The organism is uncultured Deefgea sp. (assembly GCF_947072475.1).
Classification (GTDB): domain Bacteria; phylum Pseudomonadota; class Gammaproteobacteria; order Burkholderiales; family Chitinibacteraceae; genus Deefgea.
Map to the genome: position 1 here is coordinate 1 of NZ_CAMTIA010000010.1, position 57671 is coordinate 57671.

The following is a 57671-nucleotide window of genomic DNA, read 5'->3' on the forward strand; positions in this document are numbered from 1 at the left end:
TTCACCCATTTAGTGACCTGCATCGCCGTTGCACTTACTAGTTGAATCCGCCAATTGATTGGCATAGAATATAGGACTAAACTGCGGAGCAGTCACTTACTTGCGCAGCAATCGCAAGCCATTGGCCACCACCAATAAACTCGCGCCCACATCGGCAAAAACCGCCATCCACATCGTGCCGTAGCCGAGCAAAGTTAAGACTAAAAACAGCAATTTAATCCCCAGCGCTAAGGCGATGTTTTGCAGCAAAATGCGGTGTGTTTGCTGTGATAAGCGGATAAAATGCGGCAATTTGCGTAAATCATCGTCCATTAGCGCGACATCGGCGGTTTCAATCGCTGTGCCGCTACCGGCCGCGCCCATCGCAAAACCAATATCGGCGCGCGCCAAAGCGGGCGCATCATTAATCCCATCCCCGACCATGCCGACTTTTTGGCCTGACGTGAGTTGCGCTTGCTGCGCGACAATCAGCTCTAATTTATCCGTCGGCAATAAATCGCCTCGGGCCTCATCAATGCCCACTTGCTCGGCAATACTGCGCGCGGTGTGGGCATTGTCTCCGGTGAGCATAATGGTTTTAACACCCAGCGCATGCAGCTCGGCAATCGCTTGGCGGCTACTGTCTTTGACCGTATCGGCCACAGCAAACAAGGCCAAAACGCCGTGTTCAGTCGCTAATAAAATCACGCTTTTACCTTGCGCCTCGAGTGGAAACAATTGCGCTTCAAGCTCAGCCGAGCACCAGCCTTGTTGATGAATCAAACGATGATTACCTAAATAATACGTCTGCCCCGCCATTTGCCCCTTCACGCCCAAGCCGGGCAAAGCCGTAAAATCCTGTACGTCGATCAGGCTTAAATCTTGGCCCGCCAGCGCCAAAGCCCGCGATACCGGATGATCTGAGCGCTGCGCCAAACTCACTGCTAACTGTTCAACTGCGATGCCTTGCGCAGCGCTGGCTATTTGCTGCGCCTCAGTTTGCAAATCAACAAAATCGGTTTGCACTGGCTTGCCATGCGTGAGCGTGCCGGTTTTATCTAGCGCGATACACGCCAGCTTGCGGCCTTCTTCTAAATACACCCCGCCCTTAATCAAAATACCGTGCCGCGCGGCCGCCGCCAAACCACTGACAATCGTCACCGGCGTTGAAATCACCAAGGCGCATGGGCAAGCAATGACCAATAACACCAAGGCTTTATAGATCCACGCCAACCAATCTCCAGCAAAAAACAATGGCGGCAGTATCGCCACCAAGAGCGCAATGGCAAACACGATAGGGGTATATACCCTAGCAAATTGATCAATAAAGCGTTGCATCGGCGCACGCGCACCTTGCGCCGCTTCTACTGCATGAATAATCCGCGCCAAGGTGCTATTACTGGCCAGCGCAGTCACAGTCAATTCAAAAGAACCCGCCTCATTAATACTGCCGGCAAACACCGGATCGCCAACGGTTTTATCCACCGCCAAGCTCTCACCGGTAATCGGCGCTTGATTAATCGTCGATTGCCCAGCGCAAATCACCCCATCCAAAGCAATCCGCTCACCCGGCTTCACACGAACACGCTCGCCCACTTGCACCGATTTGGCCGGCCGATCGACAGTCACCCCATCGTCTTGCACCACCGTCGCCAGCTCGGGCGTCAATTGCAGCAAGCCTTGAATTGCATTGCGCGCCCGATCCAGCGATTTGGCCTCGATCAATTCAGCCACGGTAAACAGCACCATCACCATCGCCGCCTCAGGCCATTGGCCAATGGCCATCGCGCCGGTAACAGCAATACTCATCAAAGCATTAATATTTAAATTGCCATTGCGTAGCGCAATCCAGCCTTTTTTATACGTCGTTAAGCCGCAAGCCAAAACCGCCAGCAGCGCCAACCCCGCCACCAATAGCGTTGGTCCATCGAGCCAATGCGTTACTTCGGCGGCCAACGCTGCAAGTCCCGCCAGCGCCAAAGGCCACCATGGTTTTACAGCTTCGTCTTGCGCCACCGCGTCTCCCAGCTCGGGCGTAAAACCCAAGCTACGAATCGCCGCCAAAACCGCCTCTAGCGCATCAGGCTGATGCTGCACCGTGAGCACCCGCTGCATGAGGTTAAATTGCAAACCCGAAACATCCGGCATCGCACCAAGTTTTTTCCGCAACAAAGCTTCTTCAGTCGGGCAATCCATTTGCATAATACGAATCGGCGTTTGCGCCCAACCATCGGCACTTAACTCCGCCGCAGCCAAAGTGGTCAATGCCTCGCTCGCGCCGTGCCCAGCACAACACGCAGCATGACCCGCCGATGAATGCGCCGCATGCGCGGAAGAATGTTGACGATATTGCGACATCAGGCAGCTCCAACGATTAAACTTAAACGCATTACACACCCTGAAGTTACTATAGAGTCAACCGCTAAAATCAGCGACGTGCAATATTTCAAAATTTGATTCGGTAGATCGTGAAAATGTAATCGTCGAGCGTACAAATCCGCAGGGTTTGCGCACGCCGCGCCATGCAACCGCGTGCGCAAATGCGCACAAAACCATGCGCATTATCATAGGGTGTGCAAATCCCGAGGGCTTGCGCACGCGGATACCAAGCCACTTGATTGACGAATGCGACAACACGGATAAAGGAATCGAGAAATGAAAATAGGCGAACTGGCCAAGCTGGCGCAATGCTCGGTCGAAACTATTCGGTTTTATGAAAAAGAAGGGCTACTGCCCACGACTGAGCGAACCCTCGGTAATTTTCGCGTCTATGGCCCAGCGCATATTGAGCGCCTGCGTTTTATCCGCAATTGCCGTGCACTTGATATGAGCCACGAAGAAATCCACACCTTGCTGCGCTTGGCCGATCAAGGTGGCGATGGTTGTAGCGCGATTAATGAGGTGTTTGACGAGCACATCGCCCACGTTGACACCCGCATCAAAGAACTAGAACAACTCAAACAGCAACTCGCCGAGCTACGCCAACACTGCCAAAGCAATCACAACCCTTGCGGGATTTTGCAAGGCTTGGCCGATATGGAAATCCCCAGCAAACTGGATAAAAAACGCACGCATCTTGGCTAAAGCCGAGCATCCATTCAGTTTCAAAACCCTAGCAAAAGAAGCGCGGCGCAGAGTTTAATCGGCCAAGTAAGGGCAATGCCTTAAGGGACAATCAACCAAGTGCCTTCCACCATTTTCTGCGCTGTGATGTGTGTGTTGTGATGTGTTGCGAATCGGTGGAATGCGCGCCGCTATTCCACTGCTACGCGGGGTCTTCCCCGGTGCTGATGATGTTGCCGTTTTCGTCCATGATCGAACGGAGCGCTACGCCGTAGGCTTTAAAACCTAGCCGGGCATCGTGTTCGCGGTAATTGAGGCTGTCGTGTTGGTGGCCGTGAAAACTTTTTTCAATCCCCATCGCCTGCCCCAGTCGATCGAGTACCGAAAAGCCCCAAGGGTGACAGCTCGGCGCTTCGTGCGTGACCATAATGTCGGCTTTTTCATGCGCTAGCGCTTGGTAATCGACATAAAAAATACTGCTACGCTGTTTGCGCGGCAGGCCACCGCGCCATTGGTTGGCTTTGCCGCAGTGCTGTAGATAATGCGCTGGGCTGGCGTACACCGAGTTATTGGGTGGCATCCAGATATGTCCACGAAAAATCCCACCCAATCCAGCGATACGCACACCGGCGATTTCGACCACGCGGCCGTGTAAATTGCGCTCGCTCATGCCCGAATCCCACAAATTACAATAATCGCGCGTGCCGTCGGTATCGTGATTGCCGTGGATATACCACACCTCGGTTAAGTCAATGATGTCGGCCAATACCGTTTCGAGTGGCTGTGGCGCTTGTAGATCGCCGAGCAGCACAATGGCATCCGGACGATGCTGCTGCACCGCCGAAATAACATGCCCAAATTGGCCGTGGACGTCACCACAGAAAAAAATCATTCACTTCTCGCCTATTTCAAAACGCTACTCATGGGTGAACCTTGCCGCAAAGCTGGGCTGCTCAGCCATCAACCCAACGCCAACAGACCCTAGATTAAAGCATACTGGGTACTTCGCGCTAGCCATTCAGCAAGCGTGTTTGACGTGGATGCGGCAGCAGCGTAGTCTAACGACCCCCTTACAGGCCAACCACGCTCCATTATGACTTATTCAGCCTGCGGCATCGATTTTGGTACTTCTAATTCAACGGCGGGCATTGTGCGCCCCAATGGCGCGATCTTATTGCCACTTGAGGCCGACAAGCTCACGCTGCCATCGGCGGTCTTTTTTAATTTAGAAGAAGACCGTTGGGCTTATGGCCGTGCGGCGTTGAGCGAGTATTTAGAAGGCTACGAAGGCCGCTTGATGCGCTCGATGAAAAGCTTATTAGGTAGCAGCCTAATGGATGCGGGCACCGAAATTGGCGGTCAGCATTTATCGTTTAAAAATCTCATCGGCCAATTAATCGGCGAAGTTAAAACCCGCGCCGAGCAATCGGCCGGCCAAGCATTTGACGCGGTGGTACTGGGCCGACCCGTACGCTTTGTCGATGACGACGATGCGGCTGATGCCGAGGCCGAAGCCACATTGGCTGAAATCGCCCATGGTTTGGGCTTTAAAGAAGTCAGCTTTCAATTTGAACCGATTGCCGCTGCGCATGATTACGAGCAGCGTATCGAGCGCGAAGAGCTGGTACTGGTGATTGATATTGGCGGTGGTACGTCAGATTTTTCTTTAGTGCGTTTATCGCCAGAACGACGGGGTATTGCCGACCGATCAGCAGATTTATTAGCCAGTGGCGGGGTACATATCGGGGGTACTGATTTTGATAAACGCCTTTCGCTCGCTTGCGTCATGCCTGAGCTGGGCATGGGCTCACGACTAAGTAATAACGCCGAATTACCCAATAGCGTGTTTTTCCATTTGGCCACTTGGCATACGATTAACTTTGCCTATACCCGCAAGATGTGGCGTGGCTTTCAAGATGTCTCACCCGAAGTGGTCGACAATGTGCGCTTTGAGCGCTTACTGAATGTAATTCGTAGCCAAGCAGGCCATCACTTGGCGATGCGCGTTGAAGAAGCCAAAATCGCGCTGTCTGAGCAAACCCATTTTGCACTGGATTTAGTCGAAGCCGAGCAAGGCTTGCTGGCGCAGATCGAGCGCAGCCAATTCGAGCAAGCCATTGCGCAAGAAACCACGCGAATCTGCGCAGCAGCACAAGCCACGTTGAATCTAGCCGGTATCAAGGCCAGCCAAGTCGATACCTTATTTTTTACCGGCGGCTCATCGGCCGTCCCGGCGCTACGCGCAGCTCTGGCCGCGCAATTTCCAGCGGCCCGCGCCGTTGAAGGCGATCACTTTGGCAGCGTAGGCTGCGGCCTCGCCGTTGTCGCGCAACAGCGCTATGGCTAAATTACGGGGAGTAGGGAGTAGGGATTGGGGAGTAAACCCCACTCCCCAATCACTAATCCCACATCAGCGCCCCATCGAGCAGATATCGTTGGTATTTTTTTGTTAGCACAGTTAAACTGCGCCCCTGATCGCGCCCTACCAATCGGCGCGTTGCTTGCCTCATCGAAAACCTTCGACACGCAAGCCACCCATCCAACATACCCCACCTGCCCTAGATTGGTGTCGCTCCTTGCGACAGGCCGCAGCAGGAATAATGAATGTCTGAACTTAATTTTGCTAGCCTTGGGCTAGCCGAACCACTTTTGCGTGCCGTTGCCGATACGGGCTACACCACACCAACTCCGATTCAAGCGCAAGCCATTCCATTGGTGATACAAGGCGGCGATTTGCTCGCTGCAGCACAAACGGGCACCGGTAAAACTGCCGGCTTTACTTTGCCTATTTTGCAATTATTGCTGGCCAAAGAACCGCTCGAAGCCAAAGGTCGTCCGCGTGTTTTGATTTTAACCCCGACGCGTGAACTTGCCGCTCAGGTGGAAGAATCAGTTCAAACGTATTCTAAATACGTCAAAATCAGTTCAATGGTGGTGTTTGGTGGCGTGAATATTCGTCCACAACAAACTCGCCTGCGCTCGCCGATTGATATTTTGGTGGCCACACCGGGCCGCTTGCTCGATTTGGTTAATCAACGCTCGGTGGATTTGTCTGGCATTGAAATCTTGGTGCTCGATGAAGCCGATCGTATGCTCGATATGGGTTTCATTCACGACATTAAAAAATTAATGGCGATTTTCCCTAAGGAGCGCCAAACCTTGCTGTTCTCAGCGACCTTCTCTGATGAAATCAAAGAACTCGCCGACAAGCTACTCAAAAATCCAGGCCTGGTTGAAGTAGCGCGCCGCAATACCACCAATGAATTAATTAGCCAGCGCGTGCATTTAGTTGATCGCGATAAAAAATTGCCTTTATTGACGCAATTGATCAAAGACGGTAATTGGCATCAAGTTTTAGTGTTTATGCGCACTAAACATGCGTGTAATAAAGTGGCTGAAAAACTGAATAAAGATGGCATTTCAGCGATGGCGATTCATGGCAATAAGAGCCAAAACGCCCGTACTGCCGCACTCGCGCAGTTTAAATCTGGCGAATTGCAAGTATTGGTTGCCACTGATATTGCAGCGCGCGGTTTAGATATCGAAGAATTGCCACACGTAGTGAATTTTGAATTGCCCAACGTAGCCGAAGATTACGTGCATCGGATTGGCCGTACTGGCCGCGCCGGTTGTACTGGTGAAGCGGTGTCGTTGGTATGTGTTGACGAGTTGAAACTCCTCGCTGAAATCGAGCGCATTACCAAGCAAGACATTCCAAAATTTTGCTTAGAAGGCTATGAAGCCGATTTACGCGTTAAGCCAGAACCGATTGTTCGTGGTGGCTTGGGCCGTGATCGCCCACCACGCGATCCAAACCGCAATCCACGTGCTCCGCGTGGCCCTGCGGCTGCCGGTGGCGCACGCTTAAATGGTGCTCGCTCAAAAGCATTAGCTGAAACCGCCACCAACCAAGCAGCGGCAAAAAGTGAAGTGCGTGCTGAGCGTCGCCCGCGTACTGAAGGTGACGCCGAACAGCGTCGCCCGCGTACCGATGGTGAGCATCGCCGTCCACGCGCAGAAGGCGCTACGGATAGCCGTCGTCCACGTCCTGATGGTGCTGCTGATACCCGTCGTCCACGTCCTGATGCGCTGGGTGCTGCAGATACCCGTCGCCCACGTGATGGCGCGCCGCGCAGTAGCAATCCACGCAATGCTCCGCGTCAAGATTCGGTGTTGGCTGCGCCCGCTGCACCGCGCCGCGAACGCATTAATTACGATGAGCAACAGCCGGTCAGCAATGCCAATACCTTGCCAGGCGAACTCATGCGCAGTGGCCGTAGCGGCCAAGGCCAAACGCGGGGCTACCAAGGTGGCGGCCGTAATGGCGGGCCGGGTGTGACTCGTAATGCCAGTGATGGCCATGGCGCGCCACGCAGCGACCGTCCGCAAAGTCGCGGTCCACGCACTGCCAGCACCCCAACTGCCGCGCTACTTGGTGGCAGCGGTCATAAACGTCGCGGCGATTAATTCCGACTGACAATCAATCAGCCCATGGTTTGCCATGGGCTTTTTTATGCTTTAAAAATACACTCCCGTGCCACACCAACGATTAATGACAAACTACAACAGCTAAAATTAATCAACACAACAATCATTGCAAGATTAGTCCACAATCTAGCTGACTCAATCGATCAACTTCGCAACTGCAATTCAGCCCGATTCAATCTATATACAAGGTCTGTACTGACCGTAACGAGTGCCAAGAATGAGCCCCGAACAAGCAAAAAAAACCATGCATGACTTATTACGGATGATGATTCAACACAAAGCATCCGATTTGTTTATTGCCGATGATTTTCCGCCAGCCATGAAGATCAACGGCCGAATGACGCCGATTGGCGCGCAAAAACTCAATGCCGCAGCCACGCAAGCGCTGGCTTTGGCCATTATGCGCCCCGATCAGCAAACTGAATTTGCTAAAGAATTTGAATGCAATTTTGCCATTAGCCCCGAAGGCATCGGGCGCTTTCGGGTCAATGTGTTTATGCAGCAAGAAAAGGTCGGCATGGTGCTGCGAACCATCACCAGCAAAATTCCTAATTTTGATGAATTAGGCCTGCCCAAAGTATTAAAAGACGTGATGATGAGTCAGCGCGGCTTAGTGCTATTGGTCGGCGGAACCGGTTCGGGTAAATCGACGACGATGGCGGCGATGATTGATTACCGCAATGAAAACAGCCATGGTCATATCATTACCATCGAAGATCCGATTGAGTATGTGCATAAAAATAAAAATTGCTTGGTCACGCACCGCGAAGTCGGGCGTGATACCAAAAACTGGTTTGCTGCGCTCAAAAATACGCTGCGCCAAGCGCCAGACGTGATTTTAATTGGCGAAATTCGCGACCGAGAAACCATGGAATACGCCATGGCATTTGCCGAAACCGGCCATCTTTGCATGGGCACTTTGCACGCCAATAGCTCGAATCAAGCCTTAGAGCGGATTGTGAATTTCTTTCCCGAAGAGCGCCACCCGCAGCTATATATGGATTTGTCCATGAATATGCGCGGCATTATCTCGCAACGCCTAGTTGCTACGCCCGATGGCAAAGGACGCAGCGCCGCGATTGAAATCTTGCTCAATACGCCGCTGGTAGCCGATTTGATTTTTAAAGGCGACGTGGGCGGCGTGAAAACCGCGATGGTCAAATCCAAAGAACTGGGAATGCAAACCTTTGATATGGCGCTATTTGAACTGTATGAGGCAGGGAAAATCAGCATGGAAGAAGCATTAAAAAATGCCGATTCACTCAATGAGCTGCGCTTAAACATTAAACTCAACAGCTTGCATCATCGTAAAGAAGAGCACCACAGCGGGCTGGAACATCTCACCCTCGAAGCACAGCAAGTGCCCGAAGAAGAAACCGAGGCCAGCGAAAGCGCCAACTAAGGCACGCTGTGCGCCAACAAAACCATGGTTTGCGTCGTAAAATATTGCCCACGAATACATAAATCTTGCTGTGGCGCACCTTCATTCACAAAGCCCAACTGCTGATACAGCGCTTGGGCTTTTTGGTTATCCACCCGCACAGTCAACTCGATGCGAACAAATCCTTGCTGCCAAGCTTTAGCCAGCGCCGCCTGCATCAACGCTCGTCCCAACCCTAAACCTTGCGCCTGCGGCAATAGGGCCACGCTTAATACCCCAACATGTGCAGCGTCACCTTGCGGCAAAAGATCGCACCAACCCACGACGGTTTCATCGCACAGCGCAACAAAATACACATAGTCGCGATCGACCATATTTTGGTAATAACGGAAGGTTTGCTCAATCGGTGGCGCTTGCAAAAAGAACAAAAAGCTTTCTTGTTTACACGCAGCATCAAACACTTGATGCAAGCCCGAGAAATGCGCCGCACTCAGCGGCAAAATGGCGTAGTTCATCGTTTCGACGCTCAACATCGCCAAGCTTTCTCCCTCTTTCGAGGCGAGGAGCACGACAGGATCAATCAACACGGCGTATCGCCGCAAGCAATTCGTAGTTCCTGATGATGCCTTTGCTTGAGAACCCCATAACAGCGTGCTATTTGTCGGAGCGGACTCGCCCGCGAATGCGAGCCAAACAAGGAAAACCTTCACGGGCAAGCCAGCGCCTACGCCACTCTTGCTGCAGCAAAGACATAATCAGTGGGTCGTATTGGCGGCGGCGGGCAAACAATCGGCCGTCGCCAAAAACCAATCCAACTCACAATGAGCCCACTATACACCTTCTATGTATTGCGCTACTGCGCTTTATTTTTGCGGCTTGTAAGGCGATACACCATAAAAGTGGCGATCAACAGCGTAATACCCCACAGACTAAAACCCAACCAACGCCAAAAACTCCAAGTGCTGCTATCGGGTTCGGCCACTTGAATATCCACCACATTGGGAAACCACGACATCATGTCAAAACGCCAGCCGTAGGAAGTCAGTAAGGCGGGTTTCTTTTCAAATTCCAGCGTTTTGGCCTTGGCCTGCAAATCGGCAGAGTTAAACTTAAAGTAATACGGCCAGCCCCAGCCGGTATCGACGTTTTTAAACACCCGAATAATATCCGTCGCGTGATTGGTGTAAATGTAATACACATCCAACGTCGGCCCATCACTTGGATTAGCCTTGCTAATCGGGCCGTCTTTATCGCTTAATTTCACCTCAACCCCGGTGATGCTGGTGATGGTTTTTTCGGGTAAAAAACCATCCAAAGCCACAGTTCCCACCAGCGCAATCAATGCCAATAAAATCAGTAGTACTTTTCTAAGTTTAAGCATTCATCACTTCCCTTAAATTGAAGACGGTATACATTTTATACCGTTATAAAATATGTAAATCATGCTCACTCTATCGATCACTCCTTGATTCAATACGGAAGATCGCTGAATTTAGCGAGCGAAATGAGGTCTGAAATTGCACTGGGAATTCTCACCAAATCCAGTGTAACGTATTCCCAAGTAAGTTGAGTGTCAATCAATCCCGGCACTTTTCCACGGTAATTCAAGCTCTCACAAAGACCTCAATCCCCGTGCTGGTGATTAATCACAGCGCAATGCGATGAGTAACGGCTGCTATAATCTAGCGATTAAATTCTTTTAAATTGGATAATCCAATGTCAAACGCTTGCCCACAATGCACTTTGGAAAACACTTATCCCGATGGTGAGAACTATGTGTGCGCCGATTGTGGCTTTGAATGGCCGATGGTCGCAGCAGTAGAAGAAAGCGATGTGCGCATCGTTAAAGATGCCAATGGCAATGTGCTCCAAGACGGCGATTCTGTCGTGGTGGTGAAAGACTTAAAAGTCAAAGGCACTTCTAGCACACTGAAAGTCGGCACCAAAATCAAAGGCATCCGCATTGTTGACGGTGACCATGAAGTCGATTGCAAAACCGATTTGGGCAGCATGATGCTTAAAGCCTGTTTTTTGAAAAAAGCCTAAAGCTGGATCCTGCACGGCGGCCAATCAATCGTCAGCAGCCCCTCGCAGCCATGACTTCAGCATAAAAAATGCCCGCAATCGATGCGGGCATTTTTTTATCCATTCAAGCTAATTATTTTTTGGATACCGCATGGCCACCAAAGGCATTGCGCATCATCGACAATAATTTCATTGCATAATCATCATTACCGCGTGAAGCAAAACGTGCGTACAAGGCGCTCGACATCACCGGAGCAGGAATGCCCAATTCAACCGACTCCAACACTGACCAACGGCCTTCACCTGAATCTGGCACAAAGGCGTTTAAATCGGCCAATTCGGTGTCTTGCTGCAAAGTATCTGCCACTAAATCGAGCAACCATGAGCGAACCACTGAGCTATGACGCCAAGTTTCAGAAATCGCCGCCACATCGAGGTTAAATTCTTCTTTGGCTTTAAGCATCGCAAAGCCTTCGGCAAACGCTTGCATCATGCCGTATTCGATACCGTTGTGTAGCATCTTGGTGTAGTGGCCTGAGCCTGCTGGGCCAGTGTGCGTCCAACCGCGATCAGCGCCCGGCGCCAAGATTTTCATAAATGGTTCTGCCATCGCAGCGGCGTCTTTTTCGCCACCAAACATCAAGCAATAGCCGTTTTGCAGACCCCAAACCCCACCCGAAACCCCGGCATCGACAAACTTAAGGCCCATCGTCGCCAATTCGGCACCGTGGCGTTGGCTGTCTTTATACATGGCATTGGCGCCATCAATGATCAAATCGCCAGGAGCGAGCAAGGTTTTCATTTCATCGAATGCCGCCTCAGAGATCGCGCCCGATGGCAACATCAACCAAACCACGCGCGGTGTTGGCAAGGCGGCAATCAATTCAGGTACGCTGGCAAATGCTGTGAAATTAGCTTCTTCTTGCGCCAATTGGCTGCGCGTGTCGGCGCTGACGTCAAAACCAAAGACCGTCGCACCGCCTCGAGAGAGTCGACGTGCCATATTGCCGCCCATTTTGCCTAAACCGATCATTGCGATATTCATGCTATTTCCTTTGTATTGATTGCCCTGCCGAATACTTAAATTCGAAGCGAAAATCATGCAGTTTTATCGGGATATTCACTACCACCGAAGCACTAGGCATGCTTTTTTTTGATTTGTATTAAAGTTTCATGAGAGCGTAAAGCCTAAGCTAGGCGCAAATTCTCACGTTGGGTTACGCTATTATGCCTTCTTTAGCACCACATTTGCCGCAATTAATTTGTCCTGCTGGTAGTTTACCAGCCCTAAAAGCAGCAGTTCAGTCTGGTGCCGATGCGGTTTATCTTGGTTTTAAGAATGCGACCAATGCCCGCAACTTTGCCGGGCTTAATTTTACCGACTCACAGCTTAAATCGGGTATTGAATATGCACAATCCCAAGGTCGGGAAGTACTCATTGCCATTAACACGTACCCGCAAGCGGGTCGAACCGCTGAATGGCAGGCTTCAATCGACGCCGCTGCCGACTTAGGCGCCAATGCCGTGATCTTGGCCGACTTGGGTTTACTCGAGTACGCCACTCGCCGTCATCCCCAATTACGCCGCCATTTATCAGTGCAAGGTTCCGCCACCAATTTTGAAGCGGTAAACCTCGCTTATGAACATTTTGGCATTAGCCGCGCCGTTCTGCCACGGGTTTTGACTTTGCCACAGATCGAATACGTGATTAAAAACACCCCAGTCGAAATCGAAGTATTTGGTTTTGGTAGCTTGTGCGTAATGGCTGAAGGCCGCTGTATTTTATCCAGCTACGCGACTGGCGAATCGCCAAATACCCATGGGGTGTGTTCACCTGCAAGCCATGTGCAATGGCTACCTAAGGGCGATACCCTTGACACTCGCTTAAATGGCATTTTGATCGATCATTTTGAAAAAGACGAGCCCGCTGGTTATCCAACCCTGTGTAAAGGCCGCTTTGAAGTCGGCGACGCCAGCTATTACGCGATGGAAGAGCCAACTAGCCTCAATGCATTGTCGGTATTGCCCGAGCTGATCCGCATGGGCGTGAAAGCCATTAAAGTCGAAGGTCGACAACGCAGCCCGGCCTACGTCAGCGAAGTGACCAAAACACTACGCGCGGCAATTGATGCGGCTAGCGATCCACGGTATTCGGTCAAGCCCGCTTGGCAACAGGCGCTTAGCAAAGTGTCGGAAGGGCATCAACAAACGCTTGGGGCGTATAGCCGACCTTGGCGCTAAGCCGCAGCTAATTTACACAAGCCACGCCGCCAGCGCGGCTGTTCAGTTTTAAATTCATCGAGGAAGATCCATGCAACTCACTCTTGGCCCGCTGCTTTACTATTGGTCACGCCAAGCCACACTCGATTTTTATGCCGCTGCTGCCGATTGGGAAGTAAGCACGATTTATCTGGGTGAAGTGGTTTGCGCTCGCCGCCATGAATTACGCACTAGTGATTGGCTGGCCTTAGGCCAGCAATTATGCCAAGCCGGCAAAACCGTGGTTTACAGCTCGCAAGCTTTGCTCGAATCGGGTTCGGACTTGTCGTCATTACGCCGTTTTGCCAAAGAAGGCGGCCTACTCGAAGCCAATGATTTGGGCGCAGTAAAAATCGCGCGTGATTTGGCGATTCCGTATATTGCTGGCCCGCATCTGAATATTTACAACGGCGCTACGCTCGACTGGCATCAAGCAGCAGGCGCCATTCGCTGGCTACCCTCGCTCGAAGCGAGTCGCGCGGCGATTGTGGCGACATTGGCGGAAGCTAAATTACCGATTGAAACCGAAATCTTTGCCCATGGCCGCTTGCCACTGGCTTTTTCTGCGCGCTGCTTTACCGCTAGGCATTACGATTTAAGCAAAGATGCTTGTGAATTTAAATGCATCGAGCACGCCGATGGCCAGTTGCTCAAAACCCGCGAAGGGCAAGATTTCTTACGTCTGAACGGGATTCAAACGCAATCGGCGGCTTGCCATGCCTTAATTCATGATTTGGCCAGCGTCACCAACGTGGGCGCCAGCCATTTACGCATTAGCCCGCAAGCGCAGTTTACCGCTGAAATTGTTGCCGCCTATGCCGCAGCACTGGCTCAGCCGGCAGCGGCGACGCAATTCGATTGGCAACGTATTAATCCCGAAGGTCTGGTCAATGGCTATTGGCATGGTCAAGCGGGTATTTGCAGGAAGGAAACCGTATGAACATCCCAGCACCATTGATTAAATTACTGGCCGTACTCCCCGAAACGCCGCCCACCGTGGTCACTGTCGCCTTGCTCAATTTGCTGCGCAAGCCATTGTGGCCTGAAGAAGATTTTGCGTGGTGGGAAGGTCGGCAAGTGCGAATGGCCGTCAGCGATTTAAATTGGGGTATTACGCTAAGCTACCAAAATGGCCGCTTTGTCTGTGGCGATACCCCAGCAGATGTCACATTAACCGCTAGCTTGGCTGATTATTGCTTAATTGCTCGACGACAAGAAGATCCAGATACCTTGTTTTTTCAGCGTCGCCTGAGCATCACTGGCGATACCGAGTTGGGTCTAACGCTAAAAAACTTAATGGATGCGACCGATTTCTCGCCGCTATTTGCACGTCTACCCAGCCGCATTCGGATGAAATTGAACGTTTAAAGCCGAGGGGCTGTTGACGCTGGCTTGGCCTGCGGTATTTGCGCGAGTTTTGCCCTCAAGCAAGGCGCGCAGCAGCGCTGACTACGCCTGAATTCGCCGCTAAAATCGCGCTAGCACGGCCAAAATCCAAACGTCAACCGACCCTAGTGAACGCCCATTGTCCCACGCACGCCATGGCAAAGAGCCGCGCATTCAGCCCACACAGCCGAGCTGCCTCAGCGTTGCACGGATTATTTGAACCTGCGCCATTAATCAGTCAAACTTATTACCCAACAGCAAACTGTCATCAAAGCTTTATAATCCGGCTTCTTTGAATTGAATCCCGACCCAATACGTGAAGCTACTTTCTCATCCGCTACTCAGCAAAATCCGCCCCTTTGTGCCAGCCTTACTCGCAATTTGCACGGTGATTGGTGGCCGGTTCTTGGTCGACACGCAGTGGAATATGCCGCGCGTTGGCTTTTCTGTGTTGCTGTATTTCTTTTTTGCTGCCTTTTTACAGCGCTGGGCGGCCGTAGCGGCCACTTTGGCGCTTGAAGGATTGTTGCTCAATATTAGCTATATCAAAGAAGTCGCCACCAGCGAGCCACTGCTGGGTGCTGATTTATTTGAAGTCGGCCAAGGTATGGCCATGACCGGCTATATGAACTGGCAGATCTGGGGCTATGCCCTGATTTCCATCGCTGCCATTGGCTATGGACTATGGCGGCGGCCCCGCCTGAGTAAAACCCGGCTAAGCTTGGCACTGGTGCTGTGTATTTTGCTCAGCATGCAATTGGATCGGACCGGCAAACTATCGGCCTACGCCAAGCCGGTGATGCATCAATACTTGGGCAGCAAGTATTCCAATTATAATTTTCGGGTCAATGCCAAAGACAACGGTATTTTGGGGCACTTAATTCTCACCATAGAAACCGCGCACAAACCCAAAGCCGGCCCGCATACGTTTTACTCGCGCCAACTCGCCGCCCCAGACGCGCCAACTAGCCCCGACATCGTGGTGGTGATGTGTGAGTCTTGCTATAGCGACCCACGTTTAATCACCCAAATGGCGCAATTAAGCCAAGCGGGCTTTAGCGAAGCGCGCGTGATTAGCCCGGTGTATGGCGGCGGCACGGCCGAGGCTGAGTTTGAAGCGCTCACCGGGTTATCAGCGTATATGTTGCCGGGCATCGACTTTCAAAATTTTGCTGGCCAATTTGCCGACAAAATGAGCGCCCTACCCAATTCATTGGCGGATGTTGGCTACCTCACCACCGGCATGCACAATTACTTCAGCACCTTTTGGAAGCGTAAACAGGTCTACCCCAAACTGGGCTTTGCGCAAACGCAGTTTGTCGAAAAAATGCAGTGGGATAGAAAAGCCGGCTGGCCCAAAGATCAAACCCTCTACAACAATGCCTTAGCGCGATATCAAGCGGCACCAGCAGGGCAAAAGCAGTTTATGTTTTTAGTCACCGTGATGACGCACGGCCCGTTTATTGCAGAGCAAGATAGTGGCTTAAGCCAATATCAAGCGCGCTTAACGGAGGCGATTGATGCGTTTTCAGTGTTTGCCAAGCAGCTCGAAGCCAGCGCCAAACAGCGCAAACGCGACGTGGTGATCGTGATTTTTGGCGACCATAAGCCGGGCTTAAACCAAGAGTTTTTAGATCGCGGGATTTTTGATCCGCAATTTTTCAGCCCATCTAAAAACGGCCGTTTAGAATTTAAAAGTATCCTCAGTCAACAACAAAATAAAGTGCGCGGCGATGTACCGCTGTATATCAAAGACAGCCGCCAACCAGCACAAGCGCAGCAAATGGCCGAGCAATTACAAGGCCGTCCTTTGTTTTGTTTGCCGGCTCAATTAGCGCGCTTAAGCCAAAGCCAAGATCCGTTCTACGCCGCCGTAGCCGAGCGCTGCGCCGCCAATACCGCGTTTTACCAGCCCGGCTTATGGTGGCGAAACGTCTTCCCCGAAGCGCTGTACGCGGAGCGTTTGTTTGATTAAGTGATGTTCAGATTTGATGCTGTGCCGCGCTCGTTGGTCTGGGGCTTAATCACCCGTCCAAGCGCACCGAGTGCGAAGCGAGACAAACAGTTTTATCGTTTGGCTTGCGACAATCGAGGGCACAGCGGAGCTGGGCGCGCTCGGGTCGCCTTTCTTTCCCCCTCTTTCTTTGGCGAGTCAAAGAAAGAGGGTGCCGCCACTGACTGCGACTGTAAATAGCCGTGCCGCAGGCACTTAAAACCATCTGCACCTAATCTGAATAGCCCCTTTGATTAATGGGTATATTGATCTAGGCCATTATTAATATAGATCGCATTAAGATACCCAACGACACTACCACTCAAACGCAAGCCAATAAAAAAGCCGCGCTGGCCTGCGCGGCTGTTTTAATTCATCGATTCAGCTTAAACCTTAAACCAAATGCGCTAAAGCCTCGCGACTAGGGACAAAAAACGCGGCGCCAGTCACTGCACGACTAAAGTTGAGTAAATGATCCACGCGACCATCCAAGGTCGGGGCGATCATTTTGGCCAGCATTTTTTCAAAATGAGCCGGTGTTTTGCAATACGAAGCAAAATACAAACCTTGGTCACCACCCGGCGTGCCATACGGTAAAGAATGGCGCAAAATCGCCAATTCTTCGCCCTCTTCCTCAATCACCACGCGACTAATATGCGCAGTCAGCGGTTTGTCTTCATCCGACATCTCAACACTATCCGTCTTGGTGCGACCAATCACCGCCTCTTGCTGTTTAACCGGTAATTTATGCCAAGTATCTAAGCGATGCACATAGCGTTGCACATGCAAATAACTGCCACCGGCCCAATCGGCATCTTCGCCCGCCACCAAGGCCACTTCGCTGCGCTCGTCATCTTCTGGATTTTCGGTGCCATCGATAAAGCCGGTTAAATCACGATGATCTTGGTAGCGAAATGCATGCGTGGTATCAATCACATCCAAGCAATGGCTGGTGCCTTGCACCACCATATTGGCAAATTCGTGCAAAACATCGTAACGCTCGGCGCGTAAATGCAAGACCACATCAGCCGCAGTCACTGGGGCTGGATGAATCGCACCAGCAATGCGTGGAAAACTACGCAATTGCGCCGGTTTACTCTCAGCATAAAATTCAGGCCACATTTCAGCACCAAATCCCACCACCGAATAAAACGCCGCACTGGGATTGGCCGCCGCCAGTTCATCGGATTTAAGCGGTAGTTTGGCAAAAAATTGCTTTAATTCGGCATCAGCGCGACGACCTAAGCGGCGGCGAAATAATAAAAATAAACCATGACTGGATGGTGGGGGCAGAATGCCACTTTGTGGTGTAGACACGCCATTCCTTTTCTATCTAATGAACCGGGCCTTGATTGGCAAAGGCCCAAATTTGAGCTAACCAGTGAGGGTAATCGACAAAGCTATGGTCACCCCCAGAAATAATATTTTGCCGGCAGCCGGCATACCATTGCACCGCGTCTCGATAATCGAGTACTTCATCGGCAGTTTGCGTGAGCAACCAATAACGATTTAAGTCAGTTGGGCGGCGCTCAAGCTGACAAAGTTTATCAGCAAAATCAAGATCAATATGGTGAATTTCACCAGTTTGATAGTTTTTTTGTTCACCCAAATATTGAGCAATCAAGTGATAAGGCTGTACGGCAGGGTTCACCAATACCGCCCGCCCCCCCAACGTCTCCACTGCCCATGTGGCAAAAAAACCACCTAAAGAACTACCTACTAAACAAAAGTCACCCGCCAGTGGCGTGAGCAAATCGCGCAGCATCTGCGCCGCCGCCAGCGGCTCCATCGGAATCGTTGGGCAAATAAAGCTTTCGCTCAGCCCTTGCTCGCGCATCCATTGCGCCGTATCTTGCGCTTTTTGCGATAGCGGGCTGGATAAAAATCCATGCAAAAAAATTAACTTCATGGGATTAACACAGTCGATCCGGTGGTTTTACGCGACTCTAAATCACGGTGTGCTTGCTGCACATCCGCCAAAGCATAACGCTGACCGATTTCAGGCACGATGCGGTGCTGCGCCAATGCCGCAAAATAATCTTGCGCTGTTTCCACTAACTCACCGCGATTGGCGGTGTAATGCCCCAAGGTCGGTCGAGTTAGAAATAAGGAGCCTTTTTGCGCCAAAATGCCCGGGTTAAAACTTGGCACCGCGCCCGATGCATTGCCAAAACTCACCAACATCCCCCGCAATGCCAAGCAATCGAGCGAGCCTTCAAAAGTCGCTGCGCCCACGCCGTCATACACCACCGGCACACCTAGCCCTTCGGTTAAATCCCGCACCTGCTGCGGCCAAGTAGCGTCGTTATAATCCAGAACATGATCACACCAAGCGGCCGCCATTTTGGCTTTAGCTGCCGAGCCCACGGTGCCAATCACGCGCACGCCGAGTGCTTGCGCCCATTGGCAAGCGATCTGCCCCACGCCGCCAGCTGCAGCATGAAATACAATCGTTTGCCCGGCTTGCACCGGGAAAGTGCGCTTTAATAAATATTGCGCCGTCATACCGCGCAGTAAGGTAGCGGCAGCGATTTCATCGGAAACCCCTGTGGGCACCAGCACTAATTTATCTGCCGCCACCATGCGATACGTCGAATACGCCCCCACTGCGCCACCGGCGTAAGCCACGCGATCGCCGACTTTTAAATCATGCACCCCATGCCCCAAGGCCTCGATCACGCCGCAAGCTTCTAAGCCCAAGCCCGACGGCAAACTCACTGGATACAAGCCACTGCGGTGGTAGGTATCAATAAAATTAAGGCCAATGGCTAAATGCTTGAGCAGCACTTCACCCGCACCGGGCGGCGGCAATTGGGCGGTTCGCAATTGCATGACTTCAGGACCGCCTTGCTGCTCGATTTCAATTCGCACGGTTTGCATTCGTATCTCCTTATTGATCTTGTATCTTATTCTAGCAAGTCTAAGCGCGCTGGAGAAAGTGAGGCACAAGATAAGCATTGCACATAGTAAGTTGGGAAAAGTACCGCGAATAAATTCATTAAAAATAGAGTTGTGTCATATAAAGAAAACCTTAGCCGCGTTATAGTCACGCGATCTGCCCTTGTTACGGGTGAACTAGACTTAGGTTTTTCCAATGCAAACTTTTTTTATCGCTCCAACTCGCTTAAATGTCGGCCTGACTTCAGTCACTTTAGGCGTGGTCCGTTGCCTACAAAATCAAGGCCTTAAAGTCGGCTTTGTTAAGCCGGTTGCCCAAGATCGCAATGCTTGCGATATCGAGCGCTCAACGCATTTTGCTCGCCAAATTTGTCAGCTTGACGTGCCGGATGCTTTGCCAGCCAACTACGCGATTGAGCAAGTTTCAATCGATGAGACCGATGATTTGCTCGAAGAAATCATCACCATGAGCATGGCCGCCGGCAAAGACGCCGATGTGTTAGTAGTTGAAGGTTTGCACCCCGATCCAAGCAATCCATTTACTACCCAATTGAATACCGAAATGGCACTGGGCTTGCAAGCCACGGTGATTTTGGTGAGCGACGCTAGTGAAAAAAACATTAGCGAAGAAATCAAAATCGCCGAACGTCAATTTCGCAATGAAGGCGTACAAGTTGGCGGCGTGATTCTCAACAAAGCGCCGGCCGACTTTGATAAAGCCGCGCTACAAGCCGAAATCGGCGAGCTCAAAATCTGGGGCGTAGTGCAATTTGATTCAAAACTACTTGCCCCGCGCACGATTGACGTGGCTTTGCATTTAAATGCCGAGATCATCGTTAAAGGTGAACTCACCAAACGCCGCGTAGCCGAAACCGTGGTTGCCGCCCGCGCCGTACCTGAAGTCATTCGCCGCCTAAAACCCGGCGCGTTGATTGTCAGCTCGGGTGACCGTGATGATGTGATTTTGGCGACCGCCTTAGCCGCCAGCAACGGCGTGCAATTGGCCGGTTTGATCTTGACGCACAATACCGAACTCAATGAAACCGTCCGCGCCTTTACTGAAATGGCGTTCCACACCGGTATTCCAGTATTGCGTACCGAAGGCGATAGCTTTAGTACCGCACTGGCGATTAGCCAAGTGCCGACGGCCGTGCCAGCGGACGACAAAGATCGGATGAGCTTGGTGATGAATTCAGTCGCCGAACAACTCGATAGCGACGCTTTGCATGTAGGCGTACAAACCAAAGGCGCGCATCACTTAAGCCCGCCAGCATTCCGCTACCAGTTAATTCAAAAAGCCCGCAACGCCAATAAACGCATTGTGTTGCCAGAAGGCGAAGAGCCACGCACGATTAATGCCGCGATTACTTGTGAAGAAAAAGGCATCGCTCGCTGTGTATTGCTCGGTAATCGCGCCGTGATTGAAGGCATTGCTGCCTCACAAGGTTTGACTTTACCCGCGTCGCTGGAAATCCTTGATCCAGAAGAAATCCGCGCGCAATACGTAGCGCCAATGGTTGAATTGCGTAAGAGCAAAGGTCTCACCGAGATCCAAGCTTTGCGTCAACTCGAAGACAATGTGGTACTCGGTACCATGATGTTGGCGATTGATGAAGTCGATGGCTTGGTGTCAGGTGCCATCCACACTACCGCCAACACCATTCGCCCAGCCTTGCAATTGATCAAAACTGCACCAGGCTCGTCGATTGTATCTTCAGTATTCTTTATGCTGATGCCAGAACAAGTCTTGGTTTACGGCGATTGCGCGGTAAATCCAAACCCAGACGCTGAGCAATTGGCCGAAATCGCCGCACAAAGTGCTTACTCAGCCAAAGCGTTTGGTATTGATCCCAAAGTAGCGATGATTAGCTACTCAACCGGTCAATCCGGTACCGGTGTCGATGTGGATAAAGTACGCAGCGCGACTGAAATCGCCAAAGCGCGCCATCCACAACTGATGATTGACGGTCCTTTGCAATACGATGCGGCATCAGTACTTGAAGTCGGTCAGCAAAAAGCGCCGGGCAGTCTGGTTGCCGGTCAAGCCACGGTGTTTGTCTTCCCTGATTTGAACACCGGTAATACCACGTATAAAGCGGTACAACGTAGTGCCGATGTAGTCAGCGTTGGTCCAATGCTGCAAGGTTTGCGTAAACCAGTGAATGACTTGTCGCGTGGTGCTTTGGTGGACGATATCGTGTTCACGATTGCATTGACTGCTATTCAAGCCGAGCAAATGCTAGCTTAAACGTATATGCGTCTAGCCATTATATTTAATGGCTTACATAAAAATACCCCAGCTAAAAACTGGGGTATTTTTTTATGCCGGCAAAAACACGCGCCACAAAATCAAGCGAGGATATTCATCCCGCCATCAATATACAAAGTACTGCCCGTCATCCGCGCAGCGCCGTCTTCACACAAAAAGGCACACGCCTCGCCAACATCATCAATCCCTGGCAATTCACGCAGTGGTGCGCTACCTGCGCCATTGCTAATCAACAAATCAAACTCACGAATGCCGCTGGCGGCGCGGGTTTTAACTGGGCCGGGAGACACCGCGTGCACGCGGATTTTTTTCGGGCCAAGCTCGCTCGCCATATAACGCACCGAGCTTTCCAGTGCGGCTTTCACCGGCCCCATCATGCCGTAATTGGGTACGACTTTTTCTGCGCCGTAATAGCTCATTGCCAATAGCGTGCCGCCCTTATCCATTAAAGCCTCGGCGCGATGCGCCATGCGGATAAACGAATGACAAGACACATCCATTGCCAAAGCAAAACCAGCCGCCGAGCTATCGACCACGCGGCCATGTAAATCTTCTTTTTGCGCGAAAGCAATCGAATGCACCGCAATATCAAGCTGCGGATATTTTTGCGCAATCGCTGCAAACACCGCCGCCATTGCCGCCTCATCTTGCACATCGCATAACTGAACGATGCCGGGCTGCAATTCATCGATGATGGGCTGAATATACTTCAGCGTTTTTTCGGTTTGATACGTCAAAATCAATTCGGCACCACGCGCTTTTAACGCTTTGGCCACGCCATAGGCGATTGAATCTTCGTTGGCAATACCCATTACCAGCGCTACTTTTCCTGCTAAAGAACCTGCCGTCATTACTTTCTCCATCAATACAAGCCACTTCGCTTGCCGAAAAACAATCCACTTTCCTACGTCGATAAAATGCCAAACCAAGCCCGACGCGCTTGAGCAAAAATCATACTCGCAAGCTTAAAGCGCCGATACGCGCTTTTTTACCAGCCACGCCAGCAAGCGCCATCGCCTTGCGGCAAAGCAAAAAATTGCCAAATTAAGCGCGCGCGAATGCGATCAATCAAGCGAACGCCGATCGATACGCAAGTAATAAAGCCAATCTGATTTAAGCGGTTTCGCTGATATTGGGGGTGGCGCTGGATTGGGTATTGGCGCTAGCTTGTTGCTGCGCATATTGGGCGGCCGCCGCTGCGGCGGGCCGTGAATTGGCGGGTTTTTCTACCGGCTCGGTCGCCGGCTCAGCCGCTTTCGCCGCCGTAGCTGGTGGTGCTGGCGACGCTGGGCTCGGTGCTTGTTGGCTACTAGTGACTTGCTCGGTGACTTGCTCGGCGTCTTCGGACTGCTTTTTCTTGGCGGCATCCGAAATCGACACCGCATCTACCGGTGGTTTTTCTGCGCTGCGGCCCGACGCTAAATCCGACGGCTCGGGCTGATCGGGCCGATTGGAAGAGTCAGATCGCTGCGATTTTTGCAGCTCAAGCATCGCCGCAGCGGCATTATTCATGCCATTGGCTGCGCGAGCTAAAGGATTAGTGCGGGAAACCATCATCTCAGACATCATGCGTCACCTGAAACCAACATACTGCAGCATAGCGGCGTCATCGCCAGCCAAAAACAGCAATCACACGTCTTAGCCGATAACAGGTGAAATCAGAGATTAAGCCAGCGAATCAAGCAGCTGACCAACTTCAGTAGAGCCGTCGTCAGCAACTGTTTGATAAGCCATCATTCGAGCTTGCGACACGCCACGATTTGGCTGCATTTGCTGAATCAGCATCGAGGATAAATGCGGAAAAGTGCTAATGGGTTTGATCTGCAAATCCACCCGCTGCGCCGCCAAGACCCGATTGGGCGCAGCGCGCCGCTTTGCCGCCGCGATTTCTGCCTGCCAAGCTTGAGAATCCGCCGCTTGAGTACGCGCCTGCAAAGGATGCACCCGCGATACATTCGTTACTTTCAGGGTGGGCATAGCAATGGCACGCGGCATAAGAAGAACTCCACTAAATCATACGCTTAGCTTATGCCGCTCTACCGCGATAAAAAATGCATTAAGTCCGCTCTAGCGCGGCATTTTTACCAAAATAGTCACCTTTTGCTGCGGAAAATCGCGGTTAGTGGTAAGGCAAGCCCGCTTTTGCATGGTAAAGTGTCAGGTTCATTGCCTTATTTTTTTTGGATTCATTCATGACTCGTTTCGCGCAACTGCAAAGCTTACTTGAACAACGCATCCTGATTTTGGATGGCGGCATGGGGACGATGATCCAGCAATATAAGCTCGATGAAGCGCAATACCGTGGCACGCGTTTTGCCGATTGGCATACCGACGTCAAAGGCAATAACGATTTACTGGTGCTGACCCAGCCACAGATCATTAGCGATATTCACCAAGCCTACCTCGATGCCGGCGCGGACATTCTGGAAACCAATAGCTTTAATGGCACCGCGATTGCGATGGCCGATTATGAAATGCAAGAATTAGTCTGGGAGCTCAATTTTGCTGCTGCCAAAATGGTTAAAGACCTGTGCGTGGCGCAAACGGCCAAAACCCCAGAAAAACCGCGCTTTTGCGCTGGCGTACTCGGCCCAACCAGCCGCACTTGCTCGATCTCTCCCGATGTTAACGATCCGGGTTTTCGCAATGTGACATTTGATGCGCTGGTCGAAACCTATCTCGAATCCATCGATGGCTTGGTGCAAGGTGGCGCGGATATTTTATTGGTGGAAACCATTTTTGATACGCTCAACGCCAAAGCGGCAGTGTTTGCGATTAAGAAATACTTCGCTGATCGCCCCGAGCTCGAAGAATTGCCGATTATGATTTCCGGCACCATTACCGATCAATCTGGCCGCACGCTCACCGGGCAAACCACCGAAGCTTTTTATAATTCGCTACGCCACGCCGACCCGATCTCGTTTGGTCTGAATTGCGCGCTGGGCCCCGATTTGTTGCGCCCGTATGTAGAAGAAATGAGCCGGATTTCGGACTGCTATGTATCCGTCCACGCCAACGCCGGTCTGCCCAATCCACTCGCGCCAACCGGCTACGATCTTGATCCGGACATGATGGCCGTCGACATTCGCGAATGGGCCGAATCGGGCTTTGCCAATATTATCGGCGGCTGCTGTGGCACTACGCCCGAGCATATTGCCGCGATGTATCAAGCGGTGAAAGACTTGCCGCCGCGCAAAATACCCAGCATCGAAGCCAAATGCCGGCTTTCTGGTTTAGAGCCATTTAATATCGGCGATCATGATTTATTTGTGAACGTGGGCGAGCGTACCAATGTCACCGGTTCAAAAGCCTTTGCGCGTTTGATTTTGGCTGGCGACTACACCGCCGCGCTCGATGTGGCGCGGCAACAAGTAGTCAACGGCGCGCAGATTATCGACATTAATATGGACGAAGGCATGCTCGACGCCCACAAGGCGATGGTCACCTTCCTTAACCTGATTGCTGCCGAGCCCGATATTAGCCGCGTTCCGATTATGATCGACTCGTCCAAATGGGAAGTCATCGAGGCGGGCCTTAAGTGCGTGCAGGGCAAATGCATCGTCAATTCGATCTCGATGAAAGAAGGCGTACCTAAATTTATTGAGCAAGCCAAATTGCTCAAAATGTACGGCGCAGCCGTCATCGTGATGGCGTTTGACGAGCTAGGCCAAGCCGACACCTATGCGCGCAAAATTGAAATTTGCGAAAAATCCTACCGCATCTTGGTCGACGAGATTGGCTTTCACCCTGCCGATATTATTTTTGACCCGAATATTTTTGCCGTAGCCACCGGTATCGACGAACACGCGCGCTACGGCCTTGATTTTATCGAAGCCACCGGCTGGATTAAGCACAATCTGCCGCACGCCAAAATCAGCGGCGGCGTATCGAATGTATCGTTCTCGTTCCGGGGTAATAACAAAGTACGTGAAGCGATTCACGCGGTCTTTTTGTATCACGCCATCAAGCAAGGCATGACGATGGGCATCGTCAACGCCGGTGCGCTCGAAACCTACGACGAAGTAGCACCAACGCTGCGCGATGCGATTGAGTCGGTAGTATTGATGAAAACCGACGACGCCCTTGCCGCGACCGAAGCGCTGATTACGCTGGCCGAAGCCTTTAAAGGCGACGCCAATGTGGCCAAAGGCGAAGACTTAAGCTGGCGCGAATTACCGCTGCAAGCGCGTATCACCCATTCGCTGGTCAAAGGCATTACCACCTTTATCGTTGAAGACACCGAAGCGGCTCGCCTCTCGGTGGAGCGGCCGATCCACGTCATCGAAGGCCATTTGATGACCGGCATGAACGTGGTCGGTGATTTGTTTGGCGCCGGTAAAATGTTCTTGCCGCAAGTAGTCAAAGCCGCGCGCGTGATGAAAGCCGCCGTGGCGCATTTAGAGCCATTTATCGACGCCGAAAAAATCGCCCTCGGCCTGCAAGACGCGCCCGCCAAAGGCGTGATCGTGATGGCCACCGTGAAAGGCGATGTGCACGACATTGGCAAAAACATCGTCGCGGTAGTGCTGCGCTGTAATAACTACCAAGTCACCGACTTGGGCGTGATGGTGCCGGCGCAAAAAATCCTCGATACCGCGCGCGAAATCAAAGCCGACATCATCGGCCTATCGGGCCTGATTACGCCAAGTCTGGAAGAAATGAGCCATGTGGCCAAAGAAATGCAGCGCCAAGGCTTTACGATTCCGCTATTGATTGGCGGCGCCACCACCTCCAAAGTGCATACCGCAGTCAAAATCGAGCCGCATTATCAAAACGACCAAGTCATCTACGTGGCCGACGCCAGCCGCGCGGTGGGCGTGTGCTCGAATCTACTGAGCGATGAGTTAAAACCAGCGTTTGTCGCTGGCGTAAAAGCCGAATACACCAAGGCGCGGGAGATTTTTGCCAGCAAAGATCGCACTAAGCTGATTAGCTTGACTGAAGCGCGCTCGCATAAATTTAGCCCCGATTGGTCAACGTATACCCCGCCAAAGCCTAGCTTTCTTGGGGTGCGTGAATATACCGACTATAACTTGGCCGATATCGAGCCCTTTATCGACTGGACACCGTTCTTTCAAAGCTGGGAATTACACGGCCGCTACCCGGCCATCTTGCAAGACGAAATCGTCGGCGAAGCCGCGCGCAGCTTGTATGCCGATGCTAAAGCGATGCTGAAAAAAATCGTCGATGAAAAATGGATTGCCGCCGCTGGCGTGATTGGCTTTTTCCCCGCAAACAGCGTCAACCACGACGACATCGAGCTCTACGATCCAAGCACCGTAGGGTCGACTTCAGTCGACCAAGCCGCCGAGCACAAGCCCATCATGACCTGGCACAATCTGCGCCAGCAATTACCCAAACCCAAAACCGGTGAAATCAAACCCAACTGGTGCTTGTCCGACTTTATCGCCCCCAAAGAAAGCGGCGTGCCCGACTATATCGGCGCCTTTGCCGTCACCGGCGGCATCGGCATCGATGCGCCAGTCAAAGCCTTTGAAGACGCCAACGACGACTACAACGCCATCTTGCTTAAATCGCTGGCGGACCGTTTTGCCGAAGCCTTTGCCGAACATATGCACTACCGCGTTCGCACCGAACTCTGGGGCTACGCCCAAGATGAAGCGCTCAGCAACGATGATTTAATCGACGAAAAATACATCGGCGTGCGCCCAGCGCCGGGCTACCCTGCCTGCCCCGACCACACGCCCAAAGTCGATTTATTCAAAGTGCTCAACGCGCCGAACATCGGCATGACGCTAACGGAAGGCTACGCCATGCTGCCAACCGCAGCGGTGAGTGGTTTTTACTTTAGCCACCCCGAATCGCGCTACTTTGGCGTCGGCAAAATCACCTTGGACCAAGTCGAAGACTACGCCCAACGCCGTGGCGTGAGCTTGGTGCAAGCCGAGCGCGACTTAGCGCCTAACTTGGGGTATGTCGCTTAAGGTTTTATCGAGTATTAGTTAGCAAGTAATACCCATCAAAAAGCCTCGCGGATGCGAGGCTTTTTTGCTCACAAACACCGTAGGGCGTCAATGAGCGCAGCGAATTGCGCCGAATACGCCGCAAATAAGCATCACAACGGCGCGATTGGCTTAGCTTTCAGCACCCTAACTCCATTGCGCCTTTACGGTATTACGCCGTACTCTGCTTTGGTATGCGGCAGTGATTTCTGAAGCGTCGTCGCGCTAATGCCGCGCGGCACTTACTTTTCTTGAGCGGCCAAGAAAACGAAGTTTCTGCGAAGCAAAAAGTAAGCAAAAGAAAACAAGCCGAAGGCGCAGTTTCTGCGAAGCTAAATCCGCCCTAGTATCTGCGTCCGACTTCGTCGGATTCCCTCGCTGCGGACAATCGAGGCGGTTGCGATCAAAACTCGGCCTGCGGCCTCAAACAATGATCGCAAAAACCCCGCCCCGCTTGTTCCTCGCTCGGCTTGCTACACGGGATCTCGCGCAGCTCAACGAGGTTTGATTTTAAATCGATGTATTGCTCTCTAGGTGTTGTAGATAAAGGCTTGCAAGCAAATACGTCGATTTCGTAGGGCGTCAATGAGCGCAGCGAATTGCGCCGAATACGCCGCAAATAAGCATCGCAACGGCGCGACTCGCTTCGCTCATCGGCACCCTACAATATTGCGCCGTACGTGGTGCATACCTTATTAAAACTTTAATTCTCCATAAAGGAGGTTAATTTATTAACATCATCCCTATAAGGTAGCAACTGTACTGATGTTGTTAGTGCATGTATCGAAACAAAAATGTCATTCAGACCTCTTTTTTTATACTGCTCTTTTACTTTATTAACGTAGCCTTTATTATTAATATAATTATCAAGTGATTCTGTATACATAAATAACATCTTACTCAATGTATCTTCCGATTTTGTTTTTATATATAGTCGACTAAGTAATTGTGCGATAACTAAAGTTGCGCTGTAATACGTTCTGTTTTTCAAATTTTTGTTATCTTCACGAGCTTTATTTGCACATGTATATCCATTATTTAACTCATCAATACTACTAGCAGACCTCAGTTCGCACTTGGCCATTTGTAACCAATAATGGCTTTTTTGTCCAAACGGATTTGCTAGACGCTTATATACTGATCGTACAAAATAAGCTGCTCCGGTTTTGTTCCATGAGAAAATACTATTCAGTAAATCAAAGTTAATTATTACATCCGCAGATTCTATTTGACCATGAACATATAAGCTTTTTGCTAAATCTGAAACTAGGTCGGCGGCTCTTTCATGCTCGTTTGATGCAAAATCTGAAAGTAATCGCACTAACCATTGTTGAGAATTGCAAACCATTACAGTTTCTTCACGATAAATTTCAAGATCGAATAAATCATTACTACCAATAACAAATTCAGTTATATTAAACCCAGTATCAAATGCAGCTCTAATATGAAGACTATCTACTTTTGAAAATGCGCCTAATAATATCAAAGCCTTATAATGTGAATTTGTTAGATTGCTTTTAAATACTCTAGAGCTATGCGTTAATTTCTGCATCTCAAAATTTCTATATGCGTTATTTAGTAACGTTTCACTAGATTCAAATTTTGGTAGCCCGGCCTGATTTAAGAGTGAATTAGATTCGTTCTGCTCTTTTTGTGACAATCTTGGGTTTATACTATATTCTTTCCAAGCGACATCTGAAAGAGCTTGAAATGCATTATAAAGGCTATTTTCATATGTATTAAGCGCTATAATAAACCGATTGGACCCTGCATTTTTAATTAACTCTAACGCACTGTCACCACGTAAATAATTTGAATCAAAAATAAACAAACACTTTTCTGACCCACGAATTAGATTCAATAATCGTGGATTAAATGGCTGATGAGAGGAGAAAAAATAAATTTGAAATTGCTTCAACTCCTCATACAGCTGAACTAAAGCTAATGTCTTTCCTGAAAAACGGCGTCCATTTAATAATATAAACTGGTGTCTATTGATCTCTTCACAAATGTTTTTTACCACATCCCTTACACCACAAATTTCTGGCCATCGAGCAGTTTCTATGTTGTCTTTTTTTTGTATTACCGGTCCACCATTTATTATAAAATCAATATTATCTTTCAAATTTGATATCTTTGGCTCTCTAACCAAATTTAGATCTTCTATTCGGCTCTCAACAACTTCTTTACTAAGAATTGAATATATCCAATCATATATTTGATCATACTCGTCAAAGTAAATAACTGTGTCAATTCCATATTCTTTTAATTTCATTCTCTCAACGAATGAAGGTTCACCTTTTGTAAGATATATTGATTTTTTAAAAACGTCCCTTTGTGAAAGTTGCATAACATCTAATTCCTCCTCAAGGCTGCAACCTACAAAAAGAAAGTTTTTTGTCTCTGATGAAGATTCTATATATTCCATCAATGATTTGTTAAGTGAAAAACTTGAAATGTATTGCTTCCATGTAAAAACAAGCTTAGGATCAAGGTAGTTTGCATATTCTGTGATACAACCATGAATTTTAATCAAACATTTTAATCTTTTAACTCGTTCTATTGATATTTCTCGCAACGGCCTTATAACTTCAAATTCTCTATTTGCCAACTCTATGGCATCATCAATATTAAATGTTATTACCGTTGGCCAATCCAAATTTATAAAATTAGACCTGTTTTTTGATATACTTACTTTAGAAAAACTGTTTATTAAATAATTCCGTGCCATTTCATGATCAATCGCATTACCTTCACTAAGTAAATTAAATGCGACCTTCAGGCTCTGTATTTTTTCTATTGACTCCTTGTCGGAAGCTGCTAAGTTAACGGATTTCAATGCTAATTTTTTTATTCCATCTAACAACTCAACTCCACCAGGAATCAACCCTCGTTTTGATTTTTGTCCTTTTGTAAAACCAGCCCCAATAAATGGTATTAGCTGAGATCGCTTGTAGTGAGCAGCAATAATATCTTTTGAATTTTCATCTAAATAGTGATAAACATTCTGCATAACTATTAATTCCTATTTCATAGGTTTTTATTAAACAAATTGGATAAGGAATATTTATAAATACTTAAGTACGCTCGCCTCACTCAGTTTGAATGATGGCAACGCAAGCCTATGATTTAAATAGGCTTGTTGTTTTCTACATTCAAACTATCTGGAGCCGACCCACTTAGCACAAATAAAACCCAAAATCTTCGCCAGGATGAAAGCGGCGTTAAATTCCCTTCTAAAACCTTATTACAATATATTTTTTGGCATGTCATTGTCGCCGTGTTACGGCGTAAGGCCCAATCGTGATTGGGATTGGAAATCAATGGGGTCAGAGTCGATTGATTTCTAGTTTTCCGTGGAATCAATCGACTCTAACCCCTTTGATTCTGCAGAAAAATTAAAATAGCTTGTTTGCTTACCTAGCGATTGCCTGCATATAGATTATTAATTAATCTATGCACCAACCTTGTTCAATCAAGACATCAACTGAATCTAGCTGCACGATATCTCCTCGAGTAATCAATAAGCAATACTCACCGCTGCACAATTGATCTACATTAGCAGAAGCAAAGCGGCCATCTATATTCTTAAATCGGATCACATCCAATGGGAAAATATCGAGATTATGTAATGTTTCACGCGTTAACTGTTGCAATTCACTGGACCAGTGCGTATTCATCATGACTCCTTGAGTATCCTCAATATGCAAAATCAAACTAAAATTCGCCTCAAAAATGCTCGGCCCAATCTTCCCAAAATCCCGGTTCATCATGTGCTGCATTTTCCATCGCTCTTTCCAGGGAAATCAATGGGGTCAGAGTCGATTGATTTTTAGTTTTCCGTGGAATCAATCGACTCTGACCCCTTTGATTTATTGAATACGCCCTACCGTTCATCCGATGCCATCATCATATCTATTTGCAAACTCAGCGTCAGTTATTTGATGGGAAAGTGTTAGCTTTATTAAAAAAAAGCGAATCCTGCGCCAACGCTGTAGGGCGTAATCGCCGCAGGCATTACGCCGCATAGAATTCTGCAATGATGCGTGCCAATCGGCGTATTGCCGCTGCGCGGCGAATACGCCCTACTTTTTTGGGAGAGGTAATCGTCAGCCATGTTGAGCTGGTTGCGGTTTCCAACCCGCCCTAATTAAGACTGGTGATTCTGGCATCAGATTGGCGGGTTACGCCTGCGGCTAACCCGCCCTACTCATCGATGTATTTGCTTGCAAGTATTGTTAAGCAAGAATCAATGGGGTCAGAGTCGATTGATTTCTAGTTTTCCGTGGAATCAATCGACTCTGACCCCTTTGATTGGACCCCTTTGATTGCTCAACCCGCCCTAATTACGACAGGTGATTCCTGCATCAGATTGGCGGGTTACGCCTGCGGCTAACCCGCCCTACTCATCGATGTATTTGATTGCAGGTGTTGCTGAGCAATGCTTAGCCAGCAATACCCACAAAAAAGCCTCGCGGATGCGAGGCTTTTCGTCAACTCAAGTTAGCAAAATCCGAACTACAAATCTCCGAATTACAAATCCTTCACCGCTTGCAACACCCGCTCCACTTGCTCGATCAGCTCTGCGACAAAGCTCTCGGTCACATCTAAATCACCTTCGTATTCGGCCAGATTGCGTTTGGTGTGCGCTTGATTGAGCAAGATCCACTCTGCGGCGGGTAAGCTCAAGGTGTGCGCCAAGCACTGAAACACCAAATAACGATTATCGCTGCGAAAACCCGCAGCGCGTAGCGCGGCCAATGCGGCGGAATGCGCTGCGTTGTAGGCCAGATCAAAACGGCTCTCGATTGAGAGCGCGGTATTGCGCGCATCATGCAACCGAACCGTGGCCGAGCGGATTAAGCCAGCCGATTCGCGTGCATCGGATGGCTCGGGCTTTAATTTACCAATCTTCGCCAGATTTTCAAGCGGCGCTAAGTCGGGCGATATCATCCTCATTCCCCTTTACAAAGATTTTTGGCTGCTCTAGCACGCGGGTCATAAACGATCGTCCCTCCATCACCCGCTGGGCGAATTCCGCAGCAGTGTAGAGCGTTGGATTGATAGGGCGGCCCAAAGTTTGCTGCGCCGGTAGCAATGCCGCCAGCAATTGCGCATGCGATATCTGCTCGCCCACAACCATTAAATCAATATCACTCGCGGCGTGTTCATTGCCCTTGGCCACCGAGCCATACACCAAGGCTAACTCAATCTGCGGCCCAATATCGACCAAGGCCGCGCGTATAACGTCAGCGAGCCCAAAGGTTTTGACCACAATACTGCGTAGCTCGGCATAAATCGGCGCATCGGCATTGACCTGATAATGTTTTTGATTGCCAATTCGCTGCGATTTAATCAGCCCCGCATCGGCCAATTTAGCCAGCTCACGCTGTACCGCGCCCGAACCGCCACCCGCCAAGGCGATGATTTCGTTGGCATAGAAAGAGCGTTGCGGCTGGCCAAACAACACTGCCAGCACCCGCTGCTGAGTTTTGCTAAAAAGCGCATCTGTATAAGTACCCATATTGGGCATGATAAAACCCAATTTGGGTATGGTCAAGAAATCAAACCCATTTTGGGCATGATCGAACCCAAAATGGGTTTGATTGGATGCCCGTATTTAGGGCAAATCGAGAGCCGCACTAATGACGACGGGTGATTCCGGCATCGGATTGGCGGGTTACGCCTAAAGGCTAACCCGCCCTACCTATCGATGCGGAATCAATGGGGTCAGAGTCGATTGATTTTTAGTTTTCCATGGAATCAATCGACTCTGACCCCTTTGATTACGCCGCCAACAAGCATCACAACGGCGCGATTCGCGTAGCTTTCAGTCCCCTACGCTATTGCGACATACGCGGTACTTGCTAATTAGATCATCAATAACAAAACAAACCCAATATGGGTACGATCGAACCCAAATTGGGTATGCACCACGAAATCGTAAGTTGGGCTAAGCCTGCGCAGCTCAACCCCCACGCCAAAGCTTTATTTGAATGCTGACTGGCCCGTGGCAAGAGCTAAATGTCCGCGCTCGGCGCTGGCATGTATAAATTGGTTCACCTGTGCTTTGGCGTATTGAAAACGCAAACAAAGTATCAAGCCGAATATCAAAGCGCCTGAGCGGCAAGACGGGATCTACGGTGCTTAAGCGTCGACGAAGAGTACCTCGCCGCTGATGAAACCATCCACTGCACGCTCGAACGCTTTACCCACTAAGGCCGAAGGCACTGGTTGAAAGCCGGGCATCATGTCTCCGTAGACATGCCACGCTTCTTCCAACACGGTAGGGTTCACCACGTTGATACGAATGCCGCGCGGTAGCTCATGGGCCACACATTTAACAAATGTATCAATGGCGCCGCTGATTGTGGCGTCCGCGATAGCGAACGGCACCGGCTTCACATTCAAGATGCCCGAAATCAGTGTGAACGAGCCGCCATCCCCAATATATTGCAAGCCAATATTCACTAAGTTGATCTGGCCCAACAACTTGCTTTGAATCGTGGTATCCCACTGCGCACTGGTCATCGATTCAAACGGCGCGTATTCACAAACCCCTACCGTGTTAACCACTGCATCAAAATGGCCCACTTGTTGGTACAGCGCATGAATGGCTTCTTTATCGGTAATGTCTACCTTGTAATCGACCCCTTCTCCGCTGCGGCTAGCAGTAATAACGCGGTGTTTGCCCAGCCCGGTCATTGCCGCCTGACCCATTTTGCCGTTGGCACCAATAAGAATGATCGTCTTCATCAAAAAGCCCTCGTGAATTAATTTGTGGGCCAATCTTAGCGCATCGATGATACAATATAAATCATATTAAGCTTGTATAAGATACAATATATTATGGTAGATAAGATCGACCTAAAACACATGCGGATCTTTCTTCAATTGGTCAGGGCGGGCAATGTGTCCAAGGTGGCCGAGGAAACCGGCGTATCGCAGCAGGCGATTAGCGGGTATCTCAAGCGCCTGCGCGCCGCTTTTCCTCATGAGCTGTTTCTCAGGCAAAGTAGTGGACTGCTGCCGACGGACTTTGCTTTGGGTTTAGCCACTAAATTCGAAAAAATCCTGCTAGACGTGGATGACTTATTCGACGATCGCACTTTTGATGCCGCGACCTCGACGGCGACGTTTAGGCTGATCGCCAATGAGTATGCGCAGCTCGCGATCATCCCCCGCCTGTCCAACCTGATGGCGCAGGCCGCACCGGGGGTGAAACTGCTGGTAACCGATTTCAACCCACGAACGCATGAGGCCAGCTTGGCCAGCGGCGATGCCGATTTGCTGATTGGCTTTGCCGAGTTCGTCAGCGCTGGCGTGGTTAAAACGCGCCTAAAGAAAGAACAGTATTCATGGGTGGTGGGTAAAAACTCACAGATCTCATCCCATATTCATACGGTGAGCGACCTACAAAACCATGCCCATGTTGGCTTTGCCAATGGTGCAGCTCATCTTGCGGATAATGTGGATGCCTTCCTGCAGGCGCACTCGGTCTCGCGACAGGTGATGGCGGTACTGCCTTGTTATACCTCTCTGATTCCTTTTCTTGAATTCAATGATGTTGTTGCATTGGTACCATCTGCGCTGGCACGATCTAGCTATCTCAATATTTTATCTCTCGATGCGGAGATGGACACTTTTGATGTTACGGTTGGCTGGCATCGTCGATCTTCTGGCAGCTCCGCAAGAAAATGGCTCACCAATCTAGTGCAACGCGCGGCTGACTGCTCTACAGCATAAAGCCATGTATGCCGGGTTGGGCTTATCAACCCGCGCTGATTGCGACAGGTGATTCCGGCATCAGATTGTCGGCTTATCCCCCAAGGGGACTTGCATCGGGGCGCGCCTAAAGGCTAACCCGCCCTACCTATCGGTGTATTTGCTTGCAGTACCAAATCAACCCGATGTTTTTAACACCCCGAGAAACCAAAGAAGTGATTTACACCGAGCCGCGAGACCCGGAGCAACCGGCGTTTTTCACGCCGACCCTTGACGGATCAGTTGCGCGGCCTTTTCCCCAATCATGATGGTGGGGGCGTTGGTGTTGCCGGTGACCAGATTGGGCATGATGGAGGCATCGACTATGCGCAGCCCTTGCAATCCGTGTACCCGCAGTGAGGCGTCAACCACCGCCATACGGTCGCTCGCTGGGCCCATTTTGCAGGTGCCGACCGGGTGGTACTCGCTGTCAGAGTGGGCGCGCAGAAACGTTTCGATCTGCGCCACATTGTTGCGCTCCAGCGGATACAGCATTTTTCCGCGGAAAGGTTTGAGCGCAGCAGATTCCATGATGTCGTAACCCATCTGTGTCGCCTTGACTAGGGTGGCGAGGTCGTCCGGGTCTTTCAGGAATGCCGGATCAATCAATGGGGCGTCGGTGGGCTTGGCGCTTTGCAGGGTGACACTGCCGCGGCTCTTGGGACGCATCAGGGTGACGTGCAGCGTGTAGCCGTGGCCGAGGTGGTTCTTGCGGGTGTGGTCATCCACAATGCCGATGCACAGCGCCAGCTGAATGTTGGGATAGTCGGGTTTTCCTTCGGTGGAGATGAATCCCTGAGTTTCGGCCGCGTTGGTGGTCACCCAGCCGGTGCGTTTGTTACGCCACTCAAAGATGGATTTCAGCAGGGCCCAACCACCACCTAAGGACAAACCCAGCGTGGCATCTTGGCGCCGCGTGCGGTAGATCAGCACGGTGGTGATGTGGTCTTGCAGGTTCTGTCCGACCCCGGGGAGTTCGTGCTGGACGGCAATGCCGTGTTTTTGCAGCTCTTCCTTCGGGCCAATGCCTGAGAGCAAGAGCAGGTGCGGGGAGCCAAAGGCACCACCGCTTACGATCACTTCGCGGCGTGCTTTCACCTCTTGCCGCTGACCGTTGTGCAGGTACTGCACGCCGACTGCGCGTTGATCTTGCAGCAGTATTTTGCTGGTGTGCGCGCGGGTGATGACAGTCAGGTTGGGGCGCGCTAGGTTTGGCGTGATGTAGGCCTTGGCGGCGCTGCCACGTTCTCCGTTTTTCTGGGTGACTTGGGCCGGCGACACACCATATTGGGTGGCTGCGTTGTAGTCCGGGTTGCGCGGAATGCCCTGTTCCACACAGGCCTGAATAAAGGCCTGGTTGAGGACGCTGGGACTGCGCAGATAGGCCACGTTCAGGGGCCCGCCGGTGCCCCGATATTCGGTGGCGCCAAAACATTCATTGTTCTCGGCGCGTTTGAAGATGGGCAGCACGTCCTGATAGGTCCACCCGGGGTTTCCCTGCCCGGCCCAGTGGTCGTAGTCGAGCGCATTGCCGCGTGTATAGACCATGGCGTTGACCGATGAGCTGCCGCCCATCACCTTGCCGCGTGGCTGAAACCCGCAGCGGCCGTTGAAGCCGGCCTGCGGCACGGTTTCGTAACCCCAGCTGAACAGCTTGAGCGGCGCCGTAACGGCAAAGCCCAATGGCGCATGAATAAATGCCGAACTATCGGGCCCACCGGCCTCTAGCAGACATACGGTGATGTTGGGATCTTCACTCAGGCGGCTGGCCACCACACATCCGGCCGCGCCACCACCGACTACGACGTAATCATATGCCTGCAAACTCATGGGAAACCTTTATCCGTTGGTTAGGGAGAGCGCTGAAGATCGATCCCGCAAGTCTTTAATCAGTTGGGAACCGAGCTGAAGATCTGTCCCGCAAGTTGATTACTTAGTCAAAAAGTCGAGATACTTGGTCGCAAACTTGCCATAGGGCGGCCACAGCAACTTGATGCCACTGAAGGGCGCCTGATAGAACACGGGCCGCATTTTGGAGAAGGTTACGAAGCCCTCATAGCCATGGTAATGGCCCATGCCGCTGTCCCCTACACCGCCGAAAGGCATATCGTGTTGCCCCGTGTGCAGCACGATGTCATTGACCGTGACACCGCCCGACATGACGCGCTGCAGCAGCGTGTGGATCAGACCCTTGTCGTTGCTAAAGGGGTAAAACGCCAGAGGGCGGGGGCCGCTATTCACGGCATGGATCACTTCTTCGACCGCGTTGTAGCCAATGACTGGTAAGACCGGCCCAAAAATTTCCCGCGTGCGCAGCTCACAGTCTGCCGGTGCGTTGAGCACCAGGTGCGGGGCAATTTTGTGGGTGTCGGCATCCCATTTCTTTCCCGCCGTGAGTTGTACCAGCGTAGCGCCCCGGGACTGCGCCTCTTCCATGGCGCGGACGATGCGATCAAAGGCCCTCCCGTCAATGACAGCGGTGAAATCGGTGGTCTCCAGACTCGCGTAGCGCCCTGCAACCACCTCTTTGGCGGCTTCGACAAACGCCGTCACTTTGGCCTGCGGCACAAACACATGGTCGGCGGTCGTACAAATCTGACCGGCATTGAAGAACTTGAAGAACGTAATACGCTCCACCGCTTTGCGCAGCGGGAAGTCGTCGCACAGCAGCGCGGGGGCTTTGCCGCCCAGTTCCAGTGTGACCGGACAGAGGTTGGCTGCCGCAGCGGCCATGACAGACCGGCCTGTCGGGCCGGAGCCAGTGAAAATGATGTGGTCAAACTTCAATTTGGAAAACTCGATGCCAACCCCACCCGTCTCATCAAAAAAGGCCAACTTGTCCCGGGGGAAATAGGCGGGGATTTTGTCATTCAACAGCTTAGCCAGGTGGCGCGAGTTTTCCGACATTTTGACCATGGCGCGGTTTCCCGCCGCAAAGGTGCAGATCAGTCCGTTGAAGCTGGTCCAAACGGGAAAATTCCAGGGAATGATGGCTCCGACCACGCCCAGGGGTTGTGGAATCAGCCGGTTACTGGCACCGAAAAAATTGCGCCAGTCTACACTGCGGCGCTGGGGCTTCATCCACTTCTTGAGGTGTTTGATCGTGTGGTTTACGCCATCCACGACGCTGTAGATTTCAGCGAACAGCGTCTCATGGCGGGAACGGTTTCCATAGTCGGCATTGATGGCTTGAATGATCTCTTCGCGATTGTCCTGTACAAAAGCTTTGAGCTTGAGCAGGTCGGCCTTGCGCTCCGCAAAGCTGGGATAGGGGTGCGCCAAATAGGCGGCACGTTGCAGTTTTAGCGTGGCGTCGAGTTCGTTGCGGACAACGTCGATGGGGGTTACAGCGGGCAGGAGAATGGCGGACATGGTGTCACCTCGTTAAGAATAAGCTGCGCCTGTTCTCGGGTCTATTGACGTTTGGTTTGCCAAACCCGAAGGGCTGGGCGCTTTGTAAAAACGATCAACAGATAGTTAAAGCATTTAAAATAAATAATTAGAATCATCCCAAACGAGACAAGGCCGCAATCACTTCTTACCGCTTAAAGCAGGGAGCATGTAACAATACAAAAGAATTTACTTTCAAATCATGGTAACAAATGCTTTCTAGAATCGTCACATAAATCAGTGGTTGTTGTAGAAAGACCCTACAAAGTGCCTCAGCCATGTAGGACGAGTCCAGACCTGCGCTGATAACGATGGGTGATTCCGGCATCGGATTGGCGGCTTATCCCCCAAGGGGACTTGCTTCGGGGCGCGCCCTACCTATCGATGTATTTGCTTGCAGATCTTTCTGAGTAATGCTTAGCCAGCCATACCCATAAAAAAACCGCGCGGATGCGCGGCTTTGGGTGATTTTTTGCGCGGCGGCAAAATACACAAATCCACCATGCGGCTGGATCCAATCTGCGTTTATCAGTCCAAGGCTGATTCGCAATGAATGCAAATTGTAGGGAGTATTCGATGCGAAGCGGCAATACGCCAGACACTATTCAGACGGCGCAATACCGTTGGCGCTTACGCCCGCGTGGCAAGAAACATCTGCTGCACATCACGCACCAATTGCAATGAGGCTTCGATTTCGTCTTTACGAATGGCAACGCTCTCAATATTGCAGCCTACAGGTATTCCCTTCTCGCTGGCGTATTGCAATAGCTCGGCGAATATACCCTTACATACATCCAGTGATTTGGCCAAAATATCGCCTGAATGAATCAAGTCGTTCTCTAGCCATTTGGGAATGCTAATCCCTAGCCATTTCATAAATTCCAGCGTTTTCACCGAGCCGCATGGCGTAATGGTGAAAATAATCGGCACCATCGCCGTGCCAGTTTGTTGGCAAGCGTAGTAGTAATCCGACAAAAAATTCTTGGCCGCCTCAACGTTGTAAACGCATTGCGTTACAAAGAATGAGCAGCCCTCGGTCACCTTGTGCGCCACGCGCAGATGCTCGTCGTTTTTGACCAAATGCCGCTCAGGAATCGCCACGCCACCCACTAGCAGATGGGGATTCACCTCGCGGCGCAGCGCGTAGGCTTGGGCCACGGTGAGCGACACCTGCTGCTGGCGAGATGCCGCGCCAACAAACACCGACACCCCATCGTTCATCGCCAGCAAATCAGCGCCAAATTGCTCAGGCGAATACTTACCCACGCAGCGGTAGACAATTTTGGCCATGTCTAAAGCCGCAAGGTAATCCCGGCTATACACCCGCGGATCGAGCGTCGCCATAAATGGAAACGGCCGCGTTGCATCAGTGCGATCGGCCTCGTCTTGAATGTCATACAACACCAAGCCATCCAAACCCAACGGCGCAATGCGCTCAATTTGCAGCGCGGCAATCTCAGCGATTTTTTCCGGCGTGTTATTGGCCTTGGGCGGCGTAATGCCATACAGCAAGATACCAGACTGACGTTGAGCGATTTTGGTGTGCAGTGAATTAGGCATGAGTAGACTCGGATTCGTTTACCGAGATTTTACGCAGATTTGACCGAATAATTACAAAAAATCTTAATCAGCTTATGCGGCGCATCACCGTAAGTAGATTGGCGGGTTACGCCTGCGGCTAACCCGCCCTACGGCTAAGCCCGCCCAACCATTCTCTCGCCAAGCGTATCGATGTATCCAACCGCAGACCATCATGATCAAAGCCCCGCCAGCAATACCCATAAAAAAAGCCCCGCATCTGCGGGGCCAAGCTTGGAGGGTAATACGCAGTGCGTTTACTTTGGGTAGTAGTGGCTCAGAGGCTGTTTGAGGTTGATTAGCCACAGCTCAGTCGCTTCGTTACTCGGTTTAACGACGAGGCGTTCGTTGTTGGGGAGTTGGCCGTTGTCGATGACGACATCATCGACGTCTTTGCCGCTGGCGAGTTCGGTTTTTAGGCCAAAGTCGTTGTCGTTCATGATGGCGATACCGCCGTTGTATAAGGCGAGGCCTTCGGCTTTTTCGGCTTGCCAGCCCAGTTCGCGTAAGTCCAACACGCGCTGTTTGCGGATCATTTTGACATTGGCTAAATCGGCTTTGCTGGCGTATTCCGGCTCTTTGCCAGCAATCGGCGCGAGCGTGTCGGCACCGGCAATATCAATCACGTACAACACATTGCGCAGCTGTTTATCTTTGCCTTTGCCTTGTTCAATCAGCGCAAAATGCGTGTTGTCGATGGCGACTAGATCGCCAATTTTGGCGTCGGCGGTTTTTTTATACGCGTCGACATCCAAGGGGTAGGCCAAGGTGCGTGTTGCACCGCTGCTTGGGTCATATTCAACCAAGCGGATAAATTGGGCGCTGGATTTGGTTTCACCGTCGATATTGAGCGTTGATTGCAGCATGGCATACACTTTGCCATTAGGCGTGAAGGCAACGGCTTCAAAGCCGCGATTGGCTTGGCGATGTTTAAGTACATCGGGCAAGCCCGCGCCGGGGGCGAGTTGCTTTAAGACTTTGCCGCTGGCGGCATCGACTTGCAGCAAAAATGGGCCGTATTCATCCACCACCCACAATTGGCCTTTTTTGCCGGCCACAATCCCTTCGGGATCGATACCGCGTGGGCTGGCGTCTAGCGTTTTGAGCGTATCGCTGAGTGCCACTTCGCCGGTGGCGCCAACGCGACCTTGCGGCAACGGCAGGCCGCTGGCGACTTGGCCGTCAATTAAAAACGGCTTGCTCGAGATCACGTCGGCAGAGCGCTGGCGGCGAACTTTGATTTCGGCAAAGCGCGGCGCGTAATCGGGTGCCAAAAAGAATTTGGCTTCGCGCTTTTTATCCCCCACTAGCACTTTAGGCGCGTCACCATTAGGGCCGCGATCACCGGTCGCCCAAAAATACAAAGTGCCATCGCGATCCATTTTTTTAAATCCCAAGCCAGAGCCCGGTGCAAAGGCAAATCCTTGTGGAAAGGCACTGGCAAATTCGCCGTGATAAGCGATGTTTTCTTTGCTTGGGCTTTGCAAGGTGTAGCGCTCAATCGAGGCAATCGCCGGGTGATCGACCTGCTGCATTTCAAACAAGGGCGCGGCATGGGCAGCACCAGCGATCAATAAAGTGATGAGCGAAAACTTCAACATGCCAAACCCGCAAAAGAATTGATGATGGATTGCGATATTAAGTCAGTTAAATGACAAGAACATGACAATTTATCTAAAGGCAATCTAGAGATCAAACTGACACTGACCGCATTGTTGTCGCGACGGCCACTATCGGCGGCAAAATTGACAGAGCTCATGACCCTCCCATCATCGGCGTCGTACTTATTACCGTGCCAAATCTTACGAATACCCTAGTTGATTTCTGACGACGATTTTATACTGTCGGCGGTTTGATTGAATTTATGCGGTATTGCCACAGCTTCAATTGTTTTTCTCTCTTCTTTGATCGATTCCCCCATGTCTGTTTTAAATTCTCGCCGCATCATTTCGCTGGCGCTTGGCTGTCTGTTAACGCTGACTTTATCCGGCTGCGTGACGCAGGCGACGGAGCAAATTAAGCAATTTTTTAATAGCTCGGGTGTGCAGCAAATTGGCGATTGGGCCGAGCAAGGTTTGGCGGCGCTGACTTCGCCAACGCCACCACCGCCAACGGGTGATTCACCGCCGCTCAATGCCGAAAACGTGGTGATGGCAACGCGGCAAAATCCGGTCGGGCATAGGGATTTTCAGCAGGCCAAAAAAGTATTACCTAGGGTATTTGCCGGTATGGAAGAAGATTTCTACTGTGGCTGCCAATACACCGGCAAAGTGATCGACTGGGCCAGTTGTAATTTTCAGCCACGTAAAAATGCCGAGCGCGCGCGGCGTTTGGAATGGGAGCATGTAGTACCGGCGTGGGTGATTGGTCATCAACGCCAATGCTGGAAAAATGGCGGCCGCAAAAATTGCGGCAACACTGATGTCATCTACCAAATTGCCGAGGGTGATTTAGTCAATTTGGTGCCCGCCGTGGGCGAGGTGAATGGCGATCGCAGCAATTACGCCTTTAGCGCGTGGACGCGTAATCCACAGCCGATGTATGGCAGTTGCCAAACGATTGTCGATTTCAAAGCCAAAAAAGTGCAGCCCCGCGAAGAAGTGCGCGGCCGCGCAGCGCGGATTACTTTATATATGCACCAGCAGTATCAGCTCAATCTCAGCCGCCAAGATCGGCAACTAATGTGCGCTTGGGCCAAAACGTATCCGGTGGATGCGTGGGAAATCAAACGTGATAAGCGCATTGTGGGACTACAAGGCAACGGCAATCCTTTGGTGAGTAACCCTGAGATTTTGGCGCAGTATTGCCCGACTTAATTCGTTGAGTTTGCTGAGTTTGCTGGCGCGCTGAGCGGCAAGCGGGCCAGGCGTTGCCAAACTGTGTGTTTGGCAGCGTCGCTGCTGCTTGACCAAGCTTTGATTTCATCCAAGCTGCGGCGGCAGCCAAGGCAATATTGGCCAGCGGGATCGAGTTTGCATTGTTGAATACACGGTGATGCGACAGTCATGGCCTAGCCCGCAAAAAAGCGCGTATTGAACGCGATTGCGGGCGCGCTGACAAGTCTTATCACGGCGCGGCAAGCGTTGCAGTACGACTAGGTAGATCAACGTGATAGCGCTCAGCGATTTGCTTAAGTTCGCCTGACTGCTGAAGTTGGCGCAATCCTCGCTCAAAAACCGCCAATGGCACTTTGTCTTGCGGGGCAAAAGCGATGGTCAGTACTTGCTCGGCAAAGGCGGGCTCTTGCCAGCTCACTTTGGGGGCGATAGCGACTAAATCCGGCTGCGACAGTAAATATTCGCCAACGGCTTTTTCTAAAATCGCGAAAGAAATTCGCCCTGCAGCGAGTTTTTTTAAATTACTTTGATCGTCGTTGGCAACCTCAATGCGTACGCCGGTTTGATACAGCGCCGCTGGATAACCATAATTGCGTACCCCGCCAGCAATCCGCCCCTGCAATTGATTTAAATCTAACCGCGGCACCAACTGCGCAGTCGGCACATAAAAGCCCAATTTACTGACAAAAATTGGGCTCGATGCCCGAAAACCGGTATCCACATAGCTATTGGGCCACACCCCAATAATGCCGTCGGCGCGACGGGCTTTCATTTCATTGAGCGCCCGCGCCCACGGTACAAAGACAATTTCTAATTGATAGTGTGGCGACAAGGTTTTTTTGACCACCTCAATCAACGCCCCTTGTTTGGGCAAGGCTTGCGAGGTATAGGGTGGATATTCTGCCGCCAGCAAGCGTAATTTTTGTGCGGCGCAGCTCAAACTCAAGCTGGCCAACAATAGGCCCAAAATAAACCGCATTTTTGACTCCCGGCCAACTGCGCCCTAATCATCTAAAGCAAACTCAATGCCGCCAGCACATCGAGACACTGAATGCGATGAATTCATCCATTCTGATTTAGATTAGCCGCCGTTGATCACTGCATCAGGAATTTCGTATTGCTCCGCGCCAATTTTGATATGGCTGACGTCTTTTTGCTTTTGCTGACTCAATTCCCCGTGCGGCATCGGCGTAGCCGTATAGTCCGTTGCGGTGCCATGGTCAAAACGAATGACGCGCTGGCCCTGCGCAACTTGAATCGTTACCTCTGCTGCGCCCTGCCCGTGTCGCACCACGCCAAATGGGCATGCTCGGGTTTGCGCAACAACGCAAGCAATCGTACCGGTGGCATGGTAAGGCGTGCCGCTGACTTTAGCGTCGGATGCGGGCGGCGTGTCGATGGCGACTTTAAGAGTGAATTTCGCGATTTCATTACGCCGTGCGGCATTACGCATCATATAAACCCGCAGCTTATATTCGCCACTGGCGGGCAACACCCCGCGATAGGTATTGCCAGCACTCGAACCAACAAACAAGGCTTCATCTTGTGAGCCCGGCGGCAAAATATTGAAATAACTACTGAGCTGGCGGCTGTTATACGCCACAGTGAGCGTTTGCCCAGCCTTGGCGTTCAGCTTGTAATCGATGTATTGATAGCCTTTAATCTGGCCCTTTAACACTGTGCTCGATTGCCCTTGGGCAAAATGCACCGGTACCGTGGTGAGATCTTGCGCCTGCACCAGGCTAATGGGAAACAACACACAGACACTTAAAACAAATGCACGAACAAACATGGTTAGGCTCCAAATTGGCGGGCAGCGACGTACAAAGCCAGCGCTAAAAAAAAGTGCAGCGCTATGATTGCCAAAATCAGCAACAACTGCAAGCTTTATGTCAGCAATTAGTACCTACGCTGCCGCAACGTCGCTGGCGATCCGCATCAAAACGCTGCCTCGGCCTCGCCGGCTTGCAGCAAAAAATCGCGCACTTGGCGCACAATCTCAGCACGCGGTTCGCCCGCAACGCTAGATAAAATCCACGGTGCGGCGGCTAAACGCGGATAGTCGGGCAAAATAAGTAATTGCCCAGTTTGCAAATACTCACTGGCTTGCCGCCGCAACACATAGGCCATCCCATCACCACGGCAAACGGCATCGAGCTGCAAACGCACATCGTCATAAATTCGTCGTCGGCGAAAAGCGGCTAGCTGCTGATGAAACTGATGGCTGGGACCTTCGTTTTGAAAATCCGCCTCAAGCGAAATCAGACCCATCACTTGATGGTGCTGATGGACTGGCAGTGCTTGTAATTCGGGCATTCGCTGCGGACTAACCACGGCGACCCATTCATCGCTAAGCCAAGAGTGATCTTGCACACCGGCTTGCTGTAACGGCCGCTGGCTAATCAATAAATCAACGTCTACTTCGTCGATATACCGCGCCGACTCGTCCACCGATAGCACCAAACATAACTCGGGAATCGCCGCTTGCAACGCCGCCAATTGCGGCTGTAGCCAACCTTGCAGCAAGGCCGCAGGTGCAACAATCACCACCAGTCCGGGGTCAAGATAAGTGTCAATTTGCGCTAAACCCCCAGCCAGCACCGACAGTGAACGTTGCACGCTGCGCAGCAGCACCTCGCCCGCCACCGTGAGCTCAACGCCACGACCAACGCGTAAAAACAAGGGTTGCGCCAGCTGCGTTTCTAATTGCAAAATTTGATGGCTGATTGCCGATTGCGATAAGCACAATTCATCGGCAGCCCGCGAAAAACTCCCCAAACGAGCGGCGGCTTCAAAACCCATTAATAATTTAAACGACGGTAGCTTGGTCATGACTGATGAGAAATATTGATAAATTAGCGCTAAAAATATCATTTTTCTTCATCAATAAATAGCGCAACAATGCGCTATACCTTCACAGCCACCTAAAGGAAGCCCAATGCATCCACGTCGCCGTTTTTTAAAACACACACTCGGTGCCGCCGGTAGCAGCCTGCTGCTTGGCGCAGGAATTTCACTCCCCAACGTCGCGCAAGCCAATAGCGACACGGTCTGGAGCATGCCCGATGAAGCCGCACCGCATCGCGCAACGTGGATGGCTTATGGTCCACAAGCGGCGATTTGGGGGCCGCGCCTGATGCATGGTGCACGCGCCAATTTAGCCAGCATCGCCAAAACCATTGCGCAATTTGAACCGGTGAATATGCTGGTGCGGGCGGCCGATTACGACATCGCCGCCCAGCAATGCGGCAATAGTGTGCAGCTGATCGTGCAAGAGATTGATGACTTGTGGATTCGCGATACCGGTGCGGTATTTGTTAAAAATCAGCAGCACCAGATTGGCGCGATTGATTTTCATTTTAATGGTTGGGGCAATAAACAAAGCCATGCTCGTGATGCACGCGTTGCGGCGATGATGATTCGCAATACCGCAGTCAGCGCTGTAGCCACGCGCTTAGTGCTCGAAGGCGGCGCGATTGAAGTCGATGGCGATGGTAGCGCCATCATCACCGAAAGCTGCGTGCTCAATGCCAATCGCAATCCGGGCGTGAGTAAAGCCCACATCGAAACCGAGCTAAAGCGTTTACTTGGGCTGAACAAAATCATCTGGTTACCCGGCATTGCGGGCCGCGATATTACCGATGGCCATACTGATTTTTATGCCCGCTTTACCGAGCCCGGTGTGGTGGTGGCGCATATCGATCATGATCCTGATTCCTACGATTACGCAGTCACTCGGCGGCATTTAAACCTATTACGCGCCGCCACTGATGCCAAAGGTCGCAAGCTCGAAGTGATCGAACTACCGGGACCGAATTCAATTCGTCAGCAGTTTAGTAATGATGAATTTACTGCCGGGTATATTAATTTTTATGTTTGCAATCACGCCGTCATTTGCCCGCAATTTGGCGATAGCAAAACCGATCGCAATACCCGCGATATCTTGCGCGATTTATTCCCTAGCCGAGATGTAATTCAACTGAATATCGATGCCATTGCCGCCGGTGGTGGCGGCATCCATTGCGCCACCCAGCAGCAAATCGCCTAGGTATTGCCACACAGATCAATTTATATAATATCTAGATGGCAATACCCTATCAATTAATGCCATGTTCAGATTACGTGTTGATCCTGATTAAAGCTTCGCGGCATTCCCTCTCCCTTGATGGGAGAGGGCTAGGGTGAGGGTGATACTACGGCGTATATTTTAAGCTCAACACCCCCATCCCAACCTTCCCCCGTCGAGGGGGAAGGGGCCGCAGTCGATCTGTTTAAACGCGTGCAATTTAAAATATCAACACCAAATCCAAACCAAGCCTCAATTAGTTGCAACACTCGGCATCGGCAAGCCAGCAAGGCCATCGGCCAAATGCCAAGTTTGCGTATAGCCTTTAGCGCGCATCAGGCTGAGGAGTTGCCCGCTGCGCCGGCCACTGCGGCAGGCAAGTAATAGCGGGCGATCAAGCTCGATTTGGCTCAGCCAAGTCGCCAATTGGCTCAATGGCTGCGCGGCAATGGTCAGACCCAGCAATGGGCAACACGCGGCTTGTTCCCATTGCTCACGAATATCGATCAATACCCCAGCCGGATGCGTGGCAATCCACGCGGGCAATTGCTCGGCGGTGACGGCGTAGCGGCTAGAAAGCTCTAGGTCTTCGTCTGGCAACGCCACTTGTTCCAGCTGCAGCATATCGTTCAGATGGGTTTGCAGAATGTGTCCGGAGAGGGCGATTCGTTCAACGGCGGCATCGATATCAGCAGCGCAAACGTTGGGCGAAATCGACAACCGAATCGCGCTGGAAGCGCGCTCTTCGCCTAAGCCCATCGCCATTAACACAAAGCTCGGTTTGGCGTTTTTGCTATTGCACGCCGAGCCAGCGCTCAGCCGTAAACCCAGCGCGTCAAACAGATCGAGCAAGCATTTGCTGGGGATGCCGAGTAAAGAAAAATTAATCGTCGTGGGTAAACAGTGCAGGCTAGGACTATTGATCACCAGTTGCGGAAAGGCGTGTAGCAGCGCGGTTTTTAGCCGTTGCTGCGCCACTGCGAGCGCGCCCGCTGGCCCGAACTGCCCGGCCAACAGCGCTTCGCACACCGCACCCAAAGCGGCAATGCCGGGTAGGTTTTCAGTACCGCAGCGCGCATTGCCCTCTTGCCCGCCGCCCGCCAAAAGCCGCGTAAATGGCGCACCGGCGCGTGCATACAGTAAGCCTATGCCCTTGGGGGCGTGCAATTTATGCCCAGAGAACGGCGCATAATCAATTCGCAAGCCTAGCCAATCGACGGCCAATTTGCCCAGGGCCTGCACGCCATCCACCAACCATAAGGGCCGTACTGGCAGCGCATCGAGCACACCGGCAATGCCGTTTAAATCGCTAATGGCGCCGGTTTCATTATTGGCGGCCATAGTGCACACCAAGGCTGCGCCCTTGGCGTTTTCGGCCAGCCAAGGCAAATCATGCTGGCCCTGTTGATCAACCGGTATTGGCAGCAATTCGACCGTGAGGCCCAAAATTTCGCCCCAATGCGCCAGCGCCTCGGGAACTGCTTTATGCTCAGTCGCACCGTATAACACCCGCACCGACGCCGCGCCGCGCTGCGGATGCAGTGCCGACAGCACCGCGGTTTGGATGCCTTCGGTGGCACCAGAAGTAAAAATCAAATCGTCTGCAGGCAATTGCAACACCGCAGCAACGGCGGCGCGGGCGCGATCGAGCTCAATGCGCGCGCGAATCCCTGCGCCATGCGGGCTGCCCGGATTGCCAAAATTATCGCTAAGTACCCGAATCATCGCCGCTTGCGCCGCCGGCAAGATCGGCGTGGTGGCATTGGCATCCAGATAAATTTCACTGCAATGTGTGGCAGTCGCGTCGCTCATCGGGGCTCACCTTTAATTTGGATTGAAGTATTGTGCGACCAACGACCAAGCAATTCAATCAGCAAACGGCTGACAAATTACCCAGCAACCCCACAATCGGCCAAAGTTAGATCGCCATCAAAAGATGGCCAGATGAGCATAAGCTGAGGCGATAAGGCCCCAGCTGGTTGGCTTAAGCGCGAGCGGCTTTGGCTGCGGCCAAGCGTTGCGCGGCGTCGCGCAACATCTTTTCGGTACTGGCCCAATCAATACAGCCATCGGTAACCGAGCCGCCGTAAATCAATTGCGATAAATCAGCAGGGATTTTTTGATTGCCAACGACTAAGTTCGACTCAATCATCACGCCCACCAAAGCTTGGCTGCCGTTGACGATTTGATTGATCACATCATTCATCACCAGTGGCTGTAATTCCGGCTTTTTATAGCTATTGGCATGCGAGCAATCGACGATGATATTGCACGGTAATTTGGCTTTTTTAAGCGCTTGCTCAGCCATCGCCACCGATACGGTGTCGTAATTAGGTCGACCATCACCGCCACGCAACACCACATGGCCGTATTGATTACCACGCGTGCGCACAATCGACACACGGCCTTGGCCGTTCAAGCCCAAGAATGAATGCGGGTGCGACGCCGATAAAATCGCATTAATCGCAATGCTGATATCGCCATCGGTGCCATTTTTAAAACCCACTGGCGTGGATAGGCCGGATGACATTTCACGATGCGTTTGCGATTCAGTGGTGCGCGCGCCAATTGCCGTCCACGCGATTAAATCGCCTAGATATTGCGGCGAGATCGGATCAAGCGCTTCGGTGGCGGTTGGCAAACCCAGCTCGCACACGTCGAGCAAAAAGCGCCGCGCTTTTTCCATGCCTAAATCGACTTGGAATGAATCATCCATAAATGGATCGTTGATATAGCCTTTCCAACCGGTCGTGGTACGTGGTTTTTCAAAATAAACTCGCATCACCAGCAATAAGCTGTCTTTGACTTCGGCTTGCAGCGCTTTCAAACGGCGCGCGTATTCTAAACCGGCGATAGGATCATGAATCGAGCATGGGCCAACCACGACAATCAGGCGATCATCTTGCCGATTCAGAATGTTTTTTAAGGCTTCACGCCCAGCATCCACCACTTGGGCGGCGGATTCAGAAAGCGGTAAACGGGCGTGTAATTCTTCGGGTGAGGGCATCGCGTCAAACGAAGTGACGTTGATATTCTCTAAGTCTTGGCTGTTCATCGTGAAGTCGATCAAAAGAGGAAAGCCAATGAGTATAAACCAAGGCGTTACGCCGTCGAGCACGAGTCATGCTTTTGGCATCGGGAAAATCATACAAACTATGGGTATTGCCTGCTAGAACATGATTAATAAAGTCTAGCGACCAATACCTATTAAACCATAGTCATGTTCAGATTACGTGTTGATGGTGATTAAAGCGTCGCGGCATTCCCTCTCCCTTGATGGGAGAGGGTTAGGGTGAGGGTGATACTACGGCGTATATTTTAAGCTCAACACCCCCATCCCAACCTTCCCCCATCAAGGGGGAAGGGGCTACAGTCGATCCGCTCAAGCGCTTGCGATTTAACGGATCAACACCAAATTTGAACATGGCCTAAGTCATCACTAAATGGACGCTACGATTAATCATCGCTCCGAATTGGCCCTATCATTCGACTCATCGTATCGTCTTTAATAATGCGCTGATGCCACAGCCCAGCGCCGACGTGCAATATCACTAACCACAGCAGCGTATTGCCCAAAAACTCATGCACGTCTTTTACGTCTTTGGCGGTTTGTGGCGTCATGCTGAATATCGTTGGCAAAATCCAACCGAAAAAATCCACCGGCTTTCCAAAAGCTTGAATAAATGCCACCCCCAGAATCGGCATGCAAAACATCAGCGCATACAAAACCCAATGCGTTAAATCGGCGACTTTCATGATTAACGGCGCTGGGCTAGGCGTAATCAGCGGCGAGCGATTGGCGGTGCGCCAAATAAAGCGTGGGATTACCAACCAAAAAACGATGATGCCAGCTTGAATATGCGCCATTTGCAAATTACCGCGCCACGGATCGCCTTTGGGAAAATACCCCTTGAGCTCAATACATGCCAAAGCGGTAATCACTGCGATGGCACAGAGCCAATGCAATAGACGAGCGACTTTGCCATAGCTATGGCGAGTGTTTTTTAGCATGTTTTACCCCAAGGAGTGAGTGATTCGATTCAGCACAAACTTTCACCCTGTTGACGAATAAACGCAAGTGCTAGTCAAATATTGCGAAGGTAGATTGAATGGCGATTTTATTTTTTGGGCTGGCTAATTCGCTGCGATTACGGCCAGCATCTTTGGCGCGATACAAGGCCATATCGGCATAAGCGATCGCGGTATCAAAGGTATTGCTGGCATAGGCGACCTCGACAATCCCCGCCGAAAAAGTTACCGGCATTGGCGTGCCGTTGACTAGCGCGGGTTGGGCGAGCAATTGTTCGCGCCAACCTTCGGTGAGTCGCAAGGCTTGGGCGGCGCTGGTATCGGGCAAAATGACTAAAAACTCCTCACCCCCCAAACGAAATAGCAGATCAGTTTGCCGGCTATAGCGGCGTAATAATTGCGCCATATGCCGTAAAACCTCATCGCCTGCACTATGCCCATAGTGATCATTAATGGTTTTAAAGTGATCTAAATCGATCATCACCAAGCTAATCGTTTGCTGTTGTTGCGTGCTATGGCTGAGTAAGTTGGGGGTGACTTCATCCAAAAAGCGCCGATTATGCAAATTAGTTAATGGATCAAGAATCGCCGCTTGATGTAGCTGCTGCTGGAGTTGTGCGTTCGATTCCAATTGCGCTTCAAGTGAAATCAGCGCTTGCTGTAAAGCCAACTGACTCTGTTTATGATGAGTGATATTACGCAGCACCAGCAATAGACCAATCGGTTGCTGCAAATAATAAATGGTGACCGAGCGCAAATCGTAATACGCATCGTCCAATTGCAGCTCAAACTCAACCGGCAGCAGTCGATCCCATAAAGTTGGTAATAAATTATCAAAATACGGCAGTAATTTGAGTGGCAGGCCAATGGCGTTGGCGGGCATATTCGGCAAAGCTTGCGCGGCGTGATTTAGTCTGGCGATGTGCTGCTGATCGTCCACCACCAAAACCGCATCAGGAATGGCATCAAACAACGCATCATGCGCGATCGGCAATAAATCAAACCATTGCCGATGGGTAATCAGCCAATAAAAGATCCCGCCCATGATTAAAAAACTAAATGGTGTTGGATCAAAATCAAACAGCGTAACCAAGCCGGTTAAATGCGCGGCATTGGCTAGCCATGGAATCGCCATAGCGATCGCCAGACCGAGATAATGCTGGCGATACAGTGCATTGGCGCGGGCGAGGGCATTGATAATGACCAGCATGCTCAAGGTCATATAGCCATATAAATACAAAGCGCATAAATAGAACCACGGCCCATGCAGATAGCGAATCGCTGCGCCCGGTGCATCACTCACCGGTAATGTGCTCACATACAGCCAATGATGCTGATCATTGGTAAAAGCAATCAGGCAAGTGAGTAGCGGCATCAACCACAGCGCTAATTGGCCCAGCCAAGTCGGGGGACGATTATCGCCTTTGACATAAGCCCAAACAAATAGCGTCCAATAGCAAGGCACCGTGACGATGCCGAGCCAAGCCAGTTTGGCCCACAGAATTTTGTCTGCTGGCGCGGTTTGCCAGTTCTCCATCCCCGCTGCACCACTCCACCATGCCGATGACAGCAACATGCAGACATAATAAAACTTAGCGGGGAATGCATCACGCCGCGCAGTCAATAGCGCCAACGCCAGCGTAAATATCGTGCAGCTGAATAATACTAACGCCGGCCAATTCATCGCTTGGCCCTGAATTGATCATTCACAATGGCGATCAGAGATAGGGAGTAAGTGCTCATTTTTTAATTGTAAAGCATCGCTGCCGATTCAATTCGATTCGCTGGCTAGCTGTCTAATTTCATAGACAATCTAGCATCGGCGGATGCTTTACTGCTTGCTGACCACGTGTTTATCTTTATCTACCGATAGCGTGCAGCAAATGTCTTCGCTGCTTGTGATCACGGCAGCTTGCAACTCAAAATTTAATCTTGGTTTGCAATCAGCACCAGCCTATTAATAGCTTTTTACTATGAAAGCTGTACAAATATTCAACTAGCTCTTTCAAATGAGAACGAATATCATTTGCAAATCAAACCAATTGACCGAACAGGATAAAATCATGGCTAAGACAATTACTTTTGCAATGGTGCACTTTACCGTGGCATTTAGCGTGGCGTACTTGATTACCGGCAGTTTGGGTATGGCGGGATTTTTGGCTTTGATTGAACCGATGGTCAATACCGTGGCGTATTTTTTCCACGAAAAAGCGTGGGATGCTTACCGCTTGGGCCGCGGTCAATCGGCAGCGCAGAGCGCTGAGCCAACATCAATCGACTCAGGCCATGCCGCAGCATAATCATCATTATGCTATCGGCTGGCCGGATGCAAAGTGGTATCGCTCGCTCCGGCGGCTTCAGCAACGCAGACTCAGTTGCCAAGCTTACTTTTGCCGAGCAATTTACTTTTGCGAATCGATATCCGCTAGCGATTCTTCACCTTTGGTGGTGATGAAATGACCAACTTCACCTTCACGCGTGTCGATATGGCCTTTACGCAATAAAAACGCCAGTGCTTCACCGTTGATTTTGAGCGTTGGATTTATTTTGAGTTGGCGCAGACTCTCGATACACAGCGTCATAAAAATAGTCTGTTTACCCAGATCAGTGATTTTTAAAATCCCTGTTTTGCGCTCATAGGCGGCTAATTTTTGCCCAGTAAGGGCTTTTACATTTTTAAAAACCGTATGGCTTAAACGGGTGCTTTTCAAACCACGGCTGACTTCAACCAGCGCCGCCATTTCATCTTTAGATAGTTTTGTACTCATCAGTTACACCTCAATTCGCTTTATTGCTCGACATGGTACGCGTCCACGCTCGCCATAGGGAAATTCAACACGCATTTTATGCGCTGATTTACGCGGCAAAGCGCATTTTTAACGCTTTTGCGCTCCCATTCACCAACAATAGCGAATCCGCATCGAGCCGCGAGCCAAAAACACCGCCAGAGAGTCAACAATTCTCCGCGTTTTGTTAACTAAAACAACGACCTTAAAACCAAATAAAAAAAGCACCGCAGCACATCATCTGCAGTGCCTTGTTGATGGCGAACTTAGATTTATTTTTTGGCTAACACATTGCCCAATGCGTGTAGTAATAAAGCAATGTTTTCACGCCGCGCCGCATAGCCCATCAAACCAATCCGCCAGGCTTTTCCGGCCAAAACACCAAGACCCGCACCGATCTCTAAATTATAGTCTTGCAGCAACTGGCTGCGCACCGCAGCATCATCCACCCCAGCAGGTATATATACTGCATTCAGTTGTGGCAAACGCGCCTCAGCAGGCACCACAAATTCAATGCCGAGTTTTTCTAAGCCATCGCGCAATTCAAGATGCATGGCGGCGTGCCGCGCCCAGGCGGCTTCTAAACCTTCTTCGGCCAATAAACGCAAAGACTCGTGCAGGGCATATAAAGTATTCACCGGTGCGGTATGGTGATAGCTGCGCTTGGCCCCGCTACCGTTTCCCCAATACGCCATCACCAAGGTTTGATCAAGAAACCAACTTTGCACCGGCGTTGTACGCGCTTTGAGTTTTTCTACTGCAGCCGCAGAAAACGATAATGGCGATAATCCCGGCACACACGATAAGCATTTTTGGCTACCAGAATAAATCGCGTCAATTCCCCATTCATCAACGCGCAATTCAATGCCACCGAGCGACGTTACCGCATCCACAATACTCAAGCAGTTATATTGCTTGGCCAAAGCGCATAGCGCTTTAGCGTCTGATCGCGCGCCGGTTGATGTTTCGGCGTGCACAAACGCCAAGAACTTCGCATCAGGATTGGCCTGCAGTGCAGCCTCTACGACCTTAGGATCGACCGGCAATCCCCATTCGCTATCAACCAAAACCGCAATCGCCCCAACCCGCTCAACATTTTGCCGCATCCGCTCACCAAATACGCCATTGCGGCAAACGATGACTGTTTCGCCCGGCTCGACCAAGTTAACAAAACACGCCTCCATCCCAGCGGAACCCGGCGCAGAAACGGCCAAAGTCATTTCGTTTTGCGTTTGAAATGCATACTGCAACAACGATTTCACTTCATCCATCATGCCAACAAACATCGGATCTAAATGCCCTAGCGTTGGCTTGGCTTGTGCCGCCAATACCGAAGGATAAACATCAGAAGGCCCCGGCCCCATTAAGGTGCGTTGTGGAGGAAAAAAAGGCTGAATGCTGGGCTTAAGCAGTGTTGACATCGGCATAACAAACTCCGCTAGAATAAGTGATGGCCTATTATGGCTGGCTGTCGCCAAGCGGTCACGCCTTTGCCATCGGGCGTACTTATCTAAGACAGTTCGGCAAAAATAAGCACCGCTTTACAGGAATACACCATGAATTGCACCGGATGCGGCGCGGCACTGCCCGTAGCCCAACTCGTTTGCAGCTATTGCGGCTTATACAATGCGGTTGATTTACTGGCCATCCGCGATTTCAAAATACTCGCTGAGCACAGTGAATTACATTGCCCCAACGGCTGCGGTGATCTGCAACTCTTACAATTGGGTCTACAACAGACCACGGTTGGCCATTGCCCGAGTTGTAAAGGACTGCATTTTGCCCCCGGTGCACTGCCGATAGTGCTCGATCATGTGGCAGCGCAAGTTCGCGAAATCAATCATGGGCGAATTCGACAAATCATCATTGAGCGCATCAAACCTGAGGTTGTGCGCTACAAACCCTGCCCTGCTTGCAATAAAATGCTGAATCGCCGGGCTTTTAGTCGGCACATCGCGGTGATTGTCGATGAATGCCGCGAGCATGGGGTTTGGCTCGATGGCGGCGAATTGAGTATTTTGGCCGAATGGATGGAGGCCGGCGGTCAACAATATGTACTGGCTGAAACCGAACGCCAAGCCAGAATCAACGCCGCCAATGGCCAAGTCGATGCGATTGGCTACGCCGCCGACTCACCCCAGCCCAGCGCAACCACACAAAGCATCGACGATTTTTTCCGCTCACCCAAGCCCAATGCATCGTTTAGTGAGAATGTACCTGCATGGTGTGTTGGCGCCGTCTTAACCCTATTACTGTTATTTTTGCTTGGACTGAGCTGGCCGGTTTATTTACTGGCAGTCGCCACGGCTTGCGCTTGGCATTGGCGCTAGCCATTGTTTATTAAGGGTATATAGCTATAAGTACTTTACTTAAATGGCTAGCGAGTCATACCCATAGCAATAATTCAAAACTTGCTCTTTTGTCTGCGCGGCTTAAATCGAAAGCAAAAACGCGATATCGGCATGAACTCTCTACCGTTAATCAGAAAGCCCGAGCCTACTCAGAACTGACATTGACTCGAATCTCCCTCACGGCGGGCATTTGCAGCCAAGCGTCTTTCAAATCCAAAGTATGTCGTAAGCATTATTACGACCGAAAAACAAATCAGCAACACCCGTGCGCCGCGATAAGTCGCTCATCACCACAAAACAACAAAGAAAGCTTGGTGAATTGCATTGTCAGCACGACATCACACGAAATTCAGAGCTCACCCGCCATGAGTGACCATCGGCCTTGAACACTGACAAGTGATCGGTAATATTACCAACTTCATTGACCTGCACCGGAGCTTCCCATGCGTAATATCCTGATTGCTTTAGTTTTATCTGCCCCTGCTCTAGCGCAGGCCAATTTAGTACAAGATGCTAGTTTTGAAGAAACTGTCGTTGCGAATGGAACTTGGAGCGTCTTTTCCAGCGTGGGTATCGGTGGCGTCTGGAAAAGCATCTCGGGCGCAGGGATTGAAATCCAACGCAACGTCACTGGTCCAGCATCTCATCTAGCCCAATTTGTAGAACTCGACAGCCATACTAATAGTGCAATGGCCCAATCGATCGGCACTGCAGCCGGTCAAAATTACAGTTTAAATTTTGATTTTACTGCTCGCCCCAACACCACCGTCGCCACCAATGGCTTACAAGCTTTTTGGGTTAATTCGCTCGGCGCTGGCGCAACATCCGCCAGTATTCTCGCAGCAGCAACAATGAGCAATATGATTGCCGATTTACACCCCAACGCCGTGGCTAGCAATACTTGGCAAACCTTCAGTCAAAACGTGGTCGGTAGCGGTACGGGTTATAGTTATTTAGTCTTTAAAGCCACCGGCACTTCCGATAGCTACGGCACTTATCTGGATAATGTCAGCGTGGCACCGGTTCCAGAACCAGAAACCTATGCTTTGATGGGTATCGGCTTAGTCGGCTTACTCGCGGCCCGCCGCCGGAAGTTACTTCAATCGCACTAATTTGCATAAATCCACCTTCATTGCTTCACTTTTAATCTCACCATCCACACTGAA

The 57671-nt window shown here is 51.0% G+C and carries 47 protein-coding genes; 17 read left to right on the forward strand and 30 right to left on the reverse strand.

The features are described from left to right. Positions 1-96: 96 nt before the first annotated feature. Positions 97-2337 (reverse strand): heavy metal translocating P-type ATPase, encoded by a 2241-nt coding sequence (locus Q0V82_RS05300; protein WP_297573268.1) that lies wholly within the window; start codon positions 2335-2337, stop codon positions 97-99. A gap of 297 nt (positions 2338-2634) precedes the next feature. On the opposite strand from Q0V82_RS05300, the gene cadR reads away from it, so the two are divergent. Next, positions 2635-3063 carry a Cd(II)/Pb(II)-responsive transcriptional regulator gene (gene cadR / locus Q0V82_RS05305; RefSeq protein ID WP_297573270.1) on the forward strand — a complete coding sequence of 143 codons (429 nt, stop codon included), beginning with the start codon at positions 2635-2637 and terminating at the stop codon, positions 3061-3063. A 181-nt stretch (positions 3064-3244) separates the two neighbouring features. Here cadR and Q0V82_RS05310 read toward each other — a convergent pair whose 3' ends face one another. After that, entirely contained in the window at positions 3245-3934 is a 690-nt protein-coding gene (locus Q0V82_RS05310; RefSeq protein ID WP_297573272.1) for a metallophosphoesterase, read from the reverse strand. Positions 3935-4135: 201 nt separating this feature from the next. Here Q0V82_RS05310 and Q0V82_RS05315 point away from each other — a divergent pair, with 201 nt between their 5' ends. The 3 genes from Q0V82_RS05315 (at position 4136) to Q0V82_RS05325 (ending at position 8932) form a co-directional block, all read left to right on the forward strand. Continuing rightward, complete coding sequence (locus Q0V82_RS05315; protein WP_297573274.1) at positions 4136-5389, forward strand: Hsp70 family protein; 1254 nt, start codon at positions 4136-4138, stop codon at positions 5387-5389. Positions 5390-5646: 257 nt separating this feature from the next. Continuing rightward, positions 5647-7509, forward strand: coding sequence for a DEAD/DEAH box helicase (locus tag Q0V82_RS05320; RefSeq protein WP_297573276.1), 1863 nt, complete (start codon positions 5647-5649; stop codon positions 7507-7509). Between the two features lie 238 nt (positions 7510-7747). Beyond that, positions 7748-8932, forward strand: coding sequence for a PilT/PilU family type 4a pilus ATPase (locus Q0V82_RS05325; protein ID WP_297573278.1), 1185 nt, complete (start codon positions 7748-7750; stop codon positions 8930-8932). Here the strand turns inward: Q0V82_RS05325 and Q0V82_RS05330 are convergent. Then, complete coding sequence (locus Q0V82_RS05330; protein ID WP_297573280.1) at positions 8929-9498, reverse strand: GNAT family N-acetyltransferase; 570 nt, start codon at positions 9496-9498, stop codon at positions 8929-8931. The genes Q0V82_RS05325 and Q0V82_RS05330 overlap by 4 nt on opposite strands. Positions 9499-9764: 266 nt before the next feature. After that, the gene (locus tag Q0V82_RS05335; protein WP_297573282.1) at positions 9765-10292 is read right to left on the reverse strand and encodes a DUF1523 family protein; all 528 of its coding nucleotides are present in this window, start codon (positions 10290-10292) and stop codon (positions 9765-9767) included. A gap of 335 nt (positions 10293-10627) precedes the next feature. Here Q0V82_RS05335 and Q0V82_RS05340 point away from each other — a divergent pair, with 335 nt between their 5' ends. After that, entirely contained in the window at positions 10628-10957 is a 330-nt protein-coding gene (locus Q0V82_RS05340; protein WP_297573284.1) for a zinc ribbon domain-containing protein YjdM, read from the forward strand. Positions 10958-11069: 112 nt separating this feature from the next. Here the strand turns inward: Q0V82_RS05340 and gnd are convergent, their stop codons facing one another. Next, on the reverse strand, positions 11070-11981 hold the full coding sequence (gene gnd / locus Q0V82_RS05345) for a phosphogluconate dehydrogenase (NAD(+)-dependent, decarboxylating) (RefSeq protein WP_297573285.1): 912 nt from the start codon (positions 11979-11981) through the stop codon (positions 11070-11072). A gap of 182 nt (positions 11982-12163) precedes the next feature. Here gnd and Q0V82_RS05350 point away from each other — a divergent pair, with 182 nt between their 5' ends. From Q0V82_RS05350 to Q0V82_RS05365, 4 genes are all read left to right on the forward strand, one after another. Then, positions 12164-13177 (forward strand): peptidase U32 family protein, encoded by a 1014-nt coding sequence (locus tag Q0V82_RS05350; protein WP_297573287.1) that lies wholly within the window; start codon positions 12164-12166, stop codon positions 13175-13177. A gap of 70 nt (positions 13178-13247) precedes the next feature. Further along, positions 13248-14135: a U32 family peptidase gene (locus tag Q0V82_RS05355; RefSeq protein ID WP_297573289.1), complete on the forward strand. Its 888-nt coding sequence runs from the start codon at positions 13248-13250 to the stop codon at positions 14133-14135. Continuing rightward, a complete protein-coding gene (locus Q0V82_RS05360; protein ID WP_297573290.1) occupies positions 14132-14563 on the forward strand; it encodes an SCP2 domain-containing protein in 432 nt (143 codons plus the stop codon). The genes Q0V82_RS05355 and Q0V82_RS05360 overlap by 4 nt, the downstream gene beginning before the upstream one ends. 334 nt (positions 14564-14897) lie before the next feature. Then, complete coding sequence (locus Q0V82_RS05365; RefSeq protein WP_297573291.1) at positions 14898-16556, forward strand: LTA synthase family protein; 1659 nt, start codon at positions 14898-14900, stop codon at positions 16554-16556. A gap of 411 nt (positions 16557-16967) precedes the next feature. Here Q0V82_RS05365 and Q0V82_RS05370 read toward each other — a convergent pair whose 3' ends face one another. Genes Q0V82_RS05370 through Q0V82_RS05380 form a run of 3 tightly spaced genes read right to left on the reverse strand, consistent with a single transcriptional unit; the run spans position 16968 to position 19454 of the window. Further along, positions 16968-17891, reverse strand: a complete 924-nt coding sequence (locus tag Q0V82_RS05370; RefSeq protein ID WP_297573293.1) for a Dyp-type peroxidase — start codon at positions 17889-17891, stop codon at positions 16968-16970. A gap of 16 nt (positions 17892-17907) precedes the next feature. Continuing rightward, the gene (locus tag Q0V82_RS05375) at positions 17908-18483 is read right to left on the reverse strand and encodes a YqiA/YcfP family alpha/beta fold hydrolase (RefSeq protein WP_297573295.1); all 576 of its coding nucleotides are present in this window, start codon (positions 18481-18483) and stop codon (positions 17908-17910) included. Then, positions 18480-19454, reverse strand: a complete 975-nt coding sequence (locus Q0V82_RS05380; RefSeq protein ID WP_297573297.1) for a quinone oxidoreductase — start codon at positions 19452-19454, stop codon at positions 18480-18482. Before Q0V82_RS05380 ends, Q0V82_RS05375 begins: the two co-directional genes overlap by 4 nt. A 214-nt stretch (positions 19455-19668) precedes the next feature. Here Q0V82_RS05380 and pta point away from each other — a divergent pair, with 214 nt between their 5' ends. Next, a complete protein-coding gene (pta, locus tag Q0V82_RS05385) occupies positions 19669-21720 on the forward strand; it encodes a phosphate acetyltransferase (RefSeq protein ID WP_297573298.1) in 2052 nt (683 codons plus the stop codon). Positions 21721-21821: 101 nt separating this feature from the next. Here pta and fabI read toward each other — a convergent pair whose 3' ends face one another. The 3 genes from fabI to Q0V82_RS05400 form a co-directional block, all read right to left on the reverse strand. Beyond that, a complete protein-coding gene (gene fabI / locus Q0V82_RS05390; protein WP_297573299.1) occupies positions 21822-22592 on the reverse strand; it encodes an enoyl-ACP reductase FabI in 771 nt (256 codons plus the stop codon). A 262-nt stretch (positions 22593-22854) separates the two neighbouring features. Further along, positions 22855-23307 carry a hypothetical protein gene (locus Q0V82_RS05395; RefSeq protein ID WP_297573300.1) on the reverse strand — a complete coding sequence of 151 codons (453 nt, stop codon included), beginning with the start codon at positions 23305-23307 and terminating at the stop codon, positions 22855-22857. 99 nt (positions 23308-23406) lie between these two features. Continuing rightward, positions 23407-23736 (reverse strand): hypothetical protein, encoded by a 330-nt coding sequence (locus Q0V82_RS05400; protein ID WP_297573302.1) that lies wholly within the window; start codon positions 23734-23736, stop codon positions 23407-23409. A 197-nt stretch (positions 23737-23933) separates the two neighbouring features. Here Q0V82_RS05400 and metH point away from each other — a divergent pair, with 197 nt between their 5' ends. Then, complete coding sequence (gene metH / locus Q0V82_RS05405) at positions 23934-27686, forward strand: methionine synthase (RefSeq protein WP_297573306.1); 3753 nt, start codon at positions 23934-23936, stop codon at positions 27684-27686. A 721-nt stretch (positions 27687-28407) separates the two neighbouring features. On the opposite strand, the gene Q0V82_RS05410 is transcribed toward metH, so the two are convergent. The 5 genes from Q0V82_RS05410 to Q0V82_RS05435 all read right to left on the reverse strand — a co-directional run bounded on the left by Q0V82_RS05410 (position 28408) and on the right by Q0V82_RS05435 (position 34493). Continuing rightward, positions 28408-30717: an SIR2 family protein gene (locus tag Q0V82_RS05410; protein ID WP_297573308.1), complete on the reverse strand. Its 2310-nt coding sequence runs from the start codon at positions 30715-30717 to the stop codon at positions 28408-28410. A 436-nt stretch (positions 30718-31153) separates the two neighbouring features. Then, complete coding sequence (locus Q0V82_RS05415) at positions 31154-31486, reverse strand: hypothetical protein (protein ID WP_297573310.1); 333 nt, start codon at positions 31484-31486, stop codon at positions 31154-31156. A gap of 751 nt (positions 31487-32237) precedes the next feature. Next, positions 32238-32657, reverse strand: a complete 420-nt coding sequence (locus Q0V82_RS05420) for a hypothetical protein (RefSeq protein ID WP_297573312.1) — start codon at positions 32655-32657, stop codon at positions 32238-32240. After that, entirely contained in the window at positions 32629-33264 is a 636-nt protein-coding gene (locus Q0V82_RS05425) for a nucleotidyltransferase domain-containing protein (protein ID WP_297573314.1), read from the reverse strand. The genes Q0V82_RS05420 and Q0V82_RS05425 overlap by 29 nt, the downstream gene beginning before the upstream one ends. Positions 33265-33851: 587 nt before the next feature. Further along, positions 33852-34493 (reverse strand): short chain dehydrogenase, encoded by a 642-nt coding sequence (locus Q0V82_RS05435; RefSeq protein WP_297573316.1) that lies wholly within the window; start codon positions 34491-34493, stop codon positions 33852-33854. Positions 34494-34553: 60 nt separating this feature from the next. Here Q0V82_RS05435 and Q0V82_RS05440 point away from each other — a divergent pair, with 60 nt between their 5' ends. Further along, positions 34554-35450, forward strand: a complete 897-nt coding sequence (locus tag Q0V82_RS05440) for a LysR family transcriptional regulator (RefSeq protein ID WP_297573318.1) — start codon at positions 34554-34556, stop codon at positions 35448-35450. 237 nt (positions 35451-35687) lie between these two features. On the opposite strand, the gene Q0V82_RS05445 is transcribed toward Q0V82_RS05440, so the two are convergent. The 4 genes from Q0V82_RS05445 to Q0V82_RS05460 all read right to left on the reverse strand — a co-directional run bounded on the left by Q0V82_RS05445 (position 35688) and on the right by Q0V82_RS05460 (position 42037). After that, positions 35688-37298 carry a GMC family oxidoreductase gene (locus tag Q0V82_RS05445; protein ID WP_297573320.1) on the reverse strand — a complete coding sequence of 537 codons (1611 nt, stop codon included), beginning with the start codon at positions 37296-37298 and terminating at the stop codon, positions 35688-35690. Between the two features lie 99 nt (positions 37299-37397). Beyond that, on the reverse strand, positions 37398-38840 hold the full coding sequence (locus Q0V82_RS05450; RefSeq protein ID WP_297573322.1) for a coniferyl aldehyde dehydrogenase: 1443 nt from the start codon (positions 38838-38840) through the stop codon (positions 37398-37400). A gap of 648 nt (positions 38841-39488) precedes the next feature. After that, positions 39489-40418, reverse strand: a complete 930-nt coding sequence (locus tag Q0V82_RS05455) for a methylenetetrahydrofolate reductase (protein WP_297573324.1) — start codon at positions 40416-40418, stop codon at positions 39489-39491. A 275-nt stretch (positions 40419-40693) separates the two neighbouring features. Next, on the reverse strand, positions 40694-42037 hold the full coding sequence (locus tag Q0V82_RS05460) for an esterase-like activity of phytase family protein (RefSeq protein ID WP_297573326.1): 1344 nt from the start codon (positions 42035-42037) through the stop codon (positions 40694-40696). Between the two features lie 318 nt (positions 42038-42355). Between Q0V82_RS05460 and Q0V82_RS05465 the strand changes: the two genes are divergently transcribed. Next, on the forward strand, positions 42356-43252 hold the full coding sequence (locus Q0V82_RS05465; protein ID WP_297573328.1) for an endonuclease: 897 nt from the start codon (positions 42356-42358) through the stop codon (positions 43250-43252). Here Q0V82_RS05465 and Q0V82_RS05470 read toward each other — a convergent pair. From Q0V82_RS05470 to Q0V82_RS05485, 4 genes are all read right to left on the reverse strand, one after another. Continuing rightward, the gene (locus tag Q0V82_RS05470; protein ID WP_297573331.1) at positions 43249-43443 is read right to left on the reverse strand and encodes a DUF1289 domain-containing protein; all 195 of its coding nucleotides are present in this window, start codon (positions 43441-43443) and stop codon (positions 43249-43251) included. The genes Q0V82_RS05465 and Q0V82_RS05470 overlap by 4 nt on opposite strands. 59 nt (positions 43444-43502) lie before the next feature. After that, positions 43503-44252 (reverse strand): ABC transporter substrate-binding protein, encoded by a 750-nt coding sequence (locus Q0V82_RS05475; protein ID WP_297573333.1) that lies wholly within the window; start codon positions 44250-44252, stop codon positions 43503-43505. A gap of 102 nt (positions 44253-44354) precedes the next feature. After that, entirely contained in the window at positions 44355-45065 is a 711-nt protein-coding gene (locus Q0V82_RS05480; protein ID WP_297573335.1) for a hypothetical protein, read from the reverse strand. A 146-nt stretch (positions 45066-45211) separates the two neighbouring features. Further along, a complete protein-coding gene (locus Q0V82_RS05485) occupies positions 45212-46147 on the reverse strand; it encodes a LysR family transcriptional regulator (protein ID WP_297573337.1) in 936 nt (311 codons plus the stop codon). A 64-nt stretch (positions 46148-46211) separates the two neighbouring features. Here Q0V82_RS05485 and Q0V82_RS05490 point away from each other — a divergent pair, with 64 nt between their 5' ends. Beyond that, on the forward strand, positions 46212-47321 hold the full coding sequence (locus tag Q0V82_RS05490; RefSeq protein WP_297573339.1) for an agmatine/peptidylarginine deiminase: 1110 nt from the start codon (positions 46212-46214) through the stop codon (positions 47319-47321). A gap of 270 nt (positions 47322-47591) precedes the next feature. Here Q0V82_RS05490 and Q0V82_RS05495 read toward each other — a convergent pair whose 3' ends face one another. The 4 genes from Q0V82_RS05495 to Q0V82_RS05510 all read right to left on the reverse strand — a co-directional run bounded on the left by Q0V82_RS05495 (position 47592) and on the right by Q0V82_RS05510 (position 53052). After that, entirely contained in the window at positions 47592-49151 is a 1560-nt protein-coding gene (locus tag Q0V82_RS05495; protein WP_297573341.1) for an aminotransferase class V-fold PLP-dependent enzyme, read from the reverse strand. Between the two features lie 172 nt (positions 49152-49323). Further along, positions 49324-50394 carry a 3-deoxy-7-phosphoheptulonate synthase gene (locus Q0V82_RS05500; RefSeq protein WP_297573343.1) on the reverse strand — a complete coding sequence of 357 codons (1071 nt, stop codon included), beginning with the start codon at positions 50392-50394 and terminating at the stop codon, positions 49324-49326. A gap of 401 nt (positions 50395-50795) precedes the next feature. Next, positions 50796-51350, reverse strand: a complete 555-nt coding sequence (locus Q0V82_RS05505; protein WP_297573345.1) for a cytochrome b — start codon at positions 51348-51350, stop codon at positions 50796-50798. A 70-nt stretch (positions 51351-51420) separates the two neighbouring features. Continuing rightward, a complete protein-coding gene (locus tag Q0V82_RS05510) occupies positions 51421-53052 on the reverse strand; it encodes a histidine kinase N-terminal 7TM domain-containing protein (RefSeq protein ID WP_297573346.1) in 1632 nt (543 codons plus the stop codon). A gap of 379 nt (positions 53053-53431) precedes the next feature. On the opposite strand from Q0V82_RS05510, the gene Q0V82_RS05515 reads away from it, so the two are divergent. After that, on the forward strand, positions 53432-53668 hold the full coding sequence (locus tag Q0V82_RS05515) for a DUF2061 domain-containing protein (RefSeq protein WP_297573348.1): 237 nt from the start codon (positions 53432-53434) through the stop codon (positions 53666-53668). A 102-nt stretch (positions 53669-53770) separates the two neighbouring features. Here Q0V82_RS05515 and Q0V82_RS05520 read toward each other — a convergent pair whose 3' ends face one another. Both Q0V82_RS05520 and Q0V82_RS05525 read right to left on the reverse strand, forming a co-directional pair. Continuing rightward, positions 53771-54136 carry a hypothetical protein gene (locus tag Q0V82_RS05520; RefSeq protein WP_297573349.1) on the reverse strand — a complete coding sequence of 122 codons (366 nt, stop codon included), beginning with the start codon at positions 54134-54136 and terminating at the stop codon, positions 53771-53773. A gap of 290 nt (positions 54137-54426) precedes the next feature. Further along, on the reverse strand, positions 54427-55581 hold the full coding sequence (locus Q0V82_RS05525) for an alanine--glyoxylate aminotransferase family protein (protein WP_297573352.1): 1155 nt from the start codon (positions 55579-55581) through the stop codon (positions 54427-54429). A gap of 129 nt (positions 55582-55710) precedes the next feature. Between Q0V82_RS05525 and Q0V82_RS05530 the strand changes: the two genes are divergently transcribed. Together Q0V82_RS05530 and Q0V82_RS05535 are read left to right on the forward strand one after the other, a co-directional pair. After that, complete coding sequence (locus tag Q0V82_RS05530) at positions 55711-56484, forward strand: hypothetical protein (protein ID WP_297573354.1); 774 nt, start codon at positions 55711-55713, stop codon at positions 56482-56484. Between the two features lie 464 nt (positions 56485-56948). Continuing rightward, the gene (locus Q0V82_RS05535; RefSeq protein WP_297573356.1) at positions 56949-57617 is read left to right on the forward strand and encodes an FxDxF family PEP-CTERM protein; all 669 of its coding nucleotides are present in this window, start codon (positions 56949-56951) and stop codon (positions 57615-57617) included. Positions 57618-57671 lie beyond the last annotated feature (54 nt).

Coding starts and splice junctions, on each gene's coding strand:
- Q0V82_RS05485 (WP_297573337.1), bottom strand. CDS start 46,147: ATGATATTTTTAGCGCTAATTTATCAATATTTCTCATCAGTCATGACC.
- Q0V82_RS05320 (WP_297573276.1), top strand. CDS start 5,647: ATGTCTGAACTTAATTTTGCTAGCCTTGGGCTAGCCGAACCACTTTTG.
- Q0V82_RS05340 (WP_297573284.1), top strand. CDS start 10,628: ATGTCAAACGCTTGCCCACAATGCACTTTGGAAAACACTTATCCCGAT.
- Q0V82_RS05490 (WP_297573339.1), top strand. CDS start 46,212: ATGCATCCACGTCGCCGTTTTTTAAAACACACACTCGGTGCCGCCGGT.
- Q0V82_RS05415 (WP_297573310.1), bottom strand. CDS start 31,486: ATGCAGCACATGATGAACCGGGATTTTGGGAAGATTGGGCCGAGCATT.
- Q0V82_RS05300 (WP_297573268.1), bottom strand. CDS start 2,337: ATGTCGCAATATCGTCAACATTCTTCCGCGCATGCGGCGCATTCATCG.
- gnd (WP_297573285.1), bottom strand. CDS start 11,981: ATGAATATCGCAATGATCGGTTTAGGCAAAATGGGCGGCAATATGGCA.
- Q0V82_RS05495 (WP_297573341.1), bottom strand. CDS start 49,151: ATGAGCGACGCGACTGCCACACATTGCAGTGAAATTTATCTGGATGCC.
- Q0V82_RS05450 (WP_297573322.1), bottom strand. CDS start 38,840: ATGTCCGCCATTCTCCTGCCCGCTGTAACCCCCATCGACGTTGTCCGC.
- Q0V82_RS05505 (WP_297573345.1), bottom strand. CDS start 51,350: ATGCTAAAAAACACTCGCCATAGCTATGGCAAAGTCGCTCGTCTATTG.
- Q0V82_RS05535 (WP_297573356.1), top strand. CDS start 56,949: ATGCGTAATATCCTGATTGCTTTAGTTTTATCTGCCCCTGCTCTAGCG.
- Q0V82_RS05355 (WP_297573289.1), top strand. CDS start 13,248: ATGCAACTCACTCTTGGCCCGCTGCTTTACTATTGGTCACGCCAAGCC.
- Q0V82_RS05380 (WP_297573297.1), bottom strand. CDS start 19,454: ATGCAAACCGTGCGAATTGAAATCGAGCAGCAAGGCGGTCCTGAAGTC.
- Q0V82_RS05360 (WP_297573290.1), top strand. CDS start 14,132: ATGAACATCCCAGCACCATTGATTAAATTACTGGCCGTACTCCCCGAA.
- Q0V82_RS05500 (WP_297573343.1), bottom strand. CDS start 50,394: ATGAACAGCCAAGACTTAGAGAATATCAACGTCACTTCGTTTGACGCG.
- Q0V82_RS05350 (WP_297573287.1), top strand. CDS start 12,164: ATGCCTTCTTTAGCACCACATTTGCCGCAATTAATTTGTCCTGCTGGT.
- Q0V82_RS05470 (WP_297573331.1), bottom strand. CDS start 43,443: ATGACTGTCGCATCACCGTGTATTCAACAATGCAAACTCGATCCCGCT.
- cadR (WP_297573270.1), top strand. CDS start 2,635: ATGAAAATAGGCGAACTGGCCAAGCTGGCGCAATGCTCGGTCGAAACT.
- Q0V82_RS05315 (WP_297573274.1), top strand. CDS start 4,136: ATGACTTATTCAGCCTGCGGCATCGATTTTGGTACTTCTAATTCAACG.
- Q0V82_RS05475 (WP_297573333.1), bottom strand. CDS start 44,252: ATGCGGTTTATTTTGGGCCTATTGTTGGCCAGCTTGAGTTTGAGCTGC.
- Q0V82_RS05395 (WP_297573300.1), bottom strand. CDS start 23,307: ATGTCTGAGATGATGGTTTCCCGCACTAATCCTTTAGCTCGCGCAGCC.
- metH (WP_297573306.1), top strand. CDS start 23,934: ATGACTCGTTTCGCGCAACTGCAAAGCTTACTTGAACAACGCATCCTG.
- Q0V82_RS05525 (WP_297573352.1), bottom strand. CDS start 55,581: ATGCCGATGTCAACACTGCTTAAGCCCAGCATTCAGCCTTTTTTTCCT.
- Q0V82_RS05480 (WP_297573335.1), bottom strand. CDS start 45,065: ATGTTTGTTCGTGCATTTGTTTTAAGTGTCTGTGTGTTGTTTCCCATT.
- Q0V82_RS05310 (WP_297573272.1), bottom strand. CDS start 3,934: ATGATTTTTTTCTGTGGTGACGTCCACGGCCAATTTGGGCATGTTATT.
- Q0V82_RS05455 (WP_297573324.1), bottom strand. CDS start 40,418: ATGCCTAATTCACTGCACACCAAAATCGCTCAACGTCAGTCTGGTATC.
- Q0V82_RS05465 (WP_297573328.1), top strand. CDS start 42,356: ATGTCTGTTTTAAATTCTCGCCGCATCATTTCGCTGGCGCTTGGCTGT.
- Q0V82_RS05515 (WP_297573348.1), top strand. CDS start 53,432: ATGGCTAAGACAATTACTTTTGCAATGGTGCACTTTACCGTGGCATTT.
- pta (WP_297573298.1), top strand. CDS start 19,669: ATGCAAACTTTTTTTATCGCTCCAACTCGCTTAAATGTCGGCCTGACT.
- fabI (WP_297573299.1), bottom strand. CDS start 22,592: ATGACGGCAGGTTCTTTAGCAGGAAAAGTAGCGCTGGTAATGGGTATT.
- Q0V82_RS05510 (WP_297573346.1), bottom strand. CDS start 53,052: ATGAATTGGCCGGCGTTAGTATTATTCAGCTGCACGATATTTACGCTG.
- Q0V82_RS05335 (WP_297573282.1), bottom strand. CDS start 10,292: ATGCTTAAACTTAGAAAAGTACTACTGATTTTATTGGCATTGATTGCG.
- Q0V82_RS05445 (WP_297573320.1), bottom strand. CDS start 37,298: ATGAGTTTGCAGGCATATGATTACGTCGTAGTCGGTGGTGGCGCGGCC.
- Q0V82_RS05420 (WP_297573312.1), bottom strand. CDS start 32,657: ATGATATCGCCCGACTTAGCGCCGCTTGAAAATCTGGCGAAGATTGGT.
- Q0V82_RS05325 (WP_297573278.1), top strand. CDS start 7,748: ATGAGCCCCGAACAAGCAAAAAAAACCATGCATGACTTATTACGGATG.
- Q0V82_RS05520 (WP_297573349.1), bottom strand. CDS start 54,136: ATGAGTACAAAACTATCTAAAGATGAAATGGCGGCGCTGGTTGAAGTC.
- Q0V82_RS05460 (WP_297573326.1), bottom strand. CDS start 42,037: ATGTTGAAGTTTTCGCTCATCACTTTATTGATCGCTGGTGCTGCCCAT.
- Q0V82_RS05530 (WP_297573354.1), top strand. CDS start 55,711: ATGAATTGCACCGGATGCGGCGCGGCACTGCCCGTAGCCCAACTCGTT.
- Q0V82_RS05400 (WP_297573302.1), bottom strand. CDS start 23,736: ATGCCGCGTGCCATTGCTATGCCCACCCTGAAAGTAACGAATGTATCG.
- Q0V82_RS05410 (WP_297573308.1), bottom strand. CDS start 30,717: ATGCAGAATGTTTATCACTATTTAGATGAAAATTCAAAAGATATTATT.
- Q0V82_RS05375 (WP_297573295.1), bottom strand. CDS start 18,483: ATGAAGTTAATTTTTTTGCATGGATTTTTATCCAGCCCGCTATCGCAA.
- Q0V82_RS05440 (WP_297573318.1), top strand. CDS start 34,554: ATGGTAGATAAGATCGACCTAAAACACATGCGGATCTTTCTTCAATTG.